Source organism: Serratia sp. BNK-33-b, assembly GCF_048684565.1.
Taxonomy (GTDB): Bacteria; Pseudomonadota; Gammaproteobacteria; order Enterobacterales; family Enterobacteriaceae; genus Serratia; species Serratia marcescens.
In genome coordinates, this window is record NZ_JBLQTZ010000001.1 from 511595 (window position 1) to 569042 (window position 57448).

Below are 57448 nucleotides of genomic sequence, written 5' to 3' on the forward strand. Positions count from 1 at the left end.
CAGTCCGATAAGAAGGGGGAGCAGTTTCTTCATTTGCATTCCTTGTTGTGCAGCAATATTGCTATGTTAGCGCTGACGATAGACGAAATAGTTGCCGATTCTAGCAGAGTCTGAGGTACGCATCAGGTGGCTGAATGTGCCATCTCACGTAACTTTTACCTTTCAGACCGCCCATTTACCTTGGCGTACTGCCCGGGTCGACTGCAGCTGATATTATGGCTGACAATCCGGATTGTTTCCCGCTATTACCTGCGAGCGCACAAACGTGCCGCATCCGGCGGCGAAAAACAGCCTAACATAAAGCCGCGGCGGAGAGTCCCGCTGTTTCTGTCATCAAAACCGTTTATTTTATCGGCATACTCACGCAGGAGAATTCGCGCATGAACCGTTCGCAGCCGTCGCCCGTTACTTTCGATAAAAAAGATGTAGAAATTATTGCACGCGAGACGCTGTACCGTGGTTTTTTTTCACTCAATTTATACCGGTTTCGCCACCGGTTGTTCAATGGTGAAATGAGCCCTGAAATCACGCGTGAAATTTTCGAACGCGGCCATGCGGCGGTGCTGCTGCCCTACGATCCGGTGCGCGACGAGGTTGTGCTGGTTGAACAACTGCGCATCGCCGCGGTCGATACCAGTAATTCGCCCTGGCTGCTGGAAATGGTGGCGGGTATGATCGAAACCGGTGAAAGCGTCGAGGACGTATGCCGCCGCGAAGCGCAGGAAGAGGCCGGCGTGGTGGTCGGGCGCTGCAAACCGGTGCTGAGCTACCTGGCCAGCCCCGGCGGCACCAGCGAACGTTTGTCGATCATGGTCGGCGAAGTGGACGCCGGCACCGCCGAGGGCATCCACGGCCTGGCGGAAGAACATGAAGATATCCGCGTCCATGTGGTCAGCCGCGAACAGGCTTACCGCTGGGTTGAGGAAGGCGCGATCGATAACGCCGCATCAGTGATTGCATTGCAATGGCTGGCGTTGCACCATGAATCGTTGAGAAAAGAGTGGGCCAACTAATGAAACAGCGCTATACCCCTGATTTCCCCGAAATGATGAGATTGTGCGAAACCAACTTCGCGCAATTGCGCCGCTTGCTGCCGCGCAACGACGAAGCGGGCGAAACGGTGACTTATCAGGTGAACGGCGCCGGCTATCGTTTGACCATCGTTGAGTCCACGCGTTACACGTCGCTGGTGGAGATCGAGCAGATCTTTCCGGCGGTCAGCTACTGGAGCCTGCCCGCGATGACGGTGCGGTTGTACCATGACGCCATGGTTGCGGAAGTGTGTTCCAGTCAGCAGATCTACCGCTTTAAAGCGCGTTATGATTATCCTAATAAAAAGTTGCATCAACGCGACGAAAAGCATCAAATTAACCAGTTTCTTGCTGATTGGCTGCGCTACTGTTTGGCGCATGGAGCGATGGCGGTTCCGGTTTGTTAGACAGACTGAAATAACAAAGGACACCATTTGGAAAGCCTGTTTAAACTGCCCGTGGCGAGTGGGGCCGCGGTCAGGATTCTACAAATAACAGATACCCACCTTTTTGCCGGCGAACACGAGACGTTGCTCGGCATCAATACCTATCGCAGCTATCACGCGGTGCTGGACGCCATCCAGGCGCAGCGCCGCGACGTCGATTTGATCGTCGCCACGGGAGATTTGGCGCAGGATCATTCGCAAGAGGCGTACCGCCACTTCGCCGCCGGCATCGCGCAACTGCCGGCCCCCTGCGTGTGGCTGCCGGGCAACCACGATTTTCAACCGGCGATGGTCGACGCGTTGGCCGCCGCGGGCATTGCGCCTTCCAAACAGGTGCTGTTGGGTGATAACTGGCAAGTGCTGATGCTGGACAGCCAGGTGTTCGGCGTGCCGCACGGCGAATTGAGCGAATACCAGCTGGAGTGGATGGAGCGTTGCCTGCAGGCTCACCCCGAGCGCTATACGCTGCTGCTGCTGCACCATCATCCGCTGCCTTCCGGTTGCACCTGGCTCGATCAGCACAGCCTGCGCAACCCGCATATGCTGGGCGCAATCCTGCTGCGTTATCCGAAAGTGAATACCGTGGTGTGCGGGCACATTCACCAGGATCTGGATTTGGAATGGCAGGGTCGGCGCCTGTTGGCGACGCCGTCTACCTGCGTGCAATTCAAGCCGCACTGCACGAACTTCACCATCGACGACGTTTCCCCCGGCTGGCGCTACCTCGATCTGCTGCCGGACGGTCGCGTCGAGACGCAGGTGTTCCGCCTGGAAAACGACGATTTCCGCCCCGATATGGACTCGGATGGATACTGATGCCTTCGACACTGCTCTACCTGCACGGTTTCAACAGCTCGCCGCAGTCGGCCAAGGCGGTGGCCTTCAAGGCCTGGCTGGCCGAACACCATCCCGATATCGAGATGCTGGTGCCGCAGCTGCCGGCCTTTCCGGCGGAGGCCGCCGAGATGCTGGAAAATCTGGTGCTGGAACGCGCCGGGCAAACGCTCGGGCTGGTCGGCTCGTCGCTGGGCGGCTATTACGCCACCTGGCTGTCGCAGTGTTTTTCCCTGCCGGCGGTGGTGGTCAACCCGGCGGTCAAGCCGTTTGAGCTGCTGGTCGACTATCTCGGCGCCAACGAGAACCCCTACACCGGCCAGCAATATGTGTTAGAGTCTCGGCACGTTTACGATCTGAAAGTGATGCAGATCGATCCTTTGGAGTCGCCGGATTTAATCTGGCTGCTGCAGCAAACGGGCGATGAAATTCTCGATTACGGCCAGGCAGTGGCGTATTACACCGCGTGTCGGCAAACGGTGGAGTCGGGTGGAAACCACGCCTTCGTCGGTTTCGAGCACTACTTCCCCCAGATTGTGGATTTTTTAGGGCTAAACGCGGTCTGACGGACCGTTCCGGCACCTCCCTTTAACCACGAAAAAATAATCAACGATGACTCAATCCAGCTATAACGCTGATGCCATTGAAGTACTCAGCGGTCTAGAACCAGTGCGCCGTCGTCCCGGCATGTATACCGACACGACGCGCCCAAACCACCTCGGCCAAGAGGTGATCGATAACAGCGTCGACGAAGCGTTGGCCGGTCACGCCAAGCGCATCGACGTGATCCTGCACGCCGATCAGTCGCTGGAAGTGATCGACGACGGCCGCGGCATGCCGGTGGACATCCACCCGGAAGAGGGCGTGCCGGCGGTTGAGTTGATCCTGTGCCGGCTGCACGCCGGCGGTAAATTCTCGAATAAAAACTACCAGTTCTCCGGCGGCCTGCACGGCGTTGGGATCTCGGTGGTCAACGCCCTGTCGAAGCGGGTGGAAGTCAACGTGCGCCGCGACGGCAACGTCTACGGCATCGCCTTCGAAAACGGCGACAAAGTGCAGGATCTGACGGTGACCGGCACCTGCGGCAAACGCAACACCGGCACCAGCGTGCACTTCTGGCCCGACGAACAGTTCTTCGACAGCCCGCGTTTCTCGGTATCGCGCCTGACTCACCTGCTGAAAGCCAAAGCGGTGCTGTGCCCCGGCGTCGAGATCTATTTCATCGACAAGGTGAACAACACCGAGCAGCGCTGGTGCTACCAGGACGGCCTGACCGACTACCTGATGGAAGCGGTTAACGGCCTGATAACCCTGCCGGAAGCGCCGTTCGTCGGCAATTTCGCCGGTGACACCGAAGCGGTGGACTGGGCGCTGCTGTGGCTGCCGGAAGGCGGCGAGCTGCTGACCGAAAGCTACGTCAACCTGATCCCGACCATGCAGGGCGGCACTCACGTCAACGGCCTGCGTCAGGGGTTGCTGGACGCGATGCGCGAGTTCTGCGAATTCCGCAATATTCTGCCGCGCGGCGTGAAGCTGTCGGCGGAGGATATCTGGGATCGTTGCGCCTACGTGCTGTCGGTGAAGATGCAGGATCCGCAGTTTGCCGGGCAGACCAAAGAGCGTCTCTCCTCGCGTCAGTGCGCGGCCTTCGTTTCCGGCGTGGTGAAAGACGCCTTCAGCCTGTGGCTGAACCAGAACGTTCAGGCGGCGGAACAGCTGGCCGAGCTGGCGATCTCCAGCGCCCAGCGCCGCCTGCGCGCGGCCAAGAAAGTGGTGCGCAAGAAGCTCACCAGCGGGCCGGCGCTGCCGGGCAAGCTGGCGGACTGCACCTCGCAGGATCTGGCCATGACCGAACTGTTCCTGGTGGAAGGGGATTCGGCGGGCGGATCGGCCAAGCAGGCGCGCGATCGCGAGTATCAGGCGATCATGCCGCTGAAGGGCAAGATCCTGAATACCTGGGAAGTGTCCTCGGACGAAGTGCTGGCCTCGCAGGAAGTGCACGACATTTCCGTGGCGATCGGCATCGATCCGGACAGCGAAGATCTCAGCCAATTGCGCTACGGCAAAATCTGCATCCTGGCGGATGCGGATTCCGATGGCTTGCATATCGCCACGCTGCTGTGCGCGCTGTTCGTGCGCCACTTCCGTTCGCTGGTGAAAGGCGGCCACGTCTATGTCGCCATGCCGCCGCTGTATCGCATCGATCTCGGTAAAGAAGTGTTCTACGCGCTGGATGAAGAAGAGAAAGCCGGCGTGCTGGAACAGCTGAAGCGCAAGAAGGGCAAGCCGAACGTGCAGCGCTTTAAAGGGCTGGGCGAGATGAACCCGCTGCAGCTGCGCGAAACCACCCTCGATCCGAACACCCGCCGTCTGGTGCAACTGACGGTGGCGGAGGATGACGTCGATCAGACGCTGGCGGTGATGGACATGCTGTTGGCCAAGAAGCGTTCGGAAGATCGCCGCAACTGGCTGCAAGACAAGGGCGACATGGCCGAATTGGCGGTCTGAGCCTGACCCTGGCCCGGTGAAACGCCGGGCCGGCTTTCCCGCAGGGCGTTCATGCGGCGCCCGATAACCTGGGCCGGAATGCATGAAGATCACGCTTGAAGAATTGCTGGCGTTCACCTCGGTGGTCGACAGCGGTTCCATCACCGCCGCCGCCGATCAGCTCGGCCAGACAACATCCGGCATCAGCCGCGCGCTCAGCCGCCTGGAGAATAAGCTCGATACCACCCTGATGCGCCGCACGACGCGTCGTTTGGAGCTGACCGAAGAGGGGCTGAGCTTCCTGAACCATGCGCGTACGATCATCAGCTCGGTGGAAAATGCCGAAGAGCAAATGGCGGTGCGCCGGCAAATGCCCGCCGGGCGGCTGCGGATCAATGCGGCCGCACCTTTTATGGAGCACGTCATCGTGCCGCTGGTGGCGGGGTTCAGAGAACGTTATCCGCAAATTTCGCTCGAGCTGAACACCGACAACCTGATTATCGATCTGCTGGAAAAACGCACGGATATCGCCATTCGCATCGGTGTGTTGCGTGATTCGACCATTCATGCGCGCGCGCTGGGAGCCAGCCGGCTGCGCATCCTCGCCAGCCCGGCTTATCTGCAGCAGCACGGCACGCCGCAGAGCGTGGAGGAGTTGCATCGGCATTGTCTGCTCGGTTTTACCCAGCCGGAGTCGCTTAACCAGTGGCCGTTGCGCTATCGCCAGGCGCCGCATTTCACCATCACGCCGACGATCTCTGCGTCCAGCGGGGAAACGTTGCGGCAATTGGCGCTGCGGGGCGAGGGGATCGTACAGCTGGCAGACTTTATGACCCGCCGCGATCGGGAAGCCGGCAAGTTGGTGACGTTGCTGGAGCAGGAGACGCTGGACGTGCGCCAGCCGATCAATGCGGTGTATTACCGCAATACGCAATTGGCGGCGCGCATCACCTGTTTTCTTGACTACGTCAGCGCGCACATCGACGCGCAGACGTTATAAGGCGGAGCTTACAGGGCGTTTTCCAGGATGTATATCTCGGTGTCCAGCACGCTGTCCTTGATGGTCTCGCGGTGTTTGAGCATGTGCTCAATGGCCAGGTGTTTTTCCAGATGCGCCATGCTTTCCCATTTCTCCAGCATGAATACCGAATCCGGCGACCGTTTCTGCCAGGGTGCCTGGGTATTGCTGTCGACCATCGGCGTATATTCGCCGCAGCCGTCTTCCGCCAGCACCAGCGGCACCAGTTTTTCAATGGCTTGCAGTACGGTGGCGCGGTGGCCGGGTTTCACTTTGATTTCTGCGATTACGGTGATCATGTCTGCCTCGTTGATGAGAATGTTCTGCGTCAGTTAAGCAAAAATTTTCGCCAAATGCTCGCGATAACGTGCGATGTCCGCTTCGATATCCGGTTGTTTTATCACGTTATTGCAGATAAAGGTCGGCAGCGCTTCCATTCCCAGGAACTGGTTGGCCTTGTGGAAGTGCAGGTAAACGCCGTCGACGCCGATACCGTGGAAGAACTGATCGGGATCGGTGAAGGCCTCCATCGGGGCGTTCCAGGTCAGGCTCAGCAGGTATTTTTTGCCCTGGATCAGGCCGCCGGAGCCATATTTTTTGCTTTCGTCAGAACGAGAGCGACCGTCGTTGGCATACAGGCTGCCGTGACCGGCGGTGAACACTTCATCGATGTATTTTTTCAGGATCCAAGGTTCGCCCATCCACCAGCCCGGCATCTGATAGATGACCGCGTCGGCCCACAGGTATTTCTGTACTTCGGCTTCGATGTCATAGCCGTCGTCGACCACGGTGACCTGCACATCGTGCTGCAGATCGCGCAGGAAGCCTTCCGCCACGTCGCTCAGGGTTTGGTTGAGTTCACCGTTGGAATGGCCGAATTGTTTTTTAGCGTTGATAATCAGGATATTGCTCATCTTTCACGGCTCCCGTCAGAGTTAAGATATGGCATGCTTCCCGCTGAAAAGGCGGAAACCATCTCGCTGGTGACGAGTGTAATCGTGAGTCAGGCAAGTAAAAATGCGATCTAGCGCACAACAGTGTTGACTGCCAGTCAATAAACGGGCCGCCAGACAGCGAAATTTTGCATAAACCGCATCGCGCAACCGGCCGCCGGCGGCGATCCTTGCGCCAACTGTGACAGCTACCCCGCAGATGGGTTACTATCGCGGGCAGAATCGACAAGCGATGCCTTTTGTCGTCCAAGGGATTGCCAAGCCACGGTCTGAGGATAATTGAGTAATGAGTGATCTGACTCATGACGGTGTAGAGCGTTTACCGCTGCACACATTCACTGAAAACGCCTATCTGAACTATTCCATGTACGTCATCATGGATCGGGCGTTGCCGTACATTGGCGACGGTTTGAAGCCGGTACAACGCCGCATCATCTACGCCATGTCTGAACTGGGGCTGACCAACAGCGCCAAATTCAAGAAATCCGCCCGCACCGTGGGCGACGTGCTGGGTAAATACCACCCGCACGGCGACAGCGCGTGTTATGAAGCCATGGTGCTGATGGCGCAGCCGTTCTCGTATCGCTATCCGCTGGTGGACGGCCAGGGGAACTGGGGGGCGCCGGACGATCCCAAGTCGTTCGCGGCGATGCGTTATACCGAATCGCGCCTGTCCAAATACGCCGAGGTCTTGCTGGCCGAACTGGGCCAGGGCACGGTCGACTGGATCCCGAACTTTGACGGCACGCTGCAAGAGCCGAAGATGCTGCCGGCGCGTCTGCCGAACATCCTGCTGAACGGCACCACCGGCATCGCGGTCGGCATGGCGACCGATATTCCGCCTCACAACGTGCGCGAAGTCGCCGCTGCGGCGGTGGCGCTGCTCGACAAGCCGGGCGCCTCGCTCGATGACCTGCTCGAGTTCGTGCAGGGGCCGGACTTCCCGACCGAAGCCGAGATCATTACCCCGCGCGATGAAATTCGCAAAATTTACCAGAGCGGCCGCGGCTCGGTGCGCATGCGCGCCGTGTGGAAGAAAGAGGACGGCAGCGCGGTGATCACCGCCTTGCCGCATCAGGTCTCCGGCGCCAAGGTGCTGGAGCAGATCGCCAGCCAGATGCGCGCCAAGAAGCTGCCGATGGTCGAGGATCTGCGCGATGAATCCGATCACGAGAACCCGACGCGTCTGGTGATCGTGCCGCGTTCCAACCGCATCGATCTGGAGCAGGTGATGAATCACCTGTTCGCCACCACCGATCTGGAACGCAGCTACCGCATCAACATGAACATGATCGGTCTGGACAACCGCCCGCAGGTCAAAGGGCTGGTGGAGATCCTCACCGAATGGCTGGCCTACCGTCGCGATACGGTGCGCCGCCGCCTGAACTACCGCCTCGAGAAGGTGCTCAAGCGTTTGCATATCCTCGAAGGTTTACTGGTGGCGTTCCTCAATATCGACGAGGTGATCCACATCATCCGCAGCGAGGATGAGCCGAAGCCGGTGCTGATGCAGCGTTTCGGCATCTCCGATACCCAGGCGGAAGCGATCCTCGAGCTGAAACTGCGTCACCTGGCCAAGCTGGAAGAGGTCAAGATCCGCGGTGAGCAGGACGAGCTGGCGAAAGAGCGCGATCAACTGCAGGCGCTGCTGGCGTCCGAGCGCAAGTTGAATACGCTGATTAAGAAAGAGATCCAGGCCGACGCGCAAACCTACGGCGACGATCGCCGTTCGCCGCTGACCGAGCGTGCGGAAGCCAAGGCGATGAGCGAGCACGATTTCGTGCCGTCCGAGCCGGTGACCATCGTGCTGTCGGAAATGGGCTGGGTGCGCAGCGCCAAGGGCCACGACATCGATCCGGCAGGGTTGAGCTACAAGGCCGGCGACAGCTTCCGCGGCGCGGCGCGCGGCAAGAGCAACCAGCCGGTGGTGTTCATCGATTCTACCGGGCGCAGCTATGCGCTCGATCCGATGACGCTGCCTTCGGCGCGCGGGCAGGGCGAACCGTTGACCGGCAAGCTGACGCCGCCGCCGGGCGCCACCATTGAGCAGGTGCTGATGGCGGCCGACGATCAAAAACTGCTGATGGCGTCCGACGCCGGTTACGGTTTCGTTTGCACCTTTAACGATCTGGTGGCGCGCAACCGCGCCGGCAAGGTGATGATCACGCTGCCGGACAACGCCAGAGCGCTGCCGCCGATGGAAATTCACGGCGCAGACGATATGCTGCTGTCGATCACCGCCGCCGGGCGCATGTTGATGTTCCCGGTCGCCGATCTGCCGCAACTGTCGAAGGGCAAGGGCAACAAGATCGTCTCCATTCCGGCGGCGCAGGCCGCAGCCGGTGAAGACAAGCTGGCCTGGCTGTTCGTGCTGCCGCCGCAGGCGTCCGTCACGTTGTACGTCGGCAAACGCAAGCTGACGCTGCGTCCGGAGGATCTGCAGAAGTTCCGCGCGGAGCGCGGCCGCAAGGGCACCCAGCTGCCGCGTGGCCTGCAGCGCATCGATCGCGTCGAAGTGGATGCGCCGGTGCGGGCGTCGGGAGGCGACAGCGAAGAGTAAGCGTTGGCGCCGGCGTTAAAGGGCGGTCGCAGCATGCTGTGGCCGCCTTATTTATTTTTGCTGGCGTTTATTTTCCAAATAGTTAACATTTCTGCGCATAAAATTATTGTGCGTACTGCCGCCTGGCAGGAAAATAGCGAGAAATGCAGGTGACATCGGCGTGCTTACCGCCTGGCCGGCAAATAATGAGTAAAGGAATCTGCGCAGCGAAGTAAACTGCGTTGGCAGTGTGCTAATGAGGTTGTTATGTTATTGATTTTGCGTGCCGTTCTCGCCACTCTTTTCTGTATTCTGGTGTGTATTTTCGGTTCTGTTTATTGCTTGTTCAGCCCGCGCAACCCTCGCCACGTGGCGACCTTCGGCCATCTTTTCGGCCGCCTGTCGACGCTGTTCGGCATCAAGGTTGAAACCCGCGTGCCGGCCGATGCGGCCAACAATGGCAACTGCATCTATATCGCCAACCACCAAAATAACTACGACATGGTGACGGCCTCCAATATCGTGCAGCCGCGCACCGTGACCGTCGGTAAAAAAAGTCTGGTGTGGATCCCGTTTTTCGGCCCGCTGTATTGGCTGACCGGTAATCTGCTGATAGATCGTGATAATCGCGCCAAGGCGCACGGCACCATCGCCCAGGTGGCGGAGCAGTTCAAAAAGAAAGACATTTCGATCTGGATGTTCCCGGAAGGGACCCGCAGCCGCGGTCGCGGGCTGATGCCGTTTAAAACCGGCGCGTTCCACGCGGCCATCGCCGCCGGCGTGCCGATTGTGCCGATCTGTGTATCAACCACCAGCGGTAATATAAATCTTAATCGCTGGAATAACGGTCATGTGATCGTCGAGATGTTGGCGCCGGTGGATACCAGCAAATACGGCAAAGAAAACGTGCGTGAGTTGGCGGCCCATTGCCGTGAGCTGATGGAGGCGAAAATCGCCGAATTGGACGCCGAAGTCGCCCAGCGCAACGCCGCCAAAAAATAAGAGTCTACCGGCTTCAAAGAATAGGGTTTTAATTGGCGTTCAGCGCCGTTAACGCCTGAACGCCTGCTAATCTTGATTGGCGGGCGTTTGGGTTTTGCACACGGTTTAGTTATTGCTTTTCATGGAGAAAATATGTCACTCAGTCGACGTCAGTTTTTACAGGCATCGGGCCTGGCGCTGTGCGCGGGCGCCGTGCCGCTGAGGGCTGAGGCGAGCGGAACGCAGACCCCGTTACCCATTCCCCCGCTGCTGGAGTCTCGCCGCGGTCAGCCGCTGTTCCTGACCTTGCAGCGCGCCCATTGGGCGTTTATGGATAACCGCAAAGCGGCGGTGTGGGGCATCAATGGCATGTACCTGGGGCCGACGGTGCGGGTTTACAGCGGTGACGACGTCAAACTGATCTACAGCAACCGCCTGCAGGAGCCGGTAGCGATGACCGTCAGCGGTCTGCAGGTGCCAGGCACGCTGATGGGCGGCGCGCCGCGCATGATGTCGCCTAACGTCGACTGGTCGCCGGTGCTGCCCATTCGTCAGGCGGCGGCCACCTGCTGGTACCATGCCAACACGCCGAACCGTATGGCGCCGCACGTTTACAACGGGCTGGCCGGGCTGTGGCTGGTGGAAGATGCCGTCAGCAAAGCGCTGCCGCTGCCCAACCACTACGGCGTCGACGATTTCCCGTTGATCATTCAGGACAAACGCTTCGATAACTTCGGCACACCGCAATACGATGCACCGTCGCAGGGCGGTTTCGTCGGCGATACGCTGTTGGTCAACGGCGTGCAAAACCCGTATGTCGACGTGTCGCGCGGCTGGGTGCGTCTGCGCCTGCTTAACGCCTCCAACGCGCGCCGCTATACCCTGCAGCTCAGCGACGGGCGGCCGTTCAACGTGATTGCCAGCGATCAGGGCTTCCTGCCTGCGCCGGTCGCGGTGCAGCAGCTGTCGTTGGCGCCTGGCGAACGCCGGGAAGTGCTGATCGACATGTCGAAGGGCGAAGAGGTGACCATCACCGCCGGTGAAGCGGCGGGCATCATGGATCGCCTGCGCGGCCTGTTCGAGCCGTCGAGCATTCTGGTGTCCACCCAGGTGCTGACGCTGCGCCCGACCGGCCTGCTGCCGCTGGTGACCGACAACCTGCCGATGCGCCTGCTGGCGGATCAGCTGTTGGACGGCAGCGCCAGCCGCACCCGCGATTTCCGCCTGGGCGACGGCGGCGTCGGCATCAACGGCGCGATTTGGGACATGAACCGCATCGACGTACAGGCACAGCAAGGCACCTGGGAACGTTGGAACATTCATGCGGATACGCCGCAGGCGTTCCATATTCAGGGCGTGCAGTTCCTGATCAAACGCGTCAACGGCGCGCAGCCGATGGCGGAAGATCGCGGCTGGAAGGACACCGTCTGGGTCGATGGCGACGTCGAGCTGCTGGTGTATTTCAACCAACCTACCTCCGAACACTTCCCGTTCCTGTATTACAGCCAGACGCTGGAGATGGCCGATCGCGGCACCGCCGGCCAGCTGATGGTGCAGCCGACGATGTAATCTGCGCTGCGGGCCGCTTACGGCGCCCGCAGCATTTCCAGGAAGGCCTGCACCACCGGCGTGACGCTGTCGGCGCGATACACCGCGTACAGATCCGCCGGCGGCGCCTGTTGCAGCGAGCAAAAGCGTACGCCGGGCCACGGGATGCGGCCGTAGCTGTCCGGCAGCAGCGTGATGCCGCAGCCTTCCGCCACCAGCGCCAGCAGGGTCTGCGGTTCGTTGACCTGATAAACGACGTCCGGCAAAAATCCCTGCTGCAGACACAGATTGTGCAGATACAGCCCCAGGCTGGCCTCATGCGGCGGCAGCACGATGAAGCTGTCGTTCTGCAGCGCCGCCAGCGGGATATTTTCCTGCTGCGCCAGCGGATGATCGAGCGGCAACACTACGGCGATGCTCTCGCTTGCCAACCGTTGGCAGGTTAACCCCGGCAGCGTCTGCTGCTGCGCCTCTCGCCAGACCCCGATGTCGATATGCCGCTTTTGCAGCGCGGCGATTTGCTGGCTGGGCGTCAGCTCGTTCAACGACCAGGTGACGCCGGCGCTCCGCTCGCTGAATCGCCGCAGCGCCGCGATCAGGCCGCCCCAGGCCGAGGTGCCGACCATGCCGACCACCATGTGGCCGCCTTCGCCACGCCCCATCTGTTGCACCTGATGCAATGCGCTGTCGGCCTGATCCAGCAGCCGCTCGACGTTGCGCAGCAGCGTGCGGCCGGCCGGCGTCAGCGTCATGGAGCGGGTGGTGCGTTTGAACAGCACCACCCCGAGCTGACTCTCCAGCTCCTTGATGTGCTTGCTGAGCGGCGGCTGTGACATATTCAGCCGCCGCGCCGCCTGGGTGAAGTTCATCTCTTCCGCCACCACGCGGAAATAGTGCAGCAGGCGGAAGTTAATCCGGCCGGGATCGGGCAGGGCTTGGGGCGGGTTCATCCGGGGTATCGCCTCCTTGTGACGCAGCTCAACTTATAGGTAAATGGAATAAATCGGCCGCCAAGAATGTATTGGTCTCGGCCGCGCCTCGCTCTCTACTATGGGGCTTATTATCCCCCGCTGAAAGAGAGAATACGATGTTTAATCAAGAAGATGCTTTTACCTGCGCCGACGTCGTCCGCGCGCGCCTGCCGGGTTTCCAGCCGAAAGCGGCCTTGATTCTCGGCTCCGGGCTTGGCGCCCTGGCGGAGGTGATGACCGAAACCGTCATCCTCGATTACGCGGAGCTGCCGGGCTTTCCGGTGAGCGGCGTCGCCGGCCACGCCGGGCAGCTGGTCGCCGGCAAGCTGGAAGGCGTGCCGGTATTGTGCATGAAAGGGCGCGGTCATTTCTATGAAGGGCGTGGCATGCAGGTGATGACCACCGCGGTGCGCACTTTTAAACTGCTGGGCTGCGAATTCCTGCTGGCGACCAACGCCGCGGGTTCGCTGCGCCGTTCGGTGGCGCCGGGCAGCCTGGTGGCGATTACCGATCACATCAATTTCATGCCGGAATCGCCGCTGGTCGGCGCCAACGACGATCGCTTCGGGCCGCGCTTCTTCAGCCTGGCGAACGCCTACGATCGCGATCTGCGCGCCGGGCTGGCGGCGGTGGCCGAAAGCGCGGGCATTCCGCTGGCGGAAGGGGTATTCGCCGCCTACACCGGGCCGAATTTCGAAACGCCGGCGGAGATCCGCATGATGCAGACCCTGGGCTGCGACGTGGTGGGCATGTCGATCGTGCCGGAAGTCCTGGCGGCGCGCCACTGCGGTCTCAAGGTGCTGGTGGTGTCCGCGATGACCAACTACGCCGAAGGGCTGTCGGATACGCCTCTTTCCCACGAACAAACGCTCAGCTGCGCGGCGCTGGCGGCGGACGATTTCATGCGCCTGATCCGCGAGCTGTTCAAAACACTGTAACACCGCAAGCAAACCGGCGGCGGGCTGCAGGGGGCCCCGCCGCACCAATCATCGTTGAAAGCATAATAACAAGGTGATGGCGATGGCGATAAAAACACGATTAAAAGTCATGATTTTCCTGCAGTTCTTTATCTGGGGCGCCTGGCTGGTGACGCTGGGCTCCTACATGATCAACACGCTGCATTTCAGCGGCATGCAGGTGGGGATGGTCTACAGCGCCAAAGGCATCGCCGCGCTGATCATGCCGGGGCTGGCGGGCATCATCGCCGATCGGTGGATGAAGGCCAACTATCTGTATGCGCTGTGCCACCTGCTCGGGGCGCTGGCGCTGTACTGCGCGGCGCAGGTCGAGCAACCGATGCTGATGTTCTGGGTGATGCTGTTCAACGCGATGGTCTATATGCCGACCATCGCGCTCTCCAACGCCATTTCCTATTTTTGCCTCGAAAAGCACGGCTTTGACACGGTGAGGGACTTTCCGCCGGTGCGGGTGTACGGCACCGTGGGATTCATTCTGGCGATGTGGTTGGTCGGCTTCAGCCGCATCGAGCTCAGCAATCTGCAGCTGTATCTGGCTTCTGCGGCGTCGCTGCTGCTGTCCGCCTATTCGCTGACGCTGCCGCGTTGCCCGACCAACCGCGCGGCCGAGTCGAAAAGCTGGGTGAGCGTGCTGGGGTTGGATGCGCTGGTGTTGTTCCGCCAGCGGCGCATGGCGCTGTTTTTCCTGTTCGCCATGTTGCTTGGCGCGGCGCTGCAGATAACCAATACCTTCGGCAACCCGTTCCTGCACGATCTGTCGCTCAATCCGCTGTATCAGGACAGCCTCAGCGTCCGGTATCCGGCGGTGCTGCTGTCGCTGTCGCAGATCTCCGAAGTGTTCTTTATCCTCACCATTCCCTTCTTCCTGCGCCGTTACGGCATCAAGCAGGTGATGCTGATCAGCATGGCGGCCTGGACGCTGCGCTTTCTGTTCCTGGCTTACGGCACGCCGGTCGGCTTTGGTTTCGTGCTGCTGTTGCTGTCGATGATTGTCTACGGCTGCGCCTTCGACTTCTTCAATATCTCCGGCGCCATCTTCGTCGAGAAAGAGGCCGATCACCGCATCCGCGCCAGCGCGCAGGGGCTGTTCATGACCATGGTCAACGGTTTGGGCGCCTATCTGGGGGCGCTCGCCAGCGGCGAGGTGGTGGACTTCTTCAGCCATGACGGCGTGAAAGACTGGCAGAGCATCTGGCTGGTGTTTGCGCTGTATACGCTGGTGCTGGGGATCGTGTTCGCGTTGAGCTTCAACTACCGCCACCCGCCGCAGGAGAGCGCGGCGGCGGCGCAGTAAGGCAGGGGGCGCAGCTGGCTGCACCCTGAAACGTCAGGCCTGCGGGAAGCGCTGCTGCAGCTGCTGCCGGTCCGGCGGATTGGCGGCGCCGAGGCTGGCCACCACGCAAGCGGCGACCCGGTTGGCCAGATCGACCGCCCGCGGCAGTGGCCAGCCGGCAGACAGGCCCGCCAGCAAACCGGCGCAGTGGGCATCGCCCGCGCCGATGGTGTCAACGACCTCTACCGGATAGGCCGGAACGTGCAGCGGCGGCGTGCGGCCGTCGCAGATCCACGCGCCGTCGCGATCCAGGCGACAGATCAGCGTCAGATTACGGGCGGCGGCATAGCGCTGTGCGGCCTCCACGGCGTCGCCGGCGCCGCACAGCGTGGCCACTTCGTCGCGGTTGAGCGTCAGCAGAGTGTGGCTGTCGCTGAGCATGGCGAAGAAATCTTCGCTGAGCTGGGCGATGCGCGGGCCGGGATCGATCAGGCGCGGTTGGTCGAACGGCATGCGCGTCAGCCACTCGCGCAGCGCTTCGCCGTTTTCGCCCGCCAGCTCGTAGCCGCTGGCGTAGATCAGCGTGTGTTCCGTCAGCGGCAGGGTCGCCAGCTGCGCTTTATTCCATTGGCTTTCGCAACCGGACACCGTGATAAAGGTGCGTTCGCCGTCGGGCTCCACCAGCGCCAGGCACCAGCCGTTGTCCATCTGGCCGTGGCGCAACAGCACCTCCAGCCCCAGTTCGCCCATGGCGGCTTCGATCGCCGCGCCCCACTCGCCGTTGCCGACCGGCATGCCGTTGATCACCGGCGCTTCAAGGCGCGTCAGCGCGCGCGCCACGTTGAACGCGCAACCGCCGATTTGCCGCGCCTGCGGCAGGGCTTCGATATCTTCACCGCGGATCGGCAGGCGCGGCAGCGTCATCACCAGATCGCCGACCGCGCCCCCAATCACCAGGACAGGTGTTACAGCTTCCCACTCATTCATTGATGTTCTCTGCGTTGGGTCAGGTACAGACCGTAAGCGATCAGACTCACCGCAAACGACACAAACAGCCCCAGGCTGGAGTCGGCGAACAAGCCTTTGGCCAGCGGGCCGTCGATAAAACCGGTTTTGGTGACCAGCAGGCCGCACAGGGCGCCGAGGAACCAGCAAAACAGCGGGGCTTTGCGCACGCCGCGGTTCTGGCCATGCAGGCCGTACAAAGCGTTGCCATCATACCCGTGGCGGCGGCGCAGGCACAGGTAATCGAGCAGGAAAATCGCCTCCCAGGCCGCCAGAAACACCCCGCAGAACACCAGGAAGGAGATGAACGGCCCCATGAAATCGCCGGAGATGAACAGCACATACAGGGCGATGCCCAGCACCACCACGGCGTCGATCGATACCGCCAGCCATTGTTTGACCTGCACGCCGATGGTCAGCAGGTTAAGGCTGGCGGAATACAGGCTGAGCACCGCGATGGTGACGATGCCGGCGGTGGCGGCCAGCAGATAAGGGATGGCCATCCAGGCGGGCAGCACCGAGCCTATCAGCGCGATGGGGTTGGCGGCGCTGGCCAGATCGGGGAGCTGCACGGAAAGCAGAATACCGGCCAGCATCAGCAGCATCAGCGGCAAACAGGCACCGCCCATCACCGCGGCGAAAATGCCTTTGCTCGACGAGCTCGGGCTTTGATAGCGGCTGTAATCGGCGCCGGCGATTGCCCAACTGATGCCGGTGCCGGCGGCGATCACCGATACCGCCGGCAGGAAACCGGTCAACCAACTGCCGGAAGGCAGCGCCAGCACCTGGCTCCACTCGGTGTTGAACAGGATATAGAGCACCACGATCAGCGTCATGGTGCCGAAGATGCGGCTGAACCAGCTCTGCATCCAGACCACGGTATTTTGCCCCAGCAGGCTGACGACGACAGTGAGCCCGCCGAACAGCAGCAGGCTGAGCGCGGTCAGCAGGTGGCTGGTTCCCAGTCCGAAGGCCTCGAACAGCGCCGCCAGCGTCAGGGTGCCGGTGATCACGTTGACCGCTTCCCAGCCCATCAGGTTGATCCAACTGAACAGGGTGGGCGCCACGTTGCCCTTCAGCCCGAAAATCACCCGCGAGAGCGTCAGCGTAGAGGTGCGCCCGCGCTTGCCGGCGAAGCTGGTGAGGCCGACCAGCACGAAGCTGGCGACGCCGACCAGCGCGGCGAGTACCGATTGCAGAAAGGATAAGCCGAAGCCGACGATGATGGCGCCGTACACCACGCCGAGAATACCGATATTGGCCGCCGACCAGATCCAAAACAGCTCGATGGGCTTACCGGTCTGTTCCGCGTCCGGCACCCGGTCGATACCGGTGCTTTCTACCTTCCATGCTTCATTGCGATTGATATCGGTCATAGCAAATGATCCCTGTTGCGCAGGGCCGCGAGGGCCGCCGCAGTTGACTGAAAATCGATTCCGTTGGCGCGGTTGAGGCCGGCTATCCCGCTGTCGGTGAAGACGCCGATTCCGCGCAGTGTGTAGCGGCTGATGCCGCCGGGTCTGTCAAAATGAGGGCGGTATCCGCCTTATCGGGTGAGGCACGTCGGCCGCACGGCGCCAATGAGTGTAGTCAAAGAGTGGGGCTGCAGCGGGGATTGGCGAAGCGGGAACGTTTCTATTTGCCGACATCGATCCGCTTCGCCCTCCGCGATGGGATCCTGTGATGCGGCGATGAGCCGTGAGCAGGCTATCCATTAGCTCCGTTGCTTATTATCGGCCGTTTGCGCCGGCAGTATAGGCCCGCTGCCGGCCATCAAGGGTATCCTTTAGGGCTGGCAGCGGGTTTTTTATTGTTTTTAAAGTGGGTCCCTGGTGTTGGTGCTATTGATGTATCAACATCAATAAGCACAGATTACGCGCGATCTAGATCCAATGAAAGTCCATTAGGCAAAAATTGTGATGCCACTCTGAAAGTATTAGCGATATTTTAGTTAAAGTGAGGTGCCTATCGCCGGACAGGCGATAGGATAACAATGAGACTCAGACGAATGGCATAAGCAAGAGGGCGGGCGAATGACGGATTTTATGGCCTGGCTGCGTGGCCATCTGGCGCAGGGGGCGGTAGCGCCGCGTTATATTCAGCTGGCGGCGGCGATAGAAACCGCGATCAGGCAGCAGGTGTTGGCGGCGGAGGCATTTCTGCCGCCGGAACGGCAGATGGCGGAGGGGCTGGCGCTGTCGCGCGTCACCGTCAGCAAGGCAATGAAGCTGCTGGAGGATAAAGGGCTGATTTCACGGCAGCAGGGGGGCGGCACCCGCGTGGCGATGCGCATTGGTTATTCCCTCGATAAGGACAGCGGTTTCACCGCTCAGGCGCTGCGTCACGGCAGCCGCGTCAGCAATCGATGGCTGCTGCGCACTCGAGTCGGCGCGCCGGCCAAGGCCGCGGCGGCGCTGGGGCTGGCGGAGGGGGATGAAGTGATCAAACTGCGGCGGTTACGCTTGCTGAACGGCAGCCCGGTCTCGCTGGAAACCACCTATATACCACCGCGCTTCTTGCCCGAACCGGCGCAGCTGGAGCATTCACTGTATGCGCTATGGCAATCGCGCGGCATCGTGCCTGAAGATAAACACTTTCTGTTGAAGGCGGTGTCCTGCAGCGACGAGGTCGCCGAACTGCTCAACGTGCCGTGCGGCGCGCCGTTGTTGCACATCATCCAAACCAGCCGCAACGCTCAGGGTGAGGCGCTGGAGTTCAGCGATATCTTGTGCCGCAGCGACGTTTATGAATTCGAAGTGAACGGTTAGCGAAATAACCATGCTCTTTTTGCTGCTAGTGCGTATAATCGCCGCCCGGCGATTAATTAACCTGTAAAAAGAGCAGCAGAATGAGCACCACCAGCCTGATCCAACCCGATCGTGAACTGTTTTCCTATAAGCCCTATTGGGCCGAATGTTTTGGCACCGCGCCGTTTTTACCGATGTCGCGGGCAGAGATGGATCAACTGGGCTGGGACAGCTGCGACGTGATCATCATCAGCGGCGACGCCTACGTCGATCACCCAAGCTTTGGCATGGCGATCATCGGCCGCATGCTGGAAGCGCAGGGCTTTCGCGTCGGCATCATCGCGCAGCCGGACTGGAGCAATAAAGAAGACTTCATGCGGTTGGGGAAACCGAACCTGTTCTTCGGCATCACCGCCGGCAACATGGACTCGATGATCAACCGCTACACCGCCGATCGCAAACTGCGCCACGACGATGCCTATACCGCCGGCAACGTCGGCGGCAAGCGGCCGGATCGCGCCACCCTGGTCTACAGCCAGCGCTGCAAAGAAGCCTATAAAGACGTGCCGATCGTGCTGGGCGGCATCGAAGCCAGCCTGCGTCGCATCGCCCACTACGATTACTGGTCGGATACCGTGCGCCGCTCGGTGCTGGTGGACTCCAAAGCCGACATGCTGATCTACGGCAACGGCGAGCGTCCGTTGGTGGAAGTGGCGCACCGTCTGGCCGCCGGTGAGAAGATCGGCGATATCCACGATATTCGCAACACCGCGGTGATGCGCAAAGAAGCGCTGCCGGGCTGGAGCGGCGTGGATTCCACCCGCCTCGACAAGCCGGGCCGCATCGAACCTATTCCGAACCCGTACGGCGAGGATCTGCCGTGCGCCGACGGCGCCAAGCCGAAAGAGCCGGAAGCCAAGCCTGTCACCGTGCGCGCCGCCAAACCGAAGCCGTGGGAGAAGACCTACGTGCTGCTGCCGTCCTTCGAGAAAGTGAAGGGCGACAAGGTGCTGTATGCGCACACCTCGCGCATTTTGCACCATGAAACCAACCCAGGCTGCGCCCGCGCGCTGATGCAAAAACACGGCGATCGCTACGTGTGGATCAACCCGCCGGCGATCCCGCTGACCACGCCGGAGATGGACAGCGTCTTCGCCCTGCCTTATCAACGCGTACCGCACCCGTCCTACGGTCAGGATCGCATTCCGGCCTATGACATGATCCGTTTCTCGGTGAACATCATGCGCGGCTGCTACGGCGGCTGTTCGTTCTGTTCGATCACCGAGCATGAAGGGCGCATCATCCAGAGCCGTTCGGAAGATTCGATCGTTCGCGAAATCGAAGAGATCCGTGACAAGGTGCCGGGCTTTACCGGTGTGATCTCCGATCTGGGCGGCCCGACCGCCAACATGTATATGCTGCGTTGCACCAACCCGCGCGCTGAGCAGACCTGCCGCCGCGCCTCGTGCGTGTATCCGGAGATCTGCACCTATATGGATACCAACCACGAGCCGACCATCAAGCTTTACCGCCGCGCGCGTTCTCTGGAGGGCATCAAGAAGATCCTGATCGCTTCCGGGGTACGTTACGATCTGGCGGTGGAAGATCCGCGCTATATCAAGGAACTGGCGACCCACCACGTCGGCGGCTACCTGAAGATCGCGCCGGAGCACACCGAAGAAGGCCCGTTGTCGAAGATGATGAAACCGGGCATGGGCAGTTACGATCGCTTCAAGCAGCTGTTTGATCACTATTCGAAGCTGGCGGGTAAAGAGCAGTACCTGATCCCATACTTTATCTCGTCGCACCCGGGCACCCGCGATGAAGACATGGTGAACCTGGCGCTGTGGCTGAAAAAGAACCGTTTCCGCCTCGATCAGGTGCAGAACTTCTATCCTTCGCCGATGGCCAACTCCACCACCATGTATTACAGCGGCAAAAACCCGCTGAGCAAGGTGGGGTACAAGAGCGAAGACGTGGTGGTGCCGCGCGGCGATCGCCAGCGCCGCCTGCATAAGGCGCTGCTGCGTTACCACGATCCGGCCAACTGGGCGCTGATCCGCGCCGCGCTGGAAGAGATGGGCCTGAAGCACCTGATCGGCAGCCGCCGCGATTGTCTGGTGCCGGCGCCGAGCATCGACGAACAGCGCGAAGCGAAACGGCTGCAGCGCCATACCCGGCCGGCGCTGACCAAACATACCGATATCAATCGGCAGCGCACGCCGTCCAACCGGCCGCCGCGCAAACCGATTCGCAAAGCCAAGCCGTAACGGCCGCACCGCATGCGTAAACAAAAAGGAGAACCCCCGGGTTCTCCTTTTCACTGTTGAGCGTCACAGCTGCTCGTACGCGGCTTCCACTTTCATCAAATGGCGCGGCGCCTGCGGCGCGGGATGGTATTTGCGCACGTGCCAGTTAAAGGCCTCCGGCGACAGGTTGTTAATCATCGCGATGGCCTGCTGACGGTTGCTGGAGAAGGTGCGCAGCAGTGCCCCGGTGCCGTTGACGTAGGCGATGATGGTGGCGTAGCGCAGCGTGACGGGATTGGCGATCCCTTTAAGCTGTTGTTTCTGCAAGGTGGCCAGATAGGCGGCGCCGAGATCGATATTGGTGTCGGGATCCCGCAGATCGTCATCGTCCGGGCAACCGCGTTTGCCTTTGTAGCGATAGGCGTCGCAGCCGGCGGTATCGGCTTTCAGCTGCATCAGGCCGATCGCATTGGATCTGCTCACTGCGGCGGGGTTGAAACCGGACTCCACCTGGATCATGGCGGTGATCAGCTTGGCGTCTACGCCGTATTCGCTGGCGGCGTCTTTGATGGCGCTATCGAAGGCGTGGCGATCGTAGCTGACGCGCTGTTTCTTGCCGGCGCAACCCGCCAGCACCAGCATGACGCAAAGCATGCCCAGCCGTGACCCGTGTGAGAAAGAGAATTTCATGGTGCTCCGTGCTTGTCTGTTTTTTAACGGCGTTAACCGGCGGGCGGAGCCTCCGGCGTCGTCATCATAACGTCAGGCGGCGCAAAGGAGCAATGTGCGGGAAGGAAAAGCCCCCTCCGGCCGGAGAGGGCTTGGGGGGAGATTACAGGGTATCCGGATCCGGCCCGAGGCGGTTGCCGACATCCAGCTTGGCGATCTCGCCCAGTTCATCTTTATCGAGTTTGAAATCAAACACCTCGAAGTTTTCGCGAATCCGTGACGGCGTGACCGATTTCGGGATGACGATAAGACCGCTGTCCAGGTGCCAGCGCACCACAATCTGCGCCGGGGTTTTCTCGTATTTTTCGGCCAGCGCCTTGATCAGCGGCTGGTCGAATACGCCTTCACCGCCTTGCGCCAGCGGGCTCCAGGATTCGGTGGCGATATGGTGCGTGGCGTTCCAGGCGCGCAGCTGGCGCTGTTGCAGCAGCGGGTGCAGCTCGATCTGGTTGACGACCGGCGCCACGTTGGTTTCATCCAACAGACGCTGCAGGTGCGGCGTATGGAAGTTGCATACGCCGATGCTTTTCACCAGGCCTTGTTCGCGCAGCTTGATCAGCTCGCGCCAGGCGGAGACGTATTGATCCTGCTGCGGGCGCGGCCAGTGGATCAGATACAGATCCACATAGTCCAGCTTGAGCTTTTCCAGACTGGTTTCCAGCGCCGCCAGCGGATCGCCCTGATCGTCGTTCCACAGCTTGGTGGTGATGAACAGGTCGCTGCGCGGCAGCGCGCTGGACTGCAGCGCGGCGCCGACGCCTTCTTCGTTCTTGTAAATCGCGGCGGTGTCGATGGAGCGGTAACCGATCTCCAGCGCTTTGCTCACCGCGCGGGTGGTCTCTTCAATACTCGCCTGCCAAACGCCGAGACCCAACTGCGGCATCAGATTACCATCGTGGAGTTTGATGATGGGTTGTTGCGTTGTCATGCGCATCTCCTTGTGTACGGATTGCGGCGCCTGCGGCGCCGAAACGGCTATAGATAAATTCTAGTTGGCAAAATGGGCGGTTGCCGGGTTTGCCAGCCTAATTTCAGCGGTGGCGGGAGGGCCATTTTCTCCCCGCTCTCCCTGCGAATGAGCGGTAAGACGAGTGGTGCGAAACGATCGGCGGCGCTGAAGCGCCCGATTGCGCCCGGTGATCGGCCGGGCGCAGGATGCGGCGAAAAATGGCTGGCGGAGACTAAAGCCTAGCAAAAAATCGCCGTTTTGCGATTAACGCGCCGCTTCATAAATGCGGCGGCTGACGTCCAGGGTAATGTCCTGATGCTCGCCCAGGGCGGTCATGCCGTGCTGATGGAGCTTGTCGAGCAGCGCCGGAATGCTGCTGCCGTCGAGCTGATAATCCGCCATGCGGGTCGGCACGCCCATCTGTTCGAAGAAGGCGCGGGTGGCGGCGATGGCGCCGTCGATCCGGCTGTCTTCGCTGCCTTCGCGCAGGCCCCAGACGCGTTCAGCGTACTGCAGCAGTTTTTCGCGCTTCTGCGCTTTCTTCTCGTGCAGCAGCGCCGGCAGCACGATGGCCAGCGTTTGCGCGTGGTCGAGATCGTGCATGGCGGTCAGCTCGTGGCCCAGCATGTGGGTCGCCCAGTCCTGCGGCACGCCGGCGCCGATCAGGCCGTTCAGAGCCATGGTGGCGCTCCACATCACGTTGGCGCGCACCGCATAGTTCTCCGGCTCGGCCAGCGCGCGCGGGCCGTCTTCCAGCAGGGTCAACAGCAGGCCTTCGGCGAAGCGATCCTGCACCTTGGCGTCGACCGGGTAGGTCAGATACTGCTCCAGGGTGTGCACGAAGGCGTCGACCACGCCGTTGGCGATCTGGCGGGGCGGCAGCGAGTAGGTCACCACCGGATCCAGCACGGCGAAGCGCGGCTGCACCAGCGGCGAGAAGAAGTGCTGCTTGTCGCCGCTGCTTTTGCGGGTGATCACCGCGCCGCTGTTGGACTCGGAGCCGGTGGCCGGCAGCGTCAGCACGCAGCCCATCGGCACTGCGTCGGCGATGTGGCTGCCGACGGTCTGCAGAATGTGCCAGGCGTCGTTGCTGGCCGTATAACGGGCGGCGGCGGCGATGAACTTGGTGCCGTCAACCACCGAACCGCCGCCGACCGCCAGCAGGAAATCGATGTTTTCCGCTTTCACCACCTCGACCGCTTTCATCAGCGTTTCGTAGGTCGGGTTAGGCTCGATGCCGGAAAACTCCCGCACGTCGCGGCCGGCCAGCGCGCTATGCACCTGATCCAGCACGCCGTTTTTCTTTACGCTGCCGCCACCGTAGGTGATCAGGATGCGCGCGTCCGCCGGGATTTGGCCGGCCACGTCGGCAATTTGGTCCTTGCCGAACAGGATTTTGGTTGGGGTATGCAGAATGAAGTTGTGCATGGTTGATTTCTCTCTTTCTGTCAGGCGGGCGCCAAAGTGGCGCAAAGGTATCTGGCCCGTATTGTCAGGAACCGGGCGGCAACGCACAATGCACATTCCTGTTTGGTTCTTGCCTATTTCTACAACTGTCTGTAGAAATGGCGAGTTTTAAATTATGATTTATGCCGAATCGTTCTGACTGTAAGAGGGTGTTTCCGTGATTGAAATCGATGCGCTGCGCAGCCGCATGGCGCGCCAGGCGATGGCTATCGCCAGCGGCAACGGCTACACGCCGTCGCCGGTGCCGCGGGTGAAGATTTTGTATGTCGATCGCCACAGCCCGCGTCAGCCGGTGATGTATGAACCGGGGATCGTCATTGTTTTTCAGGGGCACAAGGTCGGCTATTGCGGCAATAAGAAGTTCCAATACGATCCGCGCAACTACCTGCTGATGACGGTGCCGCTGCCGTTTGAATGCGAAACCTTCGCCAGCCCGGAACTGCCGCTGGTTGGGTTGGCGGTCAATATCGATACCCAAATGCTGCAGGACTTGCTGATCGACATCGACGATGACGACTACCTGATGCAACCGCGCGCGGAGAGCAACGGGGTGAACCTGGCGGAAATGACGGAAGAGTTGCTGTGCGCCACCGAGCGTCTGCTCGACGTGATGGCCAATCCGCTCGACGCCCGGGTGCTTGGGCCGCAGATTGTACGGGAGATTCTCTATTATGTGCTGCGCGGCGCCTGCGGCGCGTCGCTGCAGGAGTTGGTCAATCGGCATACCCACTTCAGCCAGATCGCCAAGGCGCTGCGGCGTATCGAACATCAGTATGCCGACAGCATCAACGTCGAGCAGTTGGCCAGCGAGGTCAACATGAGCGTCTCGGCGTTCCACCACAACTTCAAGGCGGTGACCAACACCTCGCCGCTGCAGTACGTGAAGTCGTACCGGCTGCATAAGGCGCGACTGTTGATGGTTCATGACGGTCTGAAGGCCAGCACGGCGGCGATCCGCGTCGGCTACGAAAGCGCGTCGCAGTTTAGCCGCGAGTTCAAACGGCTGTTCGGCATGACGCCGAGCGATGAAGTCGCCCGGCTGCGCGAGGCCAACCCGCTGTTGCTGGAGGGCTGAGCCGCGTTTATGGGGTTAAGACGATCTTGCCGAATGGCCCGCGATCGAGGTGATCCAGCGCCTGCGGCAGCTGATCGAAGCGGTATACCTGGTCGATCACCGGCTGCAGGTTGACGGCGTCCACGGCGCGCACCAGGTCTTCCAGCGCGCGGCGGTGGCCGACGCCGATGCCCTGAATCACTGCGGATTTTAATAGCAGCGGGCCGGCGGGGGCGGAAATTTCGTTGCCTTCCAGGATGCCTATTACCGAGATGCGTCCTCCCACCGCCACGGCGCGCACCGAATTGCCGAGGTTGGTGCCGCCCACGGTATCCACCACATGGTCGATGCCGCGATCCTGGGTCAGCTGATAGACCTTCTCCACCCAGTCGCCATGCAGGCGATTGATGCCGCGGTCGGCGCCCAGCGCCTTGGCGCGCGCCAATTTTTCGTCGCTGCCGGAAGTGACGTACACCTCGGCGCCGTGCGCTTTGGCGATCTGCAGCGCGAACAGCGCCACGCCGCCGGTGCCTTGCACCAATACCGAGTCGCCGGCGCGCAGTCTGCCTTGCTCCACCAGTGCGAACCAGGCGGTCAGCCCGGCGCACGGCAAGGTGCTGGCCTGAACATCGTCTAGCGACGCTGGCGCCGCCACCAGCCAATCTTCATGCACTATCACGTATTCCGCCAGCACGCCCTGATAAAAACCGCCGAGGGTGTGATAAGGCACCCGGCGCGCATCGCCGTAGGGTTTTTGCTCGCCGTCGAGCCAACCGGGGCTGAAGGTGGAAATGACGCGCGCGCCGGGCTGAAAGCGGCTGACGCCGGGGCCGATGGCATCGACCTCGCCGGCCATGTCCGAGGCGGGCGTGAACGGCTGCGGCAGCGTGAGCCCCATGCCGCTTTCAATCATCAATTTGTCACGGTAATTGAGTGAGATAGCCTTCACTTTCACTCTGATTTCGTGCGGCCCCGGCTGTGGGATGGCGCTTGCGCTCAGCTGCAGGTGCTCACGCCCCAGGGCGCTCATCGTCCAGCGTTGCATTGTATTGGTCATGATGTTCTCCAAAGTCAGCGATTAACAGACCTGCCGATAATATCGTTGATAGAGGTTCGCCAGTGGCGATAAGATTTCCGCAGATTGTTTCTTTCAGAGCGACAAATCATGAGCGATCGGTTGAGCGGCATTTCGGTATTCGTTACCGCCGTGGAGGCGGGCAGTTTTGCGTTGGCGGCCAGTCGGCTGCATCTTTCGCGTTCGGCGGTCGGCAAAACCATCGCCCGGCTGGAACAGCGGCTGGGGGTGCGGCTGTTTCATCGCACCACGCGCAGCCAGAGCCTGACCGACGACGGTGCGCTGTTTTATGAGCGCTGCCTGCGGGCGCTGGAGGAGATCCGTGGCGCGGAAACGCTGCTGGAGTCGGGGAAACGACAGGTCAGCGGCCGGCTGCGGGTGTCGATGCCGGTGCTGTTTGGCCGCATGTGCATTGCGCCGCTGCTGACCGAACTGACGCGCGAGCATCCTGGGTTGGAGCTGGAGCTGTCGTTCAGCGATCGGGTGGTGGACCTGATTGAGGACGGCTTCGATATGGCGATTCGCAACGGTACGCTGGCCAACAGCAGCGGCTTGGTGGCGCGCCGCATCGGCGATCACCGCATGGCGCTGTGCGCCTCGCCGGCCTATCTGCAGCGGTGCGGCGAACCGCTCAGCATCGAGCAACTGGCGCAGCATGAGGCGGTGACCTATATGCGCGCCGGCGCGCGGCGCAGCTGGTTGGTATTGGATAGCGACGGCAAGCCGCAGGACGTAATGCCGAATAACCGGCTGCAAATGGACGACCTGCAGGCGATTGCGGATGCGGCCACGGCGGGTTTCGGCATTGCCTGGCTGCCGTGCTGGCTGGTACGTGAGCAGTTGTTGAGCGGGGCGCTGGTGCGCTTGCTGCGCGATCGGCCGGGCGCCGCCTTTGAAGCGCATGCGGTGTGGCCGCACACGCCCCACCTGCCGCTGAAGGTGCGGCTGGCGGTGGATACGCTGGTGAACAAACTGCCTGCCAGTCTGGCGTTGGTCGAGAAGGCGCTGTAGCGCGCCCGGTTCAGGAAGAGGCGGCGCGTTTTTTACGCCAGATCACCAGCATGGCGCCCAGCAGGCCGACGAACAGCAGCAACAGCGGCAGCAGCATCAGGCCGGTCATCACCTGGCTTTCATAGCGTTTCACCAGAGGGATTTGGCTGAACGCGTAGCCGAGGCCGACCAGCGCGCAGACCCAGATCGCCGCGCTCAGCCAGTTGAATACCTGGAAGCGCGAGCTGTTGAGCCCGGAAATGCCGGCCATGGTCGGCAGCAGGGTGCGCACGAAACCGAGGAAGCGGCCGATCAGCAGCGCCGTCAGCCCGTGGCGGTTGAACAGGTTGTGCGCGCGCTGGTGGTACTGTGCCGGCAGTTGCAGCAGCCAGCTCTTCACCAGGCCGGTGTGGCCCAGCCAGCGGCCCTGGATATAGCTCAGCCAGCAGCCGAGGCCGGCGGCGGCGGTCAGTATCAGCAGAGTGGGGGCAAAGCCCATCACGCCTTTGGCGATCAGCGCGCCCGACAGCAGCAGCAGGCTGTCACCGGGAAGGAAGGAGGCGGGCAGCAGTCCGTTTTCCAAAAACAGAGTGGTGAAAAGTACGGCGTAAACCACCCAAATTACGCTTGGATCGGCGAGGGCGATGAAGTCCTGCTGCCAAAGCGCATGAATAATCTCTCGTAATACATCCATTTTATGTCCTGTTGCATGCCGGTTGCGCCCGGGGTCACGTTCTCCAGGATGCGGCGGTTACCGTATCTGACAGTTACCCGGTTAGTGTACCGCTAATAGCTTAAGCCGACATTAAACGAGACGAAGAAAATTATCGGAATCCGCCTTAGCGCACGCCGTTGAGGCGATCGAAGCCGGCCGCCAGATCGGCGATCAGGTCTTCGACGTTCTCCAGACCGATATGCAACCGCACCAGCGTGCCGGAAAAATCGACGCCGCCCGCCGGGCGGATCGCTTCCAGTTCTTCCGGCTGGTTGGCCAGGATCAGCGACTCGAAGCCGCCCCAGGAGTAGGCCATGCTGAAGTGGCTGAAGTTGTCCAGGTAGGCGGCCAACTGCGCATCATCCAGCCGCTCTTTCAGCACGAAGGAGAACAGTCCATTGCAGCCGCTGAAGTCGCGGCGATAGAACGCGTGGCCTTTGCAACTGGGCAGGGCCGGGTGATTGACCGTCGCCACCTCCGGCCGTTCGGCCAGCCAGTTGGCGACCTCAATGCTGCTGCGTTCGTGCTGCTTCAGGCGCACGCTCAGGGTACGCAGGCCGCGGCTCGCCATGTAGGCGGTGTCGGCATCCACCATCTGCCCCATCAGATAGGAGTACTCGCGCAGTTGATCCCAACAGCGCGCGTTGGCGACGGCGGTGCCGAGCATGTAATCGGAATGGCCGATCAGGTATTTAGTGCCGGCCTGAATGGAGATATCGATGTCGAAATCCAACGCCTTGAACAGCACGCCCGCCGCCCAGGTATTGTCGATCATGATCACCACCTCCGGCGCCACGGCGCGAATGGCCTGCACCATCGCCGGAATGTCCTGCACTTCCAGGGTGATGGAGCCGGGGGATTCCAGGAACACCACGCGGGTGTTGGGTTGGATCAACGTGGCGATATCGGCGCCGATCAGCGGATCGAAATAAGTGGTGCTGACGTTCATGCGGCCGAGGATATGGGTGCAGAAATCCTGGGTCGGTTCGTACGCCGAACCAGTGACCAGCAGGTGATCGCCGGCGCCGACGAACGACAGGATCGCATTGGCCACCGCCGCCGCGCCGCAGGGGTACAGCACGCAGCCGGCGCCGCCCTCCAGCTCCACCATTGCATCCTGCAGGGCGAAGTGGGTCAGGGTGCCGCGTCGGCCGTAAAACAGCTCGCCGTGGGCGCGTTGCGCGGTGGCGTGTTTTTTGGCAGCGACGGAGTCGAAGACCAAAGAAGAGGCGCGTTGCGTGACGGGATTGACGGAGCCCTGGGTGTAACGCTGGCTGCGGCCGGCGCCGATCAGCGTGGTTTCGATATGTTTTGACGTCATGGTACCTGGCTCACCTCTGGTTGCTCTGCACGTGCCCGTTTGCGATAGCCCTTACGTTAACATGAGTTAATATAGCCATCCAGACGTTTTAACTTCCAGATATAGAAACGGCTATAATTGTCTGTCGGGCGCGCATTTCTCGCCTCATCCTTCTGCCGTGGTGCGAGAGAGAAGCCCATTCATCGGTCAAGACGCCGTTCGGCAGCGCGGCGTTGTTGCGTCGTTGTGGGAGAAAAGTAACGAAATAACCCTATAAAAGGGGCAGTTGGCGGTGAACGGACGCAGATTGGCGCTTTGTGGCGGGGCTGGCTAAAATTTTCTCGTTTATTTGGTAAATAATAATGAGAACTACTATCAATCCCCGGTTGGTTTGATATGATCGCACGCTGAATTATTCCTTAATTTTGATCGGTAATGGGTGGAGGCACAGCGTGAAAACGGCTGGCAAGAATTTAAATCAAGGATCGTTCGGCCAGGGCCGGGCGCAGTGGGGCAAGGCCTTCGGCCGCAGCCTGATGGCTTCTATGGTGCTGGTCGTGGGGCTGGCCGGCAGCGCGCAGGCCGCGCCGGCGAGCAATCCGGCCGTTGCCGAAAGCGTTGCGCCGACCACCGCGCCTGCACCTGCGGCAGCCGCCGCGCCGGAGAGCATCACGCCGGTGAATCCGGCGCCAACGATCCAGCCACCGGAAACCCGCGGCATGGACCTGTCCGTTTGGGGCATGTACCAGCACGCCGACGCGGTGGTGAAAGCGGTAATGATCGGCCTGGTGCTGGCCTCGATCGTGACCTGGACCATTCTGTTCTCCAAAGGCAGCGAACTGCTGCGCGCCAAGCGCCGTCTGCGCCGCGAGCAGTTGGCGCTGGCCGAAGCGCGCACGCTGGATGAAGCCTCCGAGCTGGCGCAAAACTTCGCCCCGGAGAGCGTCAGCGCGGTATTGCTGAACGATGCGCAAAACGAGCTGGAGCTGTCTGCGGAATCCAACGACAACAACGGCATCAAAGAGCGCACCGGCTTCCGCCTCGAGCGCCGCGTGGCGGCCTACAGCCGCAACATGGGCCGTGGCAACGGCTTCCTCGCCACCATCGGCGCCATCTCGCCGTTCGTCGGCCTGTTCGGCACCGTGTGGGGCATCATGAACAGCTTCATCGGCATTGCCCATTCGCAGACCACCAACCTGGCGGTTGTGGCGCCGGGCATCGCGGAAGCGCTGCTGGCGACCGCGCTGGGCCTGGTGGCGGCGATCCCTGCCGTCGTTATCTACAACATCTTCGCCCGCGTCATCAGCGGCCACCGTGCGCAGGTGGGCGACGTGGCGGCGCAGGTCATGCTGCTGCAGGGCCGCGATCTGGATCTGGCCGCGACGGCGGAAGCCAAGCGCTCACAGCACGCGCACCAACTGCGGGCGGGGTGAGTCATGGCGATGCGCTTAAATGAAGATCTGGACGACAGCGGCGAACTGCATGAAATCAACGTGACGCCGTTTATCGACGTCATGTTGGTGCTGTTGATCATCTTTATGGTGGCCGCGCCGCTGGCAACGGTAGATATCCGCGTCGATCTGCCGGCTTCTTCCGCCAAGCCGCAGCCGCGGCCGGAAAAACCGGTGTTCCTGTCGGTGAAGGCCGACAAGCAGCTCTACGTCGGCGATCAGCCGGTGAATGCCGATCAGCTGACTTCGGTGCTGGATCAACGTACCCAGGCTAACAAAGAAACCACCATCTTCTTCCAGGCGGACAAGAGCGTGGACTATGAAACGCTGATGAGCGTGATGGACACCCTGCGTAAAGCCGGCTACCTGAAAGTGGGGCTGGTGGGCATGGAGGGCGCCGCCAAGTAGCGGCAGCAAAACGATAAAGGGCGCTCAGGCGCCCTTTTTTATTGATTCTGAGATATCACTCCCCGGCTAACAAAGCCCGGGAACCGGCATGACGCCAGTGGATACGGCCCGGCAGATAAAGCGCGCTCTGTTCCAGCGGCCGTTCGTCGATAAGCGCGGTGACTTGGTCGAAGCTATGTTGCGCCAGTGCCAGGCAGTCTTGCGCGACCGTGTCTATCTTCAGCGTCATGCAGTCGAACAGGTAGTGATCGTCGAAGCTGCACAGGTGAATGTCGCTCTCCATCAGCTGATGCTGAGTCAGATAACGCAATACGCCTTCCAGCAGGCCGCAGGCGGCGGTAAACAGCGCTTTAGGCGGACGCCCCAGCTGTGCGCACAGCTGAGCAAACATCTCGTAACCTGAGCTGGGGTGATAGTTGCCGTTGATGATCCATTCCGGTTTGCATGTGATGCCGGCGCGCTCCAGGCCAAGCTGGAAGCCGGCGAGGCGATCGCGGGTCGGCGAAATGCGCGGCTGCCCGCCGAGAAAATAGATCTCATCCGGATGTTGGCGCGCGACCTTTTCCACCAGGTCGGCAGTCGAATTGACCGAATCGGTGATCACCAGCGGCAGTTCAGAGCCGGCGATCAGACGGTCCATCTGCACCACCGGCAGCCCGGCGTTGATCTTCTGGTATTCCGCGTCGTTCAACTGGCTGGAGGCGACGATCAAGCCATCCACCTGCCGCTGCACCAGACTGTTCACCGCCATCATCTCCTGCGCCGGGTTTTCATCGGTGCAGGCGATCAGCAGCTGCAGACCGGCTTCGCGGCACAGCGTTTCCAGCTCGCGCGAAATCACCGCAAAGCCGTAGTTGGTCATCTCCGGCACCACCAGCCCCAGCGTGTGGCTGCGGTTGGAGCGCAAAGAGCGGGCGTGGATGCTGGGCTGATAATGGTGTTCGTGCGCCAGCGCCAGAACGCGATCGCGGGTGTCGTCGGACACCCGATATTCCTTGCTGCGGCCGTTCAGCACCAGGCTGGCGGTCGATTTCGACACCCCGGCCAGCGTGGCGATGTCACTGATGGTAATGCGTTTATTTTTTTTCACTGACGCCATCTGAAGTCATCGGAGGATGCGTCATTCTAGCATGCATGGCGTCAGCGGCCAGTATTCCAACGCCAGCGGCGCGCTCCCGCACAGCCGCAGTTGCGGCTCACCAGCCGGGAAGTAGCGCGCGCTCATCACCGCCTCGCCGCGGTTGATGAAAATTTCCACGCTGGAACGATCGAACAGCAGTTGCAGATGCGTGACCGAGCCGCGCCAGTAACGGTGCTCCGGCCGACCGTCGGTCAGGGAAGTGCGCGTCAGCTGCAGCCTTTCGCCGTCCCAGTTCAGCGTCATCGCGTCGCCAAAGGTTGCGCTGAACGCGCCCTGCGGCGTCATTTGCAACTCCGCGGCCCCCAGCGCATAGGCGGGGGCGTCATCGGCGCGGCCTTGCCAGCCTGCTCGCTCACCGCGCAGCTGTTGCAGCTCGCGCGCCGGGCGCTGGTGGAGGCGGCCATGCCGCAGCGACAGCTCGCGCGGGCAGGTCATGGTGTGGATCCAGCCGTAACGGCGCGTCGGATGGGCTTCTTCATCTTGATCGGGCACGCCCATCCAGCCGAACAGCAGGCGGCGGCCATCTTCCGCCAGCGTCGTCTGAGGCGCGTAGAACTCGAAGCCGGCGTCCAGCTCGCGGAATTCGCCGTGGCTGAAGGCCGCCTGCCGGTAATCCAGCTTGCCGAGCAGATAGCCGGCCTGATAACGGTTGAGATAGCGTTCCGGCTGCGGCGCCAGCCCCTGCGGGCAGCAGATCAACACATCGGCGCCGTCCAGCGTGAACAGATCCGGGCACTCCCACATGTAGCCGAATTCCTCTAAGCCGTTCAGACCGGAACCGGCGATCTCGCCCAGCGATTGCCAGTCAAGCAGATTGCTGGAACGAAACAGCAGCACCTTACCGCGATCCTGCAAGTCACGCGCGCCGAGCACCATGTACCAGTCATTTTGATGACGCCACACTTTCGGATCGCGTACGTGACCGCTGTAGCCCTCCGGCAGCGGCAGCACCGGCCCGAGCTTGCGGTATTCGCCCCGTTCGCTTTCCTGAGCCAGGCATTGGTAAGCGGTGCGTGAGCCGTCTGGGAATTTCACGTTGCCGGTGTAGATCAGCGTGATTTTGCCTTCCGCCGCCACCGCCGAGCCGGAGTAACAGCCGTGGCTGTCGTAACAGGCGCTGGGCGCCAGGGCGATTGGCTGGTACTCCCAACGCAGCAAATCGGCCGACTGCCAGTGTCCCCAGCATTTGTTGCGATGATCGCAACCCAGCGGATTCCACTGATAAAACAGATGATAAACGCCGTTGTGCTGGATAAAGCCGTTGGGATCGTTCAGCAGGCCAACGCTGGGCGCCAGATGCCAGGCCGGGCGGTGCGGATCGCGCAGCGCGAGCGGCTGGCCGTTCATGACCGCCCGCATTGCCTGTTTGATTAAGCTGAGTTCTTCCATCATTGCGCGTCCGTTTTGTATTTCAGCAGCAGAGAGAGGACAAAGGCGCTGCCAAACGCGATCGCCAGACCGATGATATAGCTGACCAGAGAACTGGCCTGCACGATCGCCATGCCGGGGATCGCCGTCAGCCCGACCGCGTTCATGCCGACATGGTTGGCCACCACCCAGGCCCCGCCGAGCGCGCCGCCCGCCAGCGCCGCCAGAAACGGTTTCACGAAGCGCAGATTGATGCCGAACAGCGCCGCCTCGGTGATGCCGAGCATGGCGGAAAAGGCCGAAGGCACCGCAATGGCTTTGATTTTGGCGTCGCGGGTTTTGAAATAGACCGCCAGGCAGGCGCCGCCCTGAGCGATGTTGGCCATCGACCAGATCGGCAGCAGGAAGTTGACGCCGATAGTGGGGTTGCCGAGCAGCCCGGCCTCTACCGCGTGGAAACTGTGGTGGATGCCGGTGATGACGATAGCGGAATAGAGGCCGCCGAACAGCAGCCCGGCGAACCACCCCGCATGAGCGATCAGCGTGCTGAGCACGAAGGAGATGCCGTCGCCCAGTGCCCGGCCGGCGGGGCCGATAAACAGCAGGGCGACAAAGCCTGAGATCACCACTGTCAGGAACGGCGTCAGGATCAGATCGAGCGCGTTGGGGATCACCTTACGCAGACGTTTTTCCAACAGGCTCATGAACCACACCGCCAGCAGCACCGGAAATACCGTGCCCTGGTAGCCGATCATGGCGATGTCCAGACCGAAGAAATTCATGGTGTGGAACCCGCCGGCGACGCCCCAGGCATTGGTCAGCGCCGGATGCGTCAAAATGCCGCCGAGCGTGGCGCCCAGATAGGGATTGCCGCCGAATTCGCGTGCGGCGGTGAAACCGATCAGAATCGGCAGGATAATGAACGCCGCCGAGCTGAACATATCCAGCATGATGAACAGTGCGCTGTTGGCATCGGCCCAGCCGTAGGTTTTCACCATGCCGAGCAGCCCCATCAACAGGCCGGAAGCGACGATCGCCGGGATGATTGGCACGAAGATGTTCGACAGCAGGCGCGCGATGCGCTGCAGCGGGTTGAGCTTTTTCGCCGCGATATCGGCGGCTTCGGCCTTGCTGGATTCGCTGACGCCCGCCGCCTTGATGAATTCCGCATGCACCTTGTTGACCAGTCCGGTGCCGAAGATCACCTGGATCTGACCGGCGTTGCTGAAGCAGCCTTTAACGCCGTCCAGTTTGCCGATGGCCTCTTTGTCCACCTTGCTGTCGTCCACCAGCACCAGGCGCAGGCGCGTGGCGCAGTGGGCGGCGCTGGCGATGTTCTCTTTACCGCCGAGCAGCGGCAACAGCGCGTTGGCGGTTGCGGTAATGTCCATGTTGTCCCCTTGCTAAATAAAAATACCGCCGCGCAGTTTGCGGCGCAGCGCCGTGAATCGATGTCAGAAGAAATACTTGAATCTGGCGCGCATGCCGTAACGCTGGTCGTTGTCGCCGTTGGCGATCTTGTTGTCGGCGTTGGCTTCCAGCAGCGACACATAGGCGCCTAAATACAGGTTGAAATTCTTCATATTCATAATGTTAGGTATCTGATACGACGCGTGAACGGTGTGGATGTCGTAGTTGCCCGGTTCGCTGAGCGGGTTGTGGATATCGGCGGCGATCCCGGCGGTATTGAACTCTTTGATATTGTTATGGGCATAGATATAACCCAGTTCGAAGCGTCGCCACAGCACGTTGACGCCGGCGGTGAAGTCTTGCTCGCCTGAGGCATCCAGATAGGCGGTGCTCAGGTTGGCCACCACGCCGTTATCCGGGTTGGCGGCGCTGTTGTTCCAACTCATCGTCATGCCGTAGCCGTTGCGCTTGGATTGGTCGACGAAGCGGCCCTGGCTGTCCTGATAGCCGTAAGCGTTATTCACCACGTTGCTTTCCATCGCCGCCGCGATGCTGATGGCGTCTTTCTTCCAGGCGATCACCGGGCGCAAATAGGCGACGTTTTTCTTATTTTCCAGCGCATTGCCGTGGTAGCTGTTGTCCTGGAACAGCGAGGTGCCGTCTTCCACCAGCGTGTTCAGTTCGAAATAGACATCCCCGGCGTATTTGCTCAGCATCAGGTTGCCGCCGCTGCTGCTGCGACCGCGGCCTTCTTTCATCATGTAGATATAGCCGAAGCCGTCGGCGTACAGGTCGTTGGCGGTATTGCCGGAGTATTGAATGAAGGTGTCCTGATTCAGCGGGAACATGTCGTAGGCTTCGAAGCGGCCGATTTTGGTTTGCCAGTTCTTTTCATTGCCGAAGAAGAAAGCGGCGTCGTCCAGGTTCATTTTGCCGCTCATGTCCGCCAGCGGCTGGACGCTGAAGCCGGAGAAGTTGCCGTCCGGATTGCGGCGGTAGCCGTCCAGCCCGACCAGAATGCGGCCATTGATGTCCCAGCGCTCTTTGTTGCCGGGTTTCCAGTCCTTGTGGTCGCTGCCTTTCAGCGACGTCAGCTGGCCGCTGCGGCTGGCGCCGTCCAGATTGAACTCCACGTCGCCGTACAGTTTCAGATCGTTGAAACCGTTCAGTTTCAGCGCGCTGGTCGGAGAGGATTGCGTTTCAAGCGCGGCGGCGCGCTGCACGACCTGCGCGGTTTGCCTTTCGGTGCTGGCGGTGCGCAGTTCCAGCTGTTGCGCCCGGCGTTCCGCCGCGGTGGCGCGAGTTTCAGCCTGAGCGGCGCGCTGTTCCGCCTGCGCCAGGCGTTGTTCCAGCGCGTTGAGGCGCGCCTCGATGCCGCCGTCGCCGGAGGCTGCAGCGGCAGACGTGGAGAGGAAAAGCCCTGTTGTTATCGCCAAATAGCTGAGTTTTTTCATCATCGTCTATCATCCGGGAAGGGTTGTTATTATTTTTTGCTAAATTGCTAAACCGGTTTTTCATGGCGAAAGATAACGATCGAGGAGCGGACTGGCAATCAAGTTTGCTAACCCGATTCAGCTATTGTGACCGAGCGCGCAAATCGCGGGTTAAAAGACCACGGCGCCCAGGGGATCGCCGTGGATGCAGGGGATCAACGCAGAAAAGCGGCCAGCTCTTCGGCGTGAGGCAGGGCGGTCATGGCGCCCTTGGCGGTGGTGGCCAGCGCGCCGCAGGCCTGAGCCTGGGCGATAACCGCCGGCCACTGCGCGTCCTGCGGCAATGCGTGAAGGCGCGCCAGTGCCGCTAACAGCCCGGCGACAAACGCGTCGCCGGCGCCGGTGGTATCGACCGGCACGACCGACGGCGCGCGGAAATGGCGCAGGCGATGCCCATCGTGTACGCAGACGCCGTCGCCGCCCAGCGTCACCAGCAGCAGGCGCAGCGGATAGGTTTGCATCATCCAGCGGATGCCGTTCTCCACATCGTCAAGGTGGCTGATGAAAGCCAGCTCTTCGCGCGACAGTTTCACCACATCCGCCAGCAGCAGCGCCTTTTGCAGGCAGGGGCGCAGCGCTTCCGGCTGACGCCAGACCTCTTCGCGGATGTTGGGATCGAAACTGACCCGGCCGCCGACTGCCCGCATGCGTTCCATCGCCGTAAAGGCCGCGCTGCGGCTGGGCTCCTGCGACAGCGCGATGGAGCAGAGGTGCAGCCATTCGCCCCGTTGGAAAGCCGGCAGATCGTCGGGCTGCAAAAACAGATCGGCGCTGGGCTGCACCATAAACGTGAATGAGCGCTCACCGTGCTGATCGAGATCCACCACCACCGTGGAGGTGTGGTGTTCGGGATCCGGTCGCATATGACCGATATCCACCCCTTCATCGCTCAGCACCTGCTGCAGAAAGGCGCCGAAGCTGTCTTGCCCCACCCGGCCGATAAAGGCGCTGTCGCCGCCCAAACGGGCGATACCCACCGCCACGTTCGCCGGCGCGCCGCCGGGGCATTTGAGATAACCGTTGGCATTTTCCGGCACCAGGTCGATCACGGCGTCGCCCAGTACCCATACGCGATTCATCATGCTTAATCCCTGTTTTTGTCGTTGTCAGATGGTGAGCTAAAATAGAAGAACCGGTTTAGCAAGGCAATGAAATAATCCTCAGAGCCGCTTGGTCAGTGAGGAAGATCAATCTTTCTGCTGGGCTTGGGGAAGAGGGAATCTGCCCCGCGAACCAGCGCGGGGCGAGATAGCGGGGCGTTTAGCCCAGCTTCGGATAGACGCCGGGACCGATTGGCAAGCCTAGCGCATACCAGACCAGCAGCAGCAAAATCCACACGCTGAAGAACACCAAAGGATAGGGCAGGATCAGCACGTAATAGGTGCCGAGCTGCGCGTCTTTGCGGTAGCGCTGCAGGAAGCCGAGGAACAGCGGCAGGAACGGTGACATCGGCGCCAGCGGCAGCACTGCAGAGTCGGCGATGCGAAAGATCATCTGGGCGAACGCCGGGTGGAAACCGAGCAGCATAAACATCGGCACGAAGATCGGCGCCAAAATTGACCAGATCGCCGAGCCGCTGGCGATGAACATGCACAGGAAGGCGGAGAGGAACATCAGGCCGAGAAATGCCGGTGCGCCGCTCATGCCGGCGGCTTCCAGCATATCGGTCAGACCGACGGCCATAAACTTGCCCATGTTGCTCCAGTTAAAGAACGCCACGAACTGCGACAGCGGAAACACCATCACGATGAAACCCGCCATGCTTTTCATCGGATCGAGCAAGTGGTGGGGAATATCGTCCGGCCGCCGGATCTGTTTGGTGACTACGCCATAGGTAATGGCGACGGTGAAGAAGAACAGGATGATGATCGGCACAATACCCTTGATGAACGGGGAAGGGATCACCGAACCGGTGTTCGGGTCACGCAGCGGCGCGGCCTCCGGCACCACCAGAGCGGCGATGATGGCGATAAACACCAGCGCGGCGATGCCGCTCATCATCAGCCCCCGGTTCTGCAGCGGGGTCAGCGCTGCGATTTTATCTTCGGCGCCGCCTTGCCACTTCGGCAGACGGGGCTCGATAAACTTGTCGGTGAGCAGCGCGCCGGCGATGGTCAGCACGATCACGGAGGTGGCCATAAAGTACCAGTTGTCTATCACGCTGACGTGAACCGCGCCATCCACCGCTTTGGTGGCTTCGGTGCTGATGCCGGAAAGCAATACGTCGGTGGTGACGATCAACAGATTGGCGGTAAAACCGGAGGCGACGCCGGCGATCGCCGCCAGCAGTCCGGCTATCGGGTGGCGACCCACCGCTACAAACATCAGCGCGCCGAGCGGCGGCATCACCACCAGCGCGGCGTCCGACGATATATGACTGAAGAAGGCGATAAACAGCACCATATAGCTGGCGTAGCGGGCGCTGACGCGCGAGGCCATTTTATACATCAGCGCCTGCAGCAGGCCGACCTTTTCCGCCAGGCCGGCGCCTATCACCAGCGCCAAAATGGCCCCCAGCGGCGCAAAACTGCTGAAATTATGGATGATATTGGGAAATATCCACTGCATGCCCGCCACGCTCATCAGGTTATTCACCTTGATGAGCTCGCCGGTGGCCGGATTTTTCACCGCCACATCGAGCCAGGAAAACAGCGCGGTGGCCAGCATAAGCACCAGGATCAAATAGACGAACAATAAAAACGGATTGGGGATCTTATTGCCGATGCGTTCCACCCAGTAAAAAACGCGTCCGGGGCTTTTATTGATTGGCGTTGTGGCCTCACTCATGATTTTACCCTCTGTGTTTGCTCTGTTGTGTGATTGTTATTATTTGATTTATTTATAATTATGCTCGGTGGCCCGGTGATCCGGGCCCTGTCTGTTCATGCTATTTCAATGGAGATGGCTTCACCCCCTGCGGGATGGGGCAGTGGTACGGCTGTTCGGCGCGCTGGCGCTCAAACTCGCTGCGGCAGCGCGCCAGCAGGGCGCTGTCGCTCAGCAGATCGACGGCGGTCGCCGCCATCACCTTGCCGGCCAGGCACATGCCCTTATGGGCGATAGCGGTGCGGCCCTGCGCCACCAGTTGCCAGGTGTGCAGCGGAGTGCCGAGTGCGAAACAGGGGCTAAAGCATTGGGCGGTCGGCGCCACCCAGCTCACGTCGCCAACGTCGGTAGAGCCGTACAGCAGATCGTCGGATTCCACATAAGGAGCGACCTCGTCCATCAGCACCTTATCTCCCAGCAGTTGCACCCACTCGCGCCCGGCTGCACCGCCGGTGCGGGCAATGTTGAGTTTGGCGTTGCGCAGATCGTCGCGGCTCAGCGTCTGGCGGATTTCCTCGGCGAAGCGGCGTTCGGCGTCGCTGTACTCGGGCAGACCGAAATCACACAGGTTTTGATACATCGCGCGTTCAAGACTGCGGTTTGGCACATAGTTGGAGCAGGCCTTGTCGAAGCGCACTTCCATCTGGGTGTCAGTCATCAGCGCTGCGCCCTTGGCGATGTTGATCACCCGTTGGTAAATGTCCTGCGCCTGGTCGAGCTGCGGTGCGCGGATCAGGTACAACACCTCGGCGTCGGCCTGCACCACGTTGGGGGAGTTGCCGCCGGTGTGGGTGACCGCATAGTGCAGCCGCGCTTCTTGCACGATATGTTCGCGCAGGAAGTTGGCGCCGGTATTCATCAGCGTCACTGCGTCCAGCGCGCTGCGCCCCAGGTGCGGCGAGTTGGCGGCATGGGCGGCGACGCCCTTGAAGTGAAACGCCGCCTGAATGTTGGCCAGCGTACTGGTGTTGAACATGCCGCTGAAGCCTTCCGGGTGCCAGGTGAGGGCGGCGTCGACGTCGTCGAACAGGCCTTCGCGCACCATAAAGGTTTTGCCGGAGCCCCCCTCTTCGCCCGGGCAGCCGTAGAAGCGCAGGGTGCCGGTCAGCCGGTTCTGCTGCATCCACGCCTTGGCGGCGAAGGCGCCCGCCAGCGCCGCGGTGCCCAGCAGATTGTGGCCGCAGCCATGGCCGTTGCCGTTTTCCACCAGCGGCTGCGGCGTGGCGCAACCGGACCGCTGGCTCAGCCCGGCCAGCGCGTCGTACTCGCCCAGCAGCGCGATAACCGGGTGACCGTTGCCGTAGCTGGCGATAAACGCCGTCTCGATGTCGCCCACGCCGCGCTCGACCGAGAAGCCTTCCTGTTCCAGCGCATCGGCCAGCAACGTGGCGGAATAGGTCTCGTTAAAGCGCGTTTCCGGATGGTCCCAAATCGCGTCGCTCAGCGCGCTGAAGCGGGACTGGCGTTGGTCAATGTAGTCGTCGATAAAAGCCTGCAGTTCTGAGTTGCTCATGCTCCGCTCCCGAATGTCGGCAGGTTCAGCGCCAGCGACGCCAGCGTTTTCACCGCCACCGCCATCACCTGTTCGTTGAAGTCGAATTTCTCGTTATGGTGTCCGGCGCTCAGCTCGGTGCCGAAAATGACATATGAGGCTTGGCCGCCGCGGGATTTCACCCGTTCCATCATGTAGGTGGCGTCTTCCGAACCCGCAGCCTGTTCGCGGCGATCGACCACCGAGGTCAGCTCGGTTATCTGCTGCGCCTGGCGACGGATGTAATCCACCCACGGTTGGGTCGGTTTGCTGCTCTGCGCCGCGCCCATCAGCGCGATGTCGCAGGCGACGCCGTGCATTTTGGCTGCGCCTTCGATGGCGTTCAGCGCCTGTTGATAGACGAACGCGTTGATCTCATTGGTGGCGCCGCGCGTCTCCACCTTCATAAACGCCCGATCGGCGATCACGTTGCGGCCGGTGCCGGCCTGCAGCACGCCGACATTGATGCGCGAGCTGCCTTCGCTGTGGCGCGGGATGGCGTAAAGCCCCAGCGCAGCCTGCGCCGCTGCCAGCAGCGCGTTGCGACCGTCTTCCGGCTTGGCGCCGGCGTGGGAGGCGACGCCGCGAAAGGTAACGTCCAGCTTGCTGGTGGCCATAAAGCTGTCGCTGCCGCACACCAGCTCGCCGGCCGGCACGCCGGTGCCGATATGCACCGCGGTGAAGAAATCGACGTCGTCCACCACGCCGGCCTCCACCATCGATTTTGCGCCGCGTGTGCCTTCTTCCGCCGGTTGGAAGATCAGTTTGACGGTGCCGCTAAGCTGGGACTCCAGGCTTTTGAACACGTGCGCCAGCCCCAGGCCGATGGTGGTATGGCCATCATGACCGCATGCATGCATCATGCCGCTGTTGCAAGAGGCGAACCCTTCACGGAACGGCAGGTGCTCGGGTTCCAGCAATTCGTTGAGATCGAGGGCGTCCATATCCACGCGGTAGGCGATAGTCGGGCCGGGGCGGCCGGTATCGAGCGTTGCGACGATGCCGGCGAAGCCGCCGGAAAAATGCGGCAACCATTTTTCCAACGCGCCCTGATTGCGGGCGCGCAGTTCCTGCGCCTCCAGCTCATCGGATGAGGGCAGTCCCATGCGCGCCTCGGCCTTGATGACCTCGCGGCCCAGCTGCAAACGATAACCCAGCCGATCGAGTTCTTCCGCCACCAGGGTGGCGGTGCGAAACTCAAACCAGCCGGATTCGGCATAGCGGTGGAAGTCGCGGCGCCAGGCCTGCAATTGCGGGTACAGATCGGCCACCAACATCGAAAGCGAATTAGTCATAGTGATATCTCATAAGTTATCGCGCGCTGGATCGCTCCAGGCAGCAGTTATGCTCTGAACTGAAATCAGACGGTGAAGCTATTGCAAAGAAAAAGGTGCGTTTGGTTACTAACTGCCGTGAATGGCGCTTATTGGCGCAGAAAATGCGCTTAATTAAGCGAAATAAGAATTTGGTTATTTATTATGTTTTTTCCGAATGTACACAATGGAATCTGGCTAAATAAGATGCCAATATCTTGCTATTGATAAATAACGGTTATCGCCTTTCGCCTATGCCAGCCTCGATAAAATTGCACCAATTGCGCGCATTTGTGGACGTTAGCCGCCAGGGCAGCATCCGCGCCGCCAGCCGCACCTCTCGCCTTTCCCAGCCTGCACTGACCAAAGCCATTCAGGAGCTGGAAGAGGTGCTGGGCGCCAAGCTGTTTATTCGCCGCAGTCAGGGGGTGGTATTGACCGACTGCGGCGATAACTTTTTCCAGCATGCCAGCCTGATCCTCGAAGAGCTGCGGGTGGCGCAGGAAGACATTCAGCAGCGGCTGGGGTTGGCGGGCGGCACGGTGAATATCGGCGTTGGCGGCAGCATTGCGCGCACCGTGATGCCGCAGGTGGTCACCCAGTTTCACCGTGAGTATCCGAACGTGAAGGTGCGCATCGTCGAGGGGCAACTGGTGTCGATGATCCCAGAACTGCGCCAGGGCGAGCTGGATTTTACCGTCAATACCTATTACCCCAGCAGCCTCGACAACGAGCTGCAGTATGAACGGCTGATGGAAAAAGAGTATCGGGTGGTGGTGCGCAAAGGGCATCCGATGGAGGGGGCGACCTCGCTGAAACAGCTGCAGCAATGCGACTGGACCATGCCGACGCCGAAAGGCAGTTATTACCGGCTATTGCACGATCTGTTCGGGGACTTGGGCATGGCGCCGTCGATCAGCGTGACCTGTGAGACCTTTATGGCCTGTACCAGCCTGGTGGCGCAGAGCGATTTTGTCAGCATTCTGTCGGTGGACGTGATTTCGGATCCGATTCTGGGCAAGCATTTGGTGCCGCTTGAGCTGGAAGAGCGTCTGCCGAAAGCGACGTTTTATCTTATCCAACGGAAGGACACCACCTTGACGCCGATGGGCGCGCACCTGGCGCGCCTGTTTCGTCTTTATTGTCGGTGATACCGAAGCCCCATCGGGGGCCTGGGTATCAGAAAGCGATCGACCCCTGCACGAAGAAGGTGCGCGGTTCGCCGACGTACTTGCCGAAGTTATTGTCGTTGGAGCGGGTGAAGTAGCGCTGATCGAACAGGTTTTTCACCCCGGCGCCCAGCGTCAGGTTCGACAGCTGCGGCCCGAAGTTATATTCCCCGCGCATATTCCACACCATGTAACCGGCGATGTTGCCGAACTGGCCATCGGCGCTTTCCTGCGTGATGTACTCCGGCCCGGTGCCCGGCGAATGCTGTTTCGACTGCGCATAACCGTCCAGATTCCATACCCAGTTGCCGGTGGCGTAACGCGTACCGACGGTATAGACCTGGCGCGAGTAGAACGGCAGATCTTTACCGGCGAAGTCGCCCTTGTCGGTGCTGGCCTTGGTGTAGGTATAGCTGGTGTAGACGCTGGCGCCGTCGAGCGCCCGATTCAGCTCGCTGAGATCGTAGCTGAGCGCCAGCTCGATGCCTTTGTGCTTGGTGGCGCCCATGTTGGTCCAGCCCACGTCGTTGCTGATGTACTGCAGCTGGTTATCGAAGTCGATGTAGAACAGCGTGGCCTCGGCCTTAACCACGGTGTCGTCGTAGCGGGTGCCGAACTCATAGGTGCGCGCTTTTTCCGCCGTCAGCCCCGGCGCCGGCTGGTTGCCGTTGCCGCCTTTGGTCAGTTGGAAATACTGCATGCTGCCGAACGAGGTGTTGGCGTTGGCGAACAGTTTCCAGGCGTCGGACAGGTGGTACATCACGTTCAATGACGGCAGCGGCTCGCTGTAGCTTTTCTCGCGGCTAATGTTGTTGAACGAATCGTCCACGTGGGTGCGAATGCTTTCATAACGCAGGCCCGGCGTGACCGTCCAGTTGCCGACGTTAATGGTGTCGTCGATATAGAACGCGTTGGCTGCGGTGCCGCCAGAGGTGTGCTGGTAATAGTCCGGGGTCTCCGGCGTCGAGCCGATATTCGCCGGGTTATACCAGGCCGAACGAGACGCCTTTTCATCCATGGTTTCATTCAGGTAGCGGTAACCGAGGGTGATCTCGTGCGCCATATCCCAGAAACGGAAGACCTGCGAGTAACTTGGTTCGATCGCCCAGGTTGAATAGTGGCGCGGATAGGAAACCATGCGCCGCTGGCCCGCGTTTTTGCCGGTGCCTTCCGATTCGATGTTGCTGCCGCGGTAGCTGTCGGTGAAGTAGGTCAACACTTCGAACTGTTTGTCGTCTTCCTGATGTTTGTACTTGAACGACATATCCTTGCGGCGGCCTTCGAACTGGTCCCACGGCCGCGTGGACTGGAACGGGTTCTGCGCGTATTGCGCGCTGCTCAGCCCGCCCGGCATGCCGGCTTTGGCGTCGTAGTAGTGGAAATTGGCCAACAGTTCGTCGCGATCGGTAAACGCATAACGCGTTTTCAGCATGAAATCGTCGATGTCGGTGTTGTCGTTGTTGTCGCGGTAGCCCTGGCCGTGCAGGCCGGAATAGAGCAGTTCGGCGCCGAGGCCGTTGTCTGCGGTGCCGCCCACGGAGGCGCTGGTCAGGGTCTTCAGGCCGCCGTGGCTGGCGCCCTGGGTTTGTACGCTGGCGGTGCCGCCAAACGTTTTGGGAATGTCTCGGGTAACGAAGTTGATCACGCCGCCGACGTTCTGCGGCCCGTAGCGCACCGCGCCGCCGCCGCGCACAACGTCCACCGATTGCAGATTACCGATAGACAGCGGAGCCATCGACAGCTGCGGTTGGCCGTAAGGCGCGACCGCCAGCGGGACGCCGTCCATCAGAATGGTGGAGCGTGGAGAAAGGCGCGAAGTCAGGCCGCGCACGCCGACGTTGAGCGAGATGTCGCTGCCGCCGGTGCCGTTGCTGTCGCGCACTTGCACGCCGGGTACACCGCGCAGGCTATCGGCGATGGTTTGGTCGCCCTGTTCGTGCATTTGCTGCTGGGTGACGATGGAACGCGCGCCCGGATGGTTGAGCAGCACCGAACTGGTATCAGGGTTGTCCAGCCAGTTGCCGACGACGGTCACGGTGTCGGTATCGTTCTGAGATGAGTTATCAGTAGCAAGGACAGGGAATGCGATGGCGATGGAAGCCGTCAGCAGAGAAAGCCGAAAAAGAGGTGACATAATAATGCCTTAAGAGTTTCAGACCCGGATGTATTTTTTAGAAAAGACAATCTTAATGATAATTATTGGCAAGTAAATAAAATTGTTACGGGATAGTTAAGTAGGCAACTAAATAATGACTGCGGGAAACAGAGCCCGGCTGGCGGGCCCTGGCGGGGGTTATTGTGGCGTAAGCCAGAAGACGCCGCTGTAATCCAGCGCGGTGAATTTCCGGTGCACCATTTCGATATCCGCTTGCGGATCAATATCTTTAAACAGCGCCGGGTGCAGGAATTTGGCGATCGCCTCAACCGCGATAAAGTTGAGCGGCGTGTCGTAAAATTGATGATAAATCGCCATCACGCGTTTTTCTTTCACCGCTTTCAGCACGTTAATGCCGGTGCGATCCAGCAGGTGCGCCAGTTTCTTTTGGCTGGTGGCCATATCGGTGGCGTAACCCAGCGGCACCGCCAGCGTGCCGCGATGGCCGCGGCTCCAGTCGGCGCCGGTCAGCAGATAGAAATCCGGGTTGCTGCTGATCACCTGTTCGACGTTCACTTCACCGCCCATGTCTGAAAACAGCGTGCTGCCGATATTGTTGCCGCCGGCGGTATCGATGAACTGCCCGAAACTGCCTTTGCCGAAGGTGTTGCAGCACTGTTCGCCTTTGATGCCGGCGCTGCGCTCGATGAAGACGCTGGGGCGCTGTTCCGGTTTCAGCGTGGCGACCCGCTGCCGCACCAGCTCGAGGCGCTGCTGATAGAGACGGATGAAGGCGTCGGCATTGGGCTGCTCGTCAAATACTTTACCCAACAGCGCCATGCTGGCGATGGTGTTGGTCAGCGGCTGTTGGCGAAAATCGATGATCAGCACCGGGATGCCGACTTTTTCCAGCTGGGTCAGCACGCCGCTGTCTTTCAATTTGCTCAGCAGGCCAATGTCGAAAATGATCAGATCCGGTTGACGCACCACCGCGCTTTCCACGCTGAAATCACTGGTGTAGGGGTTGTCGAAGGTGGGGATCTGCATGACCTGCGGGAATTTTTTCGCGTAGGCTTCAACCAGATCCGGCGCTTTGACCTTCAGCGAGTTGTCCCAGGCGATGATGTTTTTCAGCGGCTCCTGCGGATGCAGAATATTCAGCGCCAGCAACGCGCGGGCATCGGCCAGGATAACGCGTTTTGCCGGTTGCGGCAGGGTGACCTGGCGGCCGGCGACATCGGTGACGACGATCGGCGCGGCTTGAGCGGCGCCGGCCAACAGTAAAACGCAGGCGGCCAACCAGCGGCCGGCTTTGGCGATAAGAACAGCGGGCATGAAGATCCTTGGGTAATCGGCGAAGAACAAGAACGCAATGATAAGCGATATCCTTTCGATTTTTGAACTCCCACAGTGCCGATAGTTACTCATGGCCCATCAGCGGGTCGCTGACGCTGTGTTCGCCATCTTCCAGCCGCCCCGCCAGACGACGCAGCCAGCCCCCGGCGCTTTGCAGCGTAATATCGTACCAACCGCCGCTGGCGCGGGCGTCAAACGCTTGCTGGTGGCTGCCGCCCGCAGGCAGCGTGACAGGCCACGGGCCTTGCTGCGTGTAAGGGCAGCGTTCGAGGGTGATCGCTATCGCTTCGGTGCCCGGGTTATTCAACTGCAGCAGCAGGTTGCGGCCCGTCGGGCGCAAACGCACCTCAGGCTGCGGCCGGCTCAGGGCGCCGCGCAGTTCACGATGAAAGCCGTTGGGGCCGAGCAGCCACAGATGGTACTCATTTTCTGCCCGCCAGTCGTCGCTGACCGCCTTGCCGGCCTCGACGGTATAGCGACGCGGGATTTGCGTCAGGTCTCGCCGATCGTAGACGTGAAACACCGCTCCCTGCTCGCCGGTATTGAACAGGTTCAGCGTCACGCGGCGCTGCTCGGTCGCGACGCTGGCCTCGACGTGCAGCTGGTAGGGCAGAGCGCGGGAAGGGCGCGCCAGGCGGCGTTGGTGGGGTAAACGCTGGTGGGTGGGCGGCGGCAGCGGCACCTGCGGCAGCTGTTCCTGACGCTGGCGCAGGCCGTCAGCGGCGTGGCGGCTGGTGGCGGGCAGGCTCGGCAATGCTTCGCCGTTAGGATCGACAAAGTTGAACGCCGAAGTGAGATCGCCGCACACCGCGCGGCGCCAGGCGCTGATGTTGGGTTCATGCACCTGAAAGCGCTTTTCCAAAAATTGCAGCACCGAGGTGTGATCGAAAACCTGTGAATTGACCCAGCCGCCGCGGCTCCAGGGCGACAGCACCAGCATCGGGACCCGCGGGCCGGGGCCGTAGATGCGGCCGTCCGGCGGCGGTTGATCCTGCGAGCCGGGCGGCGCCACGTGCTGGAAGATCTCGGTGTCGAACGGTACGGTCGATTTACCGGCGAAGCTGCCGTCTTCGCGCAGCGACGGCGCGGAAGGCGAAGGCATATGGTCAAAAAAGCCGTCGTTTTCGTCGTAGTTGACCAGCAGGACGGTTTTACTCCACACCTCCGGGTTGTCGGTCAGCGCGTTGAGGATCTCTTGGGTGAACCAGCCGCCCTGCACCGGGCTGGAGGGATCGGGATGTTCCGAATAGGCCGCCGGCGCGATGATCCAACTGACCTGCGGCAGTTTGCCCTGCTGCACGTCGGCGCGGAATCCGGCCAGCATGGCGTCCAGGTCGTTGCCGTCGGCGGCCGGCAGGGTGTTGCCGTTGCCTTTGTAGAGCGGTGCGGCCTCGTTGAGCGCATCGCTATAAGGCACGAAAGCGTTGAAGTCTTTCGGCGGCCGCGCCGGGTTGCCCACTTGAATGCTGGCGGCGCGGTATTGGCGAAAACCCGCCAGCGGGTTGTCGGTAAAGTTGTCCGGCAGGAATTGATACACCTTCCAACTGACGCCGCTCGCCTCCAGCCGTTCCGGATAGGTTGTCCACTGGTAGCCGATGTCCGCCGGGCCGGGGCTGTCCCATTCGTTGACCACTACCGCCACGTCGGCGGCGGACGGGCCGTTGGTGCCGGTCCAGTGGAACAGCCGGTTGGTGTTGGTGCCGGCGTGGATGGAACAGTGATAGGCATCGCACAGGGTGAAAGCGTTGGCCAGTGCGAACTGGAACGGCAGCTCTTGCTGACGGTAGTAGCTCATCGAGGCCGGCGTTTTGTAGGTGGGCCAGGCGCTCATGCGGCCGTGATCCCAGGCGGCTTGCTCATCCACCCACGAGTGCGGCGTGCCGGTGACGCGCTGGGCGTTGCCGCGTTTGCTGTCCAGATGGTAGGGCAGCACCAGCCGTTCGGCCCCCTGTTGCTGCCAGACGAGGCGATCGCCGGGCAGTGGGATGGTAAAGCGATCGCTGAAGCCGCGCACGCCCGGCAGGGTGCCGAAGTAGTGATCGAAAGAGCGGTTTTCCTGCATCAGGATCACCACGTGTTCGACGTCGCGCAGGGTGCCGGTGCGGTTGTTGGCGGGAATGGCCAGCGCTTTGCGAATCGAGGCAGGCAACAGCGAGAATGCCGATCCGATGGCGGCAGCCCGCAGGATATCTCTGCGTGAAAGGTCAGGCATGCGTCGTTAATCTCCGTCAGTGTGCTTTGAAGATAGCCGCTGACGACGATAATGGCGAAAAATAACAGGGAGATGAAAGCGAGGGAAACAATGCTCCCTGGCGGGAGCATTGGGGGGTAACGCTTACTGCCTGATCAGGCGGCCGAGCGCCGGCGCCGTCTCGAAATCGCTGCGGAAGGGGTTGATGTCCAGGCCGCCGCGGCGGGTGTAACGCGCGAACACGCTGAGTTTTTCCGGGCGGCAGCTCTGCTTGATGTCGTTGAAAATGCGCTCGACGCACTGCTCGTGGAATTCGTTGTGCTGGCGGAAGGAGATCAGGTAGCGCAGCAGGCTTTCGCGATCGATTTGGCGGCCTTCATAGCGGATCACCACGCTGCCCCAGTCCGGCTGGTTGGTGACCAGGCAGTTGGATTTCAGCAGATTGGAAGACAGCGTCTCCGCCACGCGTTCCCCTTGATCGGCCGCGCCGCTCAGGTATTCCGGCTTGAAGGCGAAGTCGTCGATCGCGATATCCAGATCGTCGATGTTGATGCCCGGCAGGCGATCGATTTGCGCCGGGTAACCTTCCAGCCCCGGATAGAGTTTGACGGTGACCTGGCCGTTGGCCGCCTGCGACAGATCTTTTTGCATGGCGGCGCTCACCTGTTTCACGCTGTCGAAGCGCGTTTGGTTGAAACTGTTGAGATACAGCTTGAACGACTTGGATTCGATCAGGTTCGACGAGGAATGCGGGAAGGTAAATTCGCCGATGCCCACCACCGGCTTGCCCTTGCCGTTGAGCCACGACAGCTCGAAGGCGGTCCAGAGATCAAAGCCGCTGAATGGCAGCTGCCGCTCGTCCACGCCGATCAAATCGCGGCCGCGCGCGCGCGGCAAGGCTTCGAGCAATGCGGGAGCATATTGATCCGGATAATCGGAGTTCGCGCCAAGATGGGTGATCTTATCTTGCTTTTGGATATGCATATTCATTGCCCTTTGCTTGTTCGGTATTGATGTAGCGGTTAAACAGACTGCGGGTGGCGTAGATCGGCCCGACGCCCAGCAGGGCGTAAACCACCTTGATCAGGAACTGCGACAGGATCATGGTCTTGATGATGTCCCAGCTCAGCACGTTGTAAAACGCCAGCGTACAGAACACCACGCTGTCGATGGCCGACGCCACTACGGTACTGGTGATCACGCGCACAAACAGGTAACGGGAGTTGGTCAACTCTTTGATTTTGCAAAGCAGATAGGAATTGACGTTCTCGGAAATCAGATAGGCCGCCGACGAGGCCACCAGCACCGCCATGATGCTGTGCACGATGCCGTTGTAGGTCTCGCTGTACTCCCACTGCGGAATGCTCGGCACCAGCGTTGTCACCCAGACTCCCAGAACGAAGGTCAGGTTGGCGATAAACGAGATGATGATGGTGCGCCGAGCCAACCGCAACCCATAGAATTCGTTAAGGATGTCCACCAGAATGAACGTGAGCGGGTAAATGAAGATCGCCGGCGGCGTGATGAGATTCAGTACCGGGATTTGGATCGGCTTGACGCCGCACAGCGTTGAGAAAATATAAATCACGCTGAGCGCCACGGTAATAATCAGATAGGCGTACCAGGAGCGTTCGTGGCGATCGCTGAGCTCGTAGGCGGTTTTTTGTTGGTTATCGCCATAGAGTTTGCGGTACAGCGCCTGCAGCTCGTGCCGGCTCAGATCTTCTGATATTTCGCTGTCGGCCAGCTCATTCAGCCCCATGGTAATGGTTTTGCCGGTGGCCAATACCATGACATTGGCCGCGATGGTGCCATGCCGGGTGAAGCCCAACAGCTTGAACTTCTGATTCGGTTCCATTTATAACCTTTCTCCAACGATGTAACCCAGGAATTGCACGGTGTCCTGAGGGCGTTTGTCCATGCTTTCGCTGTCTTTGTCTTCAACCACAAAGAAGCCGCTTTTTCCCGAGTGATACAGCAAAGGCGAATCGCAAATCAGTGCCGGCGGGCGTTTGATGATGATGACCTCGCCGGGAATAAATGACCCTTTAATTTCGGTCTCTATTTTCATTGCCAACATGTTCGACTCATCGCCGAAGAAATAAGTCAAAGGGAACTCAGTGACCAGCTGCCCGATCTTGCGCTGCGAGACGGCCAGATAGCGCGACTGCGGGATCACCGGAATGGCGGAAGGGTTCTTGTTGCCTTCGGTGGACAGCGTTTCGTTAAGCAGCTCCAGCTTTTCCAGATCGTAATCTTCGATCTCTTCACAGGAGACACCGAAGAAATCGGAGATCCGATTCACGGTGGATTGCTGAACGTTGTTCACTCTTCCGTCAAGAATTTTGTAGAGGGTAGTGCGCGTCAGGCCGCTGCGATTGGAAAAGGAAGCCTTGGTTTCACCGCGGGTACGCATCAGATATTCAATATTTTTAATGATGTTGATTTTGCGCTGTGCGTTGGTGGTTTTCATTGGCTGTCCTTACAAACATTACGCAGGCTTCACTATATCTTACGCATTGGCGTTGTCCAGATAAAAAGGCGCGGACGGGCGGGTAACGAACTGATTATTAGTGGTAATTATTGTTTATCGTCAGCCGTTTAGCGCAGTGATGTCAGCGGGGGTAGCCTGCTTCCTCTGCGAGAAAGATAAAGCCGTGCAAATCAATTGATTAGGTTTTACTTATGGAAAAGTGAACACAAAAGCCGGTTTTATGTTTACTTTTATGTTGACCAAAGCCGATTTCATGGGCTACTGTTCATGCAAGCTGAAGCTTTTCTTTACGATCAAAATACGGAAGCCGACAGTTTTTATAATAAAAAGCTCAGAGGGGGCATTGCCACACTCTGAGCATAAATGGATAGCTTGCTACCGACACCAGGGACCCTAACCACCACGGCCGCTTGTCTGCGCGATCGGCCCCTTCTTTTGCATTGAATCCCCTTTTCGAGCGTCAAACACTCCCCAGAGACCTGGAGGAGTGCATTACCGCGTTCACGAAAATCAGAGCGATTTCTGTGATGCCAGCGGTTTTTGCGCCCGGCTGAAGACCAGTTTAAGCACCCAATACAGCAGGCTGGCAGCGACCAGGGAATTGATGGTCGGTACGCCCCATTCGGTCGCCAGGCCGACGGCGCCGCCGGCGATGCTGGCGACGATCGCCGCCCAGCCGATAGTTGGCGTTTCGTTCGGCAACTGGCCGGTACGGCGGCTCTCATCCAGGATCTTGCGATGGCTGCGCAGCAGATAATAGTCCACCAGCATGATGCCGATAATCGGCGGGAAGACCACGCCAAGCACCGTCAGGAAGTCGACAAAGCGGTCAAGAATGCCCAGCACCGACAGCGTGGTGCCCAGAATACCGATCACCAGCGTAGTGTAGGTGTACTTCAGCTTCTTGCCGGTGATGCCTTCCACCGCGTTGACGATGCCCAGCGAAGAAGAGTACAGGTTGAGATCGTTGACGCGCAGGGTGGAGAACACCACCACCAGCAAACCGGCGCCGCCGGCCGCTTGCGACATGATGGTGACCACATCCGCGGTGCCCAGGGTTTTGGCGATCAGGATCGCCAGGCCGTTCACCACGAACTCGCCGGCGATGATGGTGAAGAGCGTGACGCCGAGCACGTGCTTGCCGTTTTTGGAGTAACGGGTCAGATCGGGGGTCATCAGGCTGGCCACGATGGCGCCGCCGACGACGATGGTGATGCCGGCGCTGATGGTCAGCGGTTCACCCGGCGGCGCCAGCTGGATGATCTCCTGCAGGTTATGGCCGGAAAGCGCGGTCACCGAAATATAGGCCACCAGCATGATGAACATCGGCACCGCGATACGGGCGGCGATGCGCAGCGCCTTGAAGCCGAATGCCACCAGGATGGTCAACAGCGTGCCCGAGAGCCCGGCGGCCAGGCCAAAGCCCAGCTTATTGCCGAGCGCGAAGTCGAGCGATTTGGCGAAAATGGCGTTCTGAATGCCGAACCAACCCAGCAGGCTGACGGCAACCACCACGCCGATCAGCACCGAGCCCAGACGGCCGAAACCGCACCAGCGCGCCAGCAGGCTGCCGGAAATGCCTTCGCGCATGCCTGCCAGCCCCAGGCCGAAGGTCACCACGCCGAAGATCAGGCTGCCGACAAAAATGGCGGTGAAGGCGTCAATCAGCGTCATGGAGTTGCCGAGCACGGCGCCGAGCATGAATTGGTCCAGCGCGGTCAGCATGCCCATATGCACGATGGCCACGCTTAAAAACGAAACTCGTTTATCTTGCGGCACCCGGGTGAGCGGATAATCTTCGATCTTTATCACGGTGAGATCTTCCTTGCGGTTCAAATAAACTGAATGCCTTTGGTTATCAGGCGATCGGGAATGTAGTTATCCAGATTGGCGTATTTGCAGTATTCCTCAAATTGCTGCTGAGTATGCACGTTGGCCTTCTGGTAAATGTTATAAATGCGGTTTTCGATGGTCTTATTGCTGACATTATAGATTTTGGCTATCTCTTTCACTGTAAATCGTTGCAGCATAAGGAAAATGACATCGAGTTCGGCACGGGTGAACAGCTCGTTATTGACTTCGGTGGTCAACACGCTGGGTTTTTGCTGGTTGATGTACTTCAACGGCGACAGGCTGTTCATCGGCTTGGCGTTCCAGATCACGCCAATCACCTGTTTGTCATCGTTGTACACCGGCAGCTTTTCGCTGATAAACGGCGTCAGGCTGTCTTTGCCGTACCAGTAGTGCGTTTCTATGACCGTGACCCGATCGCGCGCCGCTTCGGTCATTTTGTCATGTTCGATAAAGTCGGCGGCGGAGTCGGCCCAGTCGGCGGGGAACTCGTGGTCATATTTGCCGGCGACGTCGAAATTCAGCGGCGTATTGGTATAGAGATAAGCGGCGCGGTTCATATAGAGGTGGCGGGACAGGTGATCTTTGATGCCCCAGGGTTCGCTCAGGTGCTCCATCATGGTGATGAGGCCCTTAAAATAAGATTCATTATTTTTATGCGATGAACCCATACCCACCTCTGTGCCGCTCAGGCCGCGTTACAGGCTTTTAGCCAGATAATGGCGGGTGTGGCGATGCGCATAGTCGCCCAGTTCGCCGTAGACCCGGTAGCCCAGTTTTTCGTAGAAGCCTCTGGCCTGGAAATCGAAGGTATCGACATAGGCCATATGGCAACCGCGCTTGCGGGCTTCTTCTTCGGCCAACTCCATCAATTGGCGGCCGTACCCGCTTTTGCGGCATTGATCGCCAACCCACAGATACTGCACTTCCAGGCCGCCCCACCAGGTGCGCGCGACCAGGCCGCCGACGATCTGCTGGCTGTCGTCGGTAACGGTCAGGAACAGCGGGTGAATGTCTACGGGCTGGGTTTTATGATTGTGCGCCCAAAGGCTGTCGATAACGAACTCTTCATCCTGCGGGTTGGGTTTGTCGGTGATATTAATATTCATTTTTAATATAATTCCCTGATTTAATTATTCAAAACTGAACTAGGCGCTTTCGCCCCAACCGCTTCTAATATCACTTTCGTTAATGTATTTCAAGGGTGGTTTTCACCCTTTTCCACCTGGTGAGCGGGCGCTTATGATAGGCGCCACAGGGAGAAGAAAATAGTGAAACAGGCGGTATTAAAACGCTGAAATGCCCTGCTTACACCATCTTTTCCTACTTGCGCCTCACCAGGGCCCCACCGGGAAAACTGCAGTACTGTATGGCTCCACCGGATAGAGCAAGCTCACTTGCCGACGGGGGAGCCACTTTGTTTTTTGACGCGCTCGCCCGCGGCCACCGTTCTCTGTCTCAGATATTAAACACTCTTCTTATCAGAAGATATGCGCCGCAGATGAAAATGTGGCCGATACCTTCTGAGCCGCGGATTCAGTCTTCTGCGATGACGCTGTCCAGCGCCGGCTCGATGGTCGCGCCCAGCATGGCGCCGTGCCCTAAGGTGGGCCATTCCCGATAGCCGACGGTGAAACCGTCGAGCTGCGCCAGCTGTTCGGCCAGCAAATGCGTTGCGTCCGCCGGCAGAGTGGGGCTCTTCACGCCGGGCGGGGCCGCGCGATCGCGTTCCGCCAGGCCAACCCACAGTTGCAGCCTTACCGCCGGCGTCGCGCGCCGTTCCGTCCTCTGCTGCGCTTCTTGCAGGATCATGCCATTGCCCCACCACAGCGAGGGTTCCACGGCGATATAGCGCTGAAAGGCGGCGGGATGGGTAAACAACGTGTGCAGAACGAAGAGCCCGCCGTAGGAGTGCCCCCACAGCGTCTGCCGCTGCGGATCGACCGCCAGTCTGGCGGCGATCGCCGGTTTGATCCGAGTTTCAATCAATTGCAGGAACGCATCCGCGCCCCCGCCGGACCGCGGCGGTGTCTTCATGCCTGCCGGCAGAGGGAGCGTATAGTCGTAGGCGCGGCCGGCGGCATCGATGCGCAGATCGTTGTCATAGCCGATCATGACTAGCACCGGCGGCCGCTTCGCCGCTGCCAATTTGGCCAGTAAGGCGGCGTTTAACTCCATCAGCACCGCGTTGCCGTCAAGGAAATAAATCGTTGGATAGCCGTCCGGCTCAGGCGCCCGATGCGGTTGGGCGATGCGAACGCGATAATGCCGTCGGCCATCGGCGGAGGTGAAGCGCAGGTCGCTGAAACGGTAATCCGCAGAATCGCTATCGGCTACGGTAGCGCCGATCTTGCGTTCCAAATCGGGCCTGGCCAGCACGGAGCCCGGCAGCCAAAGGCCGATGGCGAGCGCCAGAAGCGCAGAGATAAAATGCCGGTTGGACAAAAACATGCGGGTTAACACCTTCGGAAAAAGGCCGATAGTAGCATCCGTTCGCGCCCGGCAAAAACCTAGCTTTAGGGCGGACATTCCGGCCGAGAATGGCGGCCAAAACCCGGAAGAGGGGCGCCAGTTGCTTTGCCGGGTTAATAGCAACTCATTGTTATTATTGGTAAGTCAGGAATAAGAGAGATTGCAATTAATTAGAAATGGTTATGATTTTTATGGTGAGAGGAATGGCGAAGGGAGGGGGAACTACACGGTTATCAACGATTTTTAGCAAAAAAAGCCCTATAAAATAGGGCAAAGACACACAACAACACCAGGGAAACTTTCCGGTATCTTATATTATAGCTTCCTATACATATAGAACATTTTATTATAAATATGTAAGCGATTCTTATTGATTATTTAATGCCATTATTTTTCAAATGGTTATGTGGTCCGGCTGAGGCATTGCTCTTGGGTCGGCTGCGGGCTATCAGGGATGGGTGGCGGGGCTTTTCTGTAACGGCGGCATGAACAAGCGAGGTCATTGGCCCGATAACCCTCAGGGCAATACCGGCCGGCAGGCTGCGAACATGCCGGCCGGTATTCCTCCTCGCGCTGGATACTGCGCCGCACGATCTTCTCTGCGGGCGTCCGGTGAAAATCAGTGCTGTTGCAGCGTCAGCATCTTGCCAAGCAAAATATCGGTCGGCGGCAAAATATCCGTATCCAACCCGGCGGAGGGGGTAAAAGTCAGCTCGCCAAAAATGATCTGGCCTTGCGAGATGTAGAAATCAACGCGAACAAACTCAAAGGGCGCCGACAAGCGAGTGGCGTACTCAAACAGTTCATCATATCCCTCAGGTTTCACGAAAGCGTTTATCTCCTCCTGGCTCAATGCCAGGCAGTCCTCGCTATAGCAAAGGAACTTGAACTCTTTGTCGAAGAAGTAATATTTTGGCGTCCCGGTATCCCTGCCGACGCACAGTAAGGTGCAGTAAGGCACACCGCGGAAACAATAGATTTTATAGTCTTCAGGCCCGTGACCATTGGCCGATTCGATATATTTTTCCCCAATGATCTTTTTTTGTATCCCTTTGTAGTTGAGTTCTACATAGGTTTTCCAGTAATCGTCTTTCATCCACCCATCAATCAGATGAGAGGCGCTTTTAATGTTCAACGATTGCTTATTTTGGCAAATTAAATTATACCCTGAACCGTGGTTTCCCTTGATGACAAATTTATCAGGCAGCGTTTCCCACGGTATTTCCTGCACTGAATCACAGGAGAAATACAACTCATTAAGAATCTCTTCACATCCCTTTTCTTTGATGTACTCTCTCACCGCATATTTATCTGCACATTGAGTCACTAATGCGTTATTACTGTAGTCATTCAACTTAAGATGATTTATCTTTTCATTCCAGGTTGAGGGGGACTGTAAATTCAGCGGTTTGCCAAATGCCCTTTTGTATATCAATCTGGCCTTGAATTCGGGGGCTAATACGGCCAGCTGATTCAGAATAAACTTCTTGAATTGTCTCTTCATATACGTAATTCCATCAAAGCATAATGACAATGATTAA

49 protein-coding genes (1 of these 49 only partly in view) are annotated in these 57448 nt (G+C 60.0%); 18 read left to right on the plus strand and 31 right to left on the minus strand.

The genetic code is table 11. The features are described from left to right. On the minus strand, positions 1–33 hold the 5' portion of the coding sequence (gene hasF, locus ACMGGK_RS02420; protein ID WP_016930142.1) for a multidrug efflux transporter outer membrane subunit HasF. 1467 nt of this gene lie to the left of the window's left edge; the window shows 33 of its 1500 coding nt (coding positions 1–33); it begins with the start codon at positions 31–33; its stop codon lies off the left edge, out of view. Between the two features lie 347 nt (positions 34–380). Between hasF and nudF the strand changes: the two genes are divergently transcribed. From nudF to ACMGGK_RS02450, 6 genes are all read left to right on the plus strand, one after another. Further along, the gene (gene nudF, locus ACMGGK_RS02425; RefSeq protein WP_016930141.1) at positions 381–1013 is read left to right on the plus strand and encodes an ADP-ribose diphosphatase; all 633 of its coding nucleotides are present in this window, start codon (positions 381–383) and stop codon (positions 1011–1013) included. Continuing rightward, on the plus strand, positions 1013–1438 hold the full coding sequence (locus ACMGGK_RS02430; RefSeq protein WP_004937244.1) for a DUF1249 family protein: 426 nt from the start codon (positions 1013–1015) through the stop codon (positions 1436–1438). Before nudF ends, ACMGGK_RS02430 begins: the two co-directional genes overlap by 1 nt. A gap of 27 nt (positions 1439–1465) precedes the next feature. Beyond that, complete coding sequence (cpdA, locus tag ACMGGK_RS02435) at positions 1466–2293, plus strand: 3',5'-cyclic-AMP phosphodiesterase (protein ID WP_004937250.1); 828 nt, start codon at positions 1466–1468, stop codon at positions 2291–2293. After that, the gene (yqiA, locus tag ACMGGK_RS02440; protein WP_015379081.1) at positions 2293–2877 is read left to right on the plus strand and encodes an esterase YqiA; all 585 of its coding nucleotides are present in this window, start codon (positions 2293–2295) and stop codon (positions 2875–2877) included. Before cpdA ends, yqiA begins: the two co-directional genes overlap by 1 nt. Positions 2878–2923: 46 nt before the next feature. Continuing rightward, positions 2924–4819 carry a DNA topoisomerase IV subunit B gene (parE, locus tag ACMGGK_RS02445; protein ID WP_025304305.1) on the plus strand — a complete coding sequence of 632 codons (1896 nt, stop codon included), beginning with the start codon at positions 2924–2926 and terminating at the stop codon, positions 4817–4819. 82 nt (positions 4820–4901) lie between these two features. Next, the gene (locus ACMGGK_RS02450; protein WP_143778505.1) at positions 4902–5798 is read left to right on the plus strand and encodes a LysR substrate-binding domain-containing protein; all 897 of its coding nucleotides are present in this window, start codon (positions 4902–4904) and stop codon (positions 5796–5798) included. A gap of 8 nt (positions 5799–5806) precedes the next feature. Here the strand turns inward: ACMGGK_RS02450 and ACMGGK_RS02455 are convergent, their stop codons facing one another. Both ACMGGK_RS02455 and ACMGGK_RS02460 read right to left on the minus strand, forming a co-directional pair. Continuing rightward, positions 5807–6115: a putative quinol monooxygenase gene (locus tag ACMGGK_RS02455; protein WP_004937258.1), complete on the minus strand. Its 309-nt coding sequence runs from the start codon at positions 6113–6115 to the stop codon at positions 5807–5809. A gap of 33 nt (positions 6116–6148) precedes the next feature. Continuing rightward, on the minus strand, positions 6149–6730 hold the full coding sequence (locus tag ACMGGK_RS02460) for an NAD(P)H-dependent oxidoreductase (protein WP_016930136.1): 582 nt from the start codon (positions 6728–6730) through the stop codon (positions 6149–6151). Between the two features lie 325 nt (positions 6731–7055). Here ACMGGK_RS02460 and parC point away from each other — a divergent pair, with 325 nt between their 5' ends. From parC to ftsP, 3 genes are all read left to right on the plus strand, one after another. Beyond that, complete coding sequence (gene parC / locus ACMGGK_RS02465) at positions 7056–9329, plus strand: DNA topoisomerase IV subunit A (RefSeq protein ID WP_016930135.1); 2274 nt, start codon at positions 7056–7058, stop codon at positions 9327–9329. 246 nt (positions 9330–9575) lie between these two features. Continuing rightward, a complete protein-coding gene (locus ACMGGK_RS02470) occupies positions 9576–10310 on the plus strand; it encodes a 1-acylglycerol-3-phosphate O-acyltransferase (RefSeq protein WP_004937266.1) in 735 nt (244 codons plus the stop codon). Positions 10311–10442: 132 nt separating this feature from the next. Beyond that, entirely contained in the window at positions 10443–11858 is a 1416-nt protein-coding gene (ftsP, locus tag ACMGGK_RS02475) for a cell division protein FtsP (protein ID WP_004937270.1), read from the plus strand. A gap of 17 nt (positions 11859–11875) precedes the next feature. Here the strand turns inward: ftsP and ACMGGK_RS02480 are convergent, their stop codons facing one another. After that, positions 11876–12787 carry a LysR family transcriptional regulator gene (locus ACMGGK_RS02480; RefSeq protein ID WP_151254416.1) on the minus strand — a complete coding sequence of 304 codons (912 nt, stop codon included), beginning with the start codon at positions 12785–12787 and terminating at the stop codon, positions 11876–11878. 137 nt (positions 12788–12924) lie between these two features. On the opposite strand from ACMGGK_RS02480, the gene xapA reads away from it, so the two are divergent. Continuing rightward, positions 12925–13746 carry a xanthosine phosphorylase gene (xapA, locus tag ACMGGK_RS02485; protein ID WP_420276654.1) on the plus strand — a complete coding sequence of 274 codons (822 nt, stop codon included), beginning with the start codon at positions 12925–12927 and terminating at the stop codon, positions 13744–13746. An 82-nt stretch (positions 13747–13828) separates the two neighbouring features. Continuing rightward, on the plus strand, positions 13829–15079 hold the full coding sequence (locus ACMGGK_RS02490) for a nucleoside permease (RefSeq protein WP_028128309.1): 1251 nt from the start codon (positions 13829–13831) through the stop codon (positions 15077–15079). 33 nt (positions 15080–15112) lie between these two features. On the opposite strand, the gene ACMGGK_RS02495 is transcribed toward ACMGGK_RS02490, so the two are convergent. After that, on the minus strand, positions 15113–16045 hold the full coding sequence (locus tag ACMGGK_RS02495) for a PfkB family carbohydrate kinase (protein ID WP_143778506.1): 933 nt from the start codon (positions 16043–16045) through the stop codon (positions 15113–15115). Beyond that, positions 16042–17439, minus strand: coding sequence for a purine-cytosine permease family protein (locus ACMGGK_RS02500; protein WP_004937281.1), 1398 nt, complete (start codon positions 17437–17439; stop codon positions 16042–16044). Before ACMGGK_RS02500 ends, ACMGGK_RS02495 begins: the two co-directional genes overlap by 4 nt. 657 nt (positions 17440–18096) lie before the next feature. Here ACMGGK_RS02500 and ACMGGK_RS02505 point away from each other — a divergent pair. Together ACMGGK_RS02505 and ACMGGK_RS02510 are read left to right on the plus strand one after the other, a co-directional pair. Continuing rightward, positions 18097–18831, plus strand: coding sequence for a GntR family transcriptional regulator (locus ACMGGK_RS02505; protein ID WP_420278059.1), 735 nt, complete (start codon positions 18097–18099; stop codon positions 18829–18831). Between the two features lie 80 nt (positions 18832–18911). After that, positions 18912–21080: a YgiQ family radical SAM protein gene (locus tag ACMGGK_RS02510; RefSeq protein WP_004937285.1), complete on the plus strand. Its 2169-nt coding sequence runs from the start codon at positions 18912–18914 to the stop codon at positions 21078–21080. 63 nt (positions 21081–21143) lie between these two features. Here the strand turns inward: ACMGGK_RS02510 and ACMGGK_RS02515 are convergent, their stop codons facing one another. From ACMGGK_RS02515 to yqhD, 3 genes are all read right to left on the minus strand, one after another. Beyond that, positions 21144–21749 carry a transglycosylase SLT domain-containing protein gene (locus tag ACMGGK_RS02515; protein WP_016930129.1) on the minus strand — a complete coding sequence of 202 codons (606 nt, stop codon included), beginning with the start codon at positions 21747–21749 and terminating at the stop codon, positions 21144–21146. Between the two features lie 142 nt (positions 21750–21891). Continuing rightward, entirely contained in the window at positions 21892–22716 is an 825-nt protein-coding gene (dkgA, locus tag ACMGGK_RS02520; RefSeq protein WP_016930128.1) for a 2,5-didehydrogluconate reductase DkgA, read from the minus strand. A gap of 285 nt (positions 22717–23001) precedes the next feature. Further along, positions 23002–24165, minus strand: coding sequence for an alcohol dehydrogenase (yqhD, locus tag ACMGGK_RS02525; RefSeq protein ID WP_016930127.1), 1164 nt, complete (start codon positions 24163–24165; stop codon positions 23002–23004). Positions 24166–24391: 226 nt separating this feature from the next. Between yqhD and ACMGGK_RS02530 the strand changes: the two genes are divergently transcribed. Then, positions 24392–25279: an AraC family transcriptional regulator gene (locus tag ACMGGK_RS02530; protein ID WP_394852023.1), complete on the plus strand. Its 888-nt coding sequence runs from the start codon at positions 24392–24394 to the stop codon at positions 25277–25279. Positions 25280–25286: 7 nt separating this feature from the next. Here the strand turns inward: ACMGGK_RS02530 and ACMGGK_RS02535 are convergent, their stop codons facing one another. Then, positions 25287–26315, minus strand: coding sequence for a zinc-dependent alcohol dehydrogenase family protein (locus tag ACMGGK_RS02535; RefSeq protein WP_123867903.1), 1029 nt, complete (start codon positions 26313–26315; stop codon positions 25287–25289). Positions 26316–26423: 108 nt separating this feature from the next. On the opposite strand from ACMGGK_RS02535, the gene ACMGGK_RS02540 reads away from it, so the two are divergent. After that, positions 26424–27344, plus strand: a complete 921-nt coding sequence (locus tag ACMGGK_RS02540; protein ID WP_016930125.1) for a LysR family transcriptional regulator — start codon at positions 26424–26426, stop codon at positions 27342–27344. Positions 27345–27354: 10 nt separating this feature from the next. On the opposite strand, the gene ACMGGK_RS02545 is transcribed toward ACMGGK_RS02540, so the two are convergent. Both ACMGGK_RS02545 and metC read right to left on the minus strand, forming a co-directional pair. Then, a complete protein-coding gene (locus tag ACMGGK_RS02545; protein WP_004937300.1) occupies positions 27355–28017 on the minus strand; it encodes a DedA family protein in 663 nt (220 codons plus the stop codon). A gap of 145 nt (positions 28018–28162) precedes the next feature. Further along, positions 28163–29359, minus strand: coding sequence for a cystathionine beta-lyase (gene metC, locus ACMGGK_RS02550; RefSeq protein ID WP_176062657.1), 1197 nt, complete (start codon positions 29357–29359; stop codon positions 28163–28165). A 431-nt stretch (positions 29360–29790) separates the two neighbouring features. Here metC and exbB point away from each other — a divergent pair, with 431 nt between their 5' ends. Both exbB and exbD read left to right on the plus strand, forming a co-directional pair. Further along, positions 29791–30771, plus strand: coding sequence for a tol-pal system-associated acyl-CoA thioesterase (exbB, locus tag ACMGGK_RS02555; RefSeq protein ID WP_075205904.1), 981 nt, complete (start codon positions 29791–29793; stop codon positions 30769–30771). Between the two features lie 3 nt (positions 30772–30774). Then, entirely contained in the window at positions 30775–31197 is a 423-nt protein-coding gene (gene exbD / locus ACMGGK_RS02560) for a TonB system transport protein ExbD (protein ID WP_004937307.1), read from the plus strand. A 55-nt stretch (positions 31198–31252) separates the two neighbouring features. On the opposite strand, the gene ACMGGK_RS02565 is transcribed toward exbD, so the two are convergent. The 8 genes from ACMGGK_RS02565 to ACMGGK_RS02600 all read right to left on the minus strand — a co-directional run bounded on the left by ACMGGK_RS02565 (position 31253) and on the right by ACMGGK_RS02600 (position 42261). After that, on the minus strand, positions 31253–32296 hold the full coding sequence (locus ACMGGK_RS02565) for a LacI family DNA-binding transcriptional regulator (RefSeq protein WP_016930122.1): 1044 nt from the start codon (positions 32294–32296) through the stop codon (positions 31253–31255). 21 nt (positions 32297–32317) lie between these two features. After that, positions 32318–33727, minus strand: a complete 1410-nt coding sequence (locus ACMGGK_RS02570) for a sucrose-6-phosphate hydrolase (RefSeq protein ID WP_420277426.1) — start codon at positions 33725–33727, stop codon at positions 32318–32320. Further along, positions 33727–35097: a sucrose-specific PTS transporter subunit IIBC gene (locus ACMGGK_RS02575; protein ID WP_049299867.1), complete on the minus strand. Its 1371-nt coding sequence runs from the start codon at positions 35095–35097 to the stop codon at positions 33727–33729. The genes ACMGGK_RS02570 and ACMGGK_RS02575 overlap by 1 nt, the downstream gene beginning before the upstream one ends. Before the next feature lie 63 nt (positions 35098–35160). Further along, positions 35161–36570: a carbohydrate porin gene (locus tag ACMGGK_RS02580; RefSeq protein ID WP_420277428.1), complete on the minus strand. Its 1410-nt coding sequence runs from the start codon at positions 36568–36570 to the stop codon at positions 35161–35163. Between the two features lie 194 nt (positions 36571–36764). Next, a complete protein-coding gene (locus ACMGGK_RS02585; protein WP_016930118.1) occupies positions 36765–37691 on the minus strand; it encodes an aminoimidazole riboside kinase in 927 nt (308 codons plus the stop codon). Positions 37692–37869: 178 nt separating this feature from the next. Continuing rightward, positions 37870–39396 carry a p-aminobenzoyl-glutamate transporter gene (gene abgT, locus ACMGGK_RS02590; RefSeq protein WP_097101381.1) on the minus strand — a complete coding sequence of 509 codons (1527 nt, stop codon included), beginning with the start codon at positions 39394–39396 and terminating at the stop codon, positions 37870–37872. Positions 39397–39496: 100 nt separating this feature from the next. Then, entirely contained in the window at positions 39497–40948 is a 1452-nt protein-coding gene (locus tag ACMGGK_RS02595) for a M20 family metallopeptidase (protein ID WP_420276655.1), read from the minus strand. Then, positions 40945–42261 carry a M20 family metallo-hydrolase gene (locus ACMGGK_RS02600; RefSeq protein WP_016930115.1) on the minus strand — a complete coding sequence of 439 codons (1317 nt, stop codon included), beginning with the start codon at positions 42259–42261 and terminating at the stop codon, positions 40945–40947. The genes ACMGGK_RS02595 and ACMGGK_RS02600 overlap by 4 nt, the downstream gene beginning before the upstream one ends. Before the next feature lie 272 nt (positions 42262–42533). On the opposite strand from ACMGGK_RS02600, the gene ACMGGK_RS02605 reads away from it, so the two are divergent. Further along, positions 42534–43430: a LysR family transcriptional regulator gene (locus ACMGGK_RS02605; RefSeq protein ID WP_049299864.1), complete on the plus strand. Its 897-nt coding sequence runs from the start codon at positions 42534–42536 to the stop codon at positions 43428–43430. Between the two features lie 28 nt (positions 43431–43458). On the opposite strand, the gene ACMGGK_RS02610 is transcribed toward ACMGGK_RS02605, so the two are convergent. The 11 genes from ACMGGK_RS02610 to ACMGGK_RS02660 form a co-directional block, all read right to left on the minus strand. Next, positions 43459–45582, minus strand: coding sequence for a TonB-dependent receptor family protein (locus ACMGGK_RS02610; RefSeq protein WP_049299863.1), 2124 nt, complete (start codon positions 45580–45582; stop codon positions 43459–43461). Between the two features lie 159 nt (positions 45583–45741). Next, entirely contained in the window at positions 45742–46878 is a 1137-nt protein-coding gene (locus ACMGGK_RS02615) for an ABC transporter substrate-binding protein (protein ID WP_049299862.1), read from the minus strand. Positions 46879–46963: 85 nt separating this feature from the next. Next, complete coding sequence (locus ACMGGK_RS02620) at positions 46964–49111, minus strand: phosphocholine-specific phospholipase C (protein ID WP_016930111.1); 2148 nt, start codon at positions 49109–49111, stop codon at positions 46964–46966. A 123-nt stretch (positions 49112–49234) separates the two neighbouring features. Next, on the minus strand, positions 49235–50074 hold the full coding sequence (gene queF, locus ACMGGK_RS02625) for an NADPH-dependent 7-cyano-7-deazaguanine reductase QueF (RefSeq protein WP_420277429.1): 840 nt from the start codon (positions 50072–50074) through the stop codon (positions 49235–49237). Next, positions 50052–50948, minus strand: coding sequence for a queuosine precursor transporter (locus ACMGGK_RS02630; protein ID WP_004937338.1), 897 nt, complete (start codon positions 50946–50948; stop codon positions 50052–50054). The genes queF and ACMGGK_RS02630 overlap by 23 nt, the downstream gene beginning before the upstream one ends. Next, positions 50949–51563, minus strand: a complete 615-nt coding sequence (locus ACMGGK_RS02635) for a helix-turn-helix domain-containing protein (RefSeq protein WP_420276656.1) — start codon at positions 51561–51563, stop codon at positions 50949–50951. A 531-nt stretch (positions 51564–52094) separates the two neighbouring features. Further along, entirely contained in the window at positions 52095–53396 is a 1302-nt protein-coding gene (locus tag ACMGGK_RS02640; protein WP_028127599.1) for a cytosine permease, read from the minus strand. A 20-nt stretch (positions 53397–53416) separates the two neighbouring features. Continuing rightward, positions 53417–54106, minus strand: a complete 690-nt coding sequence (locus ACMGGK_RS02645; RefSeq protein WP_004937346.1) for a helix-turn-helix transcriptional regulator — start codon at positions 54104–54106, stop codon at positions 53417–53419. A gap of 27 nt (positions 54107–54133) precedes the next feature. Next, positions 54134–54544 (minus strand): GNAT family N-acetyltransferase, encoded by a 411-nt coding sequence (locus ACMGGK_RS02650; RefSeq protein ID WP_016930107.1) that lies wholly within the window; start codon positions 54542–54544, stop codon positions 54134–54136. 427 nt (positions 54545–54971) lie between these two features. Beyond that, positions 54972–55886, minus strand: a complete 915-nt coding sequence (locus tag ACMGGK_RS02655) for an alpha/beta hydrolase (RefSeq protein WP_049299860.1) — start codon at positions 55884–55886, stop codon at positions 54972–54974. 640 nt (positions 55887–56526) lie between these two features. Continuing rightward, positions 56527–57411, minus strand: coding sequence for an ATP-grasp fold amidoligase family protein (locus tag ACMGGK_RS02660; RefSeq protein ID WP_016930105.1), 885 nt, complete (start codon positions 57409–57411; stop codon positions 56527–56529). Positions 57412–57448: the final 37 nt, after the last annotated feature.

What these genes read in the sequence shown, in the direction of transcription:
- nudF (WP_016930141.1), top strand. Translation starts at nt 381, where the DNA reads ATGAACCGTTCGCAGCCGTCGCCCGTTACTTTCGATAAAAAAGATGTA.
- ACMGGK_RS02430 (WP_004937244.1), top strand. Translation starts at nt 1,013, where the DNA reads ATGAAACAGCGCTATACCCCTGATTTCCCCGAAATGATGAGATTGTGC.
- yqiA (WP_015379081.1), top strand. Translation starts at nt 2,293, where the DNA reads ATGCCTTCGACACTGCTCTACCTGCACGGTTTCAACAGCTCGCCGCAG.
- parE (WP_025304305.1), top strand. Translation starts at nt 2,924, where the DNA reads ATGACTCAATCCAGCTATAACGCTGATGCCATTGAAGTACTCAGCGGT.
- ACMGGK_RS02450 (WP_143778505.1), top strand. Translation starts at nt 4,902, where the DNA reads ATGAAGATCACGCTTGAAGAATTGCTGGCGTTCACCTCGGTGGTCGAC.
- ACMGGK_RS02455 (WP_004937258.1), bottom strand. Translation starts at nt 6,115, where the DNA reads ATGATCACCGTAATCGCAGAAATCAAAGTGAAACCCGGCCACCGCGCC.
- ACMGGK_RS02460 (WP_016930136.1), bottom strand. Translation starts at nt 6,730, where the DNA reads ATGAGCAATATCCTGATTATCAACGCTAAAAAACAATTCGGCCATTCC.
- parC (WP_016930135.1), top strand. Translation starts at nt 7,056, where the DNA reads ATGAGTGATCTGACTCATGACGGTGTAGAGCGTTTACCGCTGCACACA.
- ACMGGK_RS02470 (WP_004937266.1), top strand. Translation starts at nt 9,576, where the DNA reads ATGTTATTGATTTTGCGTGCCGTTCTCGCCACTCTTTTCTGTATTCTG.
- ftsP (WP_004937270.1), top strand. Translation starts at nt 10,443, where the DNA reads ATGTCACTCAGTCGACGTCAGTTTTTACAGGCATCGGGCCTGGCGCTG.
- ACMGGK_RS02480 (WP_151254416.1), bottom strand. Translation starts at nt 12,787, where the DNA reads ATGAACCCGCCCCAAGCCCTGCCCGATCCCGGCCGGATTAACTTCCGC.
- xapA (WP_420276654.1), top strand. Translation starts at nt 12,925, where the DNA reads ATGTTTAATCAAGAAGATGCTTTTACCTGCGCCGACGTCGTCCGCGCG.
- ACMGGK_RS02490 (WP_028128309.1), top strand. Translation starts at nt 13,829, where the DNA reads ATGGCGATAAAAACACGATTAAAAGTCATGATTTTCCTGCAGTTCTTT.
- ACMGGK_RS02495 (WP_143778506.1), bottom strand. Translation starts at nt 16,045, where the DNA reads ATGAATGAGTGGGAAGCTGTAACACCTGTCCTGGTGATTGGGGGCGCG.
- ACMGGK_RS02500 (WP_004937281.1), bottom strand. Translation starts at nt 17,439, where the DNA reads ATGACCGATATCAATCGCAATGAAGCATGGAAGGTAGAAAGCACCGGT.
- ACMGGK_RS02505 (WP_420278059.1), top strand. Translation starts at nt 18,097, where the DNA reads ATGACGGATTTTATGGCCTGGCTGCGTGGCCATCTGGCGCAGGGGGCG.
- ACMGGK_RS02510 (WP_004937285.1), top strand. Translation starts at nt 18,912, where the DNA reads ATGAGCACCACCAGCCTGATCCAACCCGATCGTGAACTGTTTTCCTAT.
- ACMGGK_RS02515 (WP_016930129.1), bottom strand. Translation starts at nt 21,749, where the DNA reads ATGAAATTCTCTTTCTCACACGGGTCACGGCTGGGCATGCTTTGCGTC.
- dkgA (WP_016930128.1), bottom strand. Translation starts at nt 22,716, where the DNA reads ATGACAACGCAACAACCCATCATCAAACTCCACGATGGTAATCTGATG.
- yqhD (WP_016930127.1), bottom strand. Translation starts at nt 24,165, where the DNA reads ATGCACAACTTCATTCTGCATACCCCAACCAAAATCCTGTTCGGCAAG.
- ACMGGK_RS02530 (WP_394852023.1), top strand. Translation starts at nt 24,392, where the DNA reads ATGGCGCGCCAGGCGATGGCTATCGCCAGCGGCAACGGCTACACGCCG.
- ACMGGK_RS02535 (WP_123867903.1), bottom strand. Translation starts at nt 26,315, where the DNA reads ATGACCAATACAATGCAACGCTGGACGATGAGCGCCCTGGGGCGTGAG.
- ACMGGK_RS02540 (WP_016930125.1), top strand. Translation starts at nt 26,424, where the DNA reads ATGAGCGATCGGTTGAGCGGCATTTCGGTATTCGTTACCGCCGTGGAG.
- ACMGGK_RS02545 (WP_004937300.1), bottom strand. Translation starts at nt 28,017, where the DNA reads ATGGATGTATTACGAGAGATTATTCATGCGCTTTGGCAGCAGGACTTC.
- metC (WP_176062657.1), bottom strand. Translation starts at nt 29,359, where the DNA reads ATGACGTCAAAACATATCGAAACCACGCTGATCGGCGCCGGCCGCAGC.
- exbD (WP_004937307.1), top strand. Translation starts at nt 30,775, where the DNA reads ATGGCGATGCGCTTAAATGAAGATCTGGACGACAGCGGCGAACTGCAT.
- ACMGGK_RS02565 (WP_016930122.1), bottom strand. Translation starts at nt 32,296, where the DNA reads ATGGCGTCAGTGAAAAAAAATAAACGCATTACCATCAGTGACATCGCC.
- ACMGGK_RS02570 (WP_420277426.1), bottom strand. Translation starts at nt 33,727, where the DNA reads ATGGAAGAACTCAGCTTAATCAAACAGGCAATGCGGGCGGTCATGAAC.
- ACMGGK_RS02575 (WP_049299867.1), bottom strand. Translation starts at nt 35,097, where the DNA reads ATGGACATTACCGCAACCGCCAACGCGCTGTTGCCGCTGCTCGGCGGT.
- ACMGGK_RS02580 (WP_420277428.1), bottom strand. Translation starts at nt 36,570, where the DNA reads ATGAAAAAACTCAGCTATTTGGCGATAACAACAGGGCTTTTCCTCTCC.
- ACMGGK_RS02585 (WP_016930118.1), bottom strand. Translation starts at nt 37,691, where the DNA reads ATGATGAATCGCGTATGGGTACTGGGCGACGCCGTGATCGACCTGGTG.
- abgT (WP_097101381.1), bottom strand. Translation starts at nt 39,396, where the DNA reads ATGAGTGAGGCCACAACGCCAATCAATAAAAGCCCCGGACGCGTTTTT.
- ACMGGK_RS02595 (WP_420276655.1), bottom strand. Translation starts at nt 40,948, where the DNA reads ATGAGCAACTCAGAACTGCAGGCTTTTATCGACGACTACATTGACCAA.
- ACMGGK_RS02600 (WP_016930115.1), bottom strand. Translation starts at nt 42,261, where the DNA reads ATGACTAATTCGCTTTCGATGTTGGTGGCCGATCTGTACCCGCAATTG.
- ACMGGK_RS02605 (WP_049299864.1), top strand. Translation starts at nt 42,534, where the DNA reads ATGCCAGCCTCGATAAAATTGCACCAATTGCGCGCATTTGTGGACGTT.
- ACMGGK_RS02610 (WP_049299863.1), bottom strand. Translation starts at nt 45,582, where the DNA reads ATGTCACCTCTTTTTCGGCTTTCTCTGCTGACGGCTTCCATCGCCATC.
- ACMGGK_RS02615 (WP_049299862.1), bottom strand. Translation starts at nt 46,878, where the DNA reads ATGCCCGCTGTTCTTATCGCCAAAGCCGGCCGCTGGTTGGCCGCCTGC.
- ACMGGK_RS02620 (WP_016930111.1), bottom strand. Translation starts at nt 49,111, where the DNA reads ATGCCTGACCTTTCACGCAGAGATATCCTGCGGGCTGCCGCCATCGGA.
- queF (WP_420277429.1), bottom strand. Translation starts at nt 50,074, where the DNA reads ATGCATATCCAAAAGCAAGATAAGATCACCCATCTTGGCGCGAACTCC.
- ACMGGK_RS02630 (WP_004937338.1), bottom strand. Translation starts at nt 50,948, where the DNA reads ATGGAACCGAATCAGAAGTTCAAGCTGTTGGGCTTCACCCGGCATGGC.
- ACMGGK_RS02635 (WP_420276656.1), bottom strand. Translation starts at nt 51,563, where the DNA reads ATGAAAACCACCAACGCACAGCGCAAAATCAACATCATTAAAAATATT.
- ACMGGK_RS02645 (WP_004937346.1), bottom strand. Translation starts at nt 54,106, where the DNA reads ATGGGTTCATCGCATAAAAATAATGAATCTTATTTTAAGGGCCTCATC.
- ACMGGK_RS02650 (WP_016930107.1), bottom strand. Translation starts at nt 54,544, where the DNA reads ATGAATATTAATATCACCGACAAACCCAACCCGCAGGATGAAGAGTTC.
- ACMGGK_RS02655 (WP_049299860.1), bottom strand. Translation starts at nt 55,886, where the DNA reads ATGTTTTTGTCCAACCGGCATTTTATCTCTGCGCTTCTGGCGCTCGCC.
- ACMGGK_RS02660 (WP_016930105.1), bottom strand. Translation starts at nt 57,411, where the DNA reads ATGAAGAGACAATTCAAGAAGTTTATTCTGAATCAGCTGGCCGTATTA.